Genomic DNA, 57,671 nt, shown 5'->3' with positions numbered 1-57,671 from the left:
GTGCCAGCATCTATAATTTTTCTCAATGGTTCGTTGTTTTTAGATAAATCCCGAAAAGTATAAATACACTTTTCATGTAAAATCCAGTCTTCAAAATATACTTTATTTTGTTTTAAAGCCTTTTTGACCAGTGTGTTTGGCTTCAACTTTTTCACTTTCCTTTTTCCAATACTCTCCAAATAATCGTTTAGATTTTCGAGGATAGCTTCTTCATTAATAAACAATTCTGCCTTATACAAAACCTTCGGAAATGATATTTTAACCATGTTAGGCGAAATATCTTCTGGCTCGTTATTCAAGTATCCATTTTCGAACTTAAGCTGGCGCTGTTCAATCTGTATATCCGAAAACTCATGCTCGTATAATTTAGAAATCGCTTGAATTTTGGGCGTTGAGCTTATAGCATTTATTTTCTGAAGAATAACGTCCTTGTCTATAATATGGTCACTTGACTCAAACCCAAAACTATCGGGTATTACATCTTTCAGTTTTGCATCATTGTATTGCGGCTTCTTTTCTGTGAGAATATATAAGTAGAGTACATCAAACTCATTTTGTAGGTCATACTTTGAGAATGTTTCGAGCGTAGTCCTAATTTTATCAAGAGAAGATGTTGACGTAATTTGAAAAGCCACCCTATTCTTAAAGTCGGCCAGATCAATTGCTGGAAAATTTTTCTTTTTTGTAGAATTAAGATTTTCAAGTTCCAACCCGAAAACCTCATTTAATAACGGTACCAAAAAATTCTCTGCATGGATATTAATATGATAATTTCCTATTGCATTAAACCCTTCCACTTCGTGGACAAATCTCGCTGCACAAGTAGTGATCTTGTTGATGTATTCAATCCTGTTCAATTTTTGAAATATTTCGAGGTTTATTATTTAGTTTGTGACATATACTTTATCTTCTTTTCGGCAACTCTAAGAGTTTTATCCGCCAACGATTCGTCTTTTAGCTCAATTGCAATTTTCTCACTGAGGTATTGAATAAGTAATTCTTCTCGTTCTATGCCCAAAATATCTGCGAGTTTAAAAACCTGTTCCTTATTGATATTTCTTTGCCCTCTTTCAATTTTACTCAGAATTGCTGTATCCATTTCGAGCAAAGCAGCAACTTGCCTTAAGAGAAGCCCTTTCTCCTCTCGTTTAGCACGTAATATTTCTCCAACTGTTTTTTTATAATCCATTTTGTGTATTTGAAATATTCTACTTGACAAATAATGTCAAATATACGTTATTCCTTTAACTATTAATCGCATTGAGCAGGCAATATATTATTAACCAGTTATTGTGGCTCTTCAAGGTAATTATCTGATAAAATTAATAACTGTGTGGCGGTAAATAATGCGGCGTTCTTTTGCTTCTTTTCTTTGGTCGCCAATGTGGCAAGAAAAGAAGTTCCCTAAAACAACAAAAGGGATAATGAACATCCCTCAAATAATGTCGCAACCTGTTTGGTAAAATGTGCCGGAATGAATGGTGGGTAGGCATCCCATTTTGCCAAAGAGGTTGCTCCGATTTATGCAAAAAGACTGTCCCGACCATCGGGAGGGAGTGTCTTTTTGCCGCCCGATTTTCCAATCAGGCGACTTTTATAGGATGGGTTCGGAAATCTTTCAGGTTGTGAAAAAATCCCCTGTATGGTGTCAAACCATTTTTAAACATACCCCATAACAGTGAACAACCCATCTGAACCAATGAGGAATTGATATACAAGTCCTGCTTTTCCAACGCTTCGGCAAGGGAACAGCTCGGTGTATCGTCTTCCAGTTCGGATTGTTTAAGCAGTTCGCCAAATTCATCCGTAACCATTGGCAGGCTTGCCACCGTTTCATATTTCTCTGAATTGGGTTGGCGAATTTTTCCTATGGTAGATAGTAAAACTTGTCCTGTATGTTGACTGTTGCCGAAGTCCAACCAATAACGTGGGCGGTTGGAATAGGGTCTTCCATTGCTCAATTCACTTAATATTTCCGCAATTTCAAATCTTGCTTTTACGCTATCCACACAGGAAATATAAATACTTCCTCCTGCATTTTCGGGGAAACTGTCGCTATTGTCTTTTTCAAATTTCCTTGCTTCCGCTTTCCAGTTCGTACCTGAGAAGCGATTTATACGGTTAATGATAGCAACAGATTTGTACAAACCGACCTCACTTTCTGCAAAACGCTGTCTTCCTAAATTGGCTTGGGTAATTACATCATCATCCCAAAGACGAATAAACAACCCTGCGTGTCCTAACTCGTTTAGGCTGTGGTTCATCTCAAGCAAGGCAGTCATTACTTTTGAGCCTGTACCACCTGCACCGATTACGTTTACCGTTATGGGATTGGTAGGATTTATCAAATCGCTGTCCGTAAAATGGACTTTTAAAATTTCTTTGCTCATTACAATATCGTTTTTATGGTCTTGTTTGTCTTTTTCAATATATCTTCAGGAAAGGCTTTGTCTGTGCCGATGAGGTCTTTCCAAAGGCTTACACAATTTCCTTTTATGGGGTTGTGTTCGTTTACCAAGTGACTGAAATAGCTGTTAAAAAAGTAGCTTTCCCACGCTTGCATAAATTCTTCAACCGAAGCAGAATTTTTGATATTGATATCTACAGTTCCCATACATACGTGTCCGTCCTCGTAAATATTGAAAAATGGTGCGTGAAATAATACGGTATTCTCGGTAGGTCTTCGGTCTTTTTCTAGGGCGAAAACAATAAGGCTCTGTTTGCTTGCATACCAAAGCATTGCAGGTACTTTCGCCGTACCGTTTGGTATTTCAAGACTTTCAGTAAAGAACATTTTGACTTTTCGTGCTTTGGTGTACCAAAGCACCGTACCGTTTTCACTCGGATTAATGTGCAGGACGTTGGTAGGCAGAATGCCGTTAGATTTTAAAAATGCCTTGCTCTTTTCCTTTTCCGTATTGAGTGCTTTTGCCAATTCTTTAGCTTCTCTCTCGGTCAAAGGATGGGCGTTGATTGGATTACCGTTCCTATCCATATCAAAATGCTCTACATAGGTGGTTCTATTACTTCCTTTGGTTTGGTAAAAAACCAAAGCCGATAAAGGGTGGTAAAGCGTTCCAAAGTTTTGTGTTATATCTTTCATTTTAGAGTATCTAAAAGTTATTCAGTATGTATATCAATTCCTCAATTAAGGCAAAAACACGGTTTTCAAATTCAAGGGTATTTGCAGTAATATCACTACCATCAAACCTTTTCACAATGGTGGGTTCTTCCATTTGTCCGTATTCTTGCAACTCGGTGTTCACGCTCTCAAAAAGTGTTTGAAACAAAATACCTTTTGCATCGGCACAGAACGAAACGTACTTTTCCACACCTATACTATTTTCCATATCTTCTTCGCTTGCTTCTCCGCTTGGCAGGGCATTACGGTTTATGGTAGCATTCGGGTATTGTTCATACAAGGCAAAGGCTTCACTTGCCAGTTTGTAGCAATCTTGGTCAAAGCTGTCTTTGATTTTAAAGGAGTTTAAACGGACTGCAAATCGGCTCAAATTGTGCTTGTTGTAAATTTTCTGCTCCATACGTTCGCCTATCTGTTCTGATTGCCTAATCTCGCTTAAATACGTTGTCGTGTCCTCATTCTCGTCATCGCTTACAATCCACTCTGTTACCATTTCATACATCCAATACAGATAACTGTTTTCCTGTCGATAGTAAGGAACATCTGCAATGTGGTATAGGTACGCACACACGGATTGCAATAGCTGTACGGCTTGCTTGCGATTGGGATGCTTAGATAGTCGGTACAATGGCACTACGGGAATGTAATACAGGGTTGCACCTGTACTGTACCGTTCTTCACTTACGAAATACGTTTTCTTACTATCCTGTATCAAACGGAGTTCTTCCCAATCACGAAACTTCTTTCTTAACTGTTCCTCTGTGGAATCCAAAGCTAAAGCGATATTGTAGGGATAGCCGTACTGCCTGGACTGCATAGGTTGTATACCGTAATGCCCTGCCAATTTGGAAAGGGACTGATAAAAATCCCTTTCCGTCTTTTCCGATTTTCCACAAGCCTGTACGGTTTGTGCTTCTTGCAGTTTAGGCAGAAATGAGCATTTTAGAAAACCATTGGTAGTACCGTTATCGGTACCGATTTCATTTTGTCTTTTCTTATTTCGTCTGCGTTCTTTGGTCTTTGCATCCAATCTGCGAACTCGCCCAACTGTTTGTGCAAAGTCTTCTGTTTCGGTTGCTGTAGGGTTTTGATGATGCCCGATATGATATTGCGTTGCATAATTCATTTTTTTTGATTTTTGATTTAACCTTTCGTTCCCATTACACTCTCAAATCGGTACTGTATTGTATCGTCACGGATAACAGGGGCAGATACTTTGGCAGTGGTCAGTATCGGATAAGAATTTGCATAGAAATTCATTACGGCTTCCACGCTCCAACGTGGTTCGGGGTCAGTCAATGGAATATCCTGTCCTTTATCTTTGAGTATGAAAATTCTCGGTAATACTGTTGCTAATAACATAATGTTCGTTTTTAATTGTTAATATTCTACTTCTTCGTTTGTTGTATTTATTGGGCAATAGGTAGCAACCTCCTCCGTTTTTGGCGGTTCGGGTTGCTCCTCCGTTACTCCACCAAAAAGGCTCGGTGTCCCGAACTTGTCGGACAATGACGTTTTGCGTTTGCGTATCTCGTCCGCTTTTTCGGGAAACTCCGTAATGTCGGGTACTTTCATCCACGCTTCACGGAACTTGCCCTCTTTCTCCAACTCGTCCACCTTTGCCATACCGTCTTTGTACTTCTTGTCTTTGGTTTCTTTTTCCTTTTTGGCTTTCTCGGTTTTCTGCTTCTCCATTTCGGATTGCAGTTTGACGGTTTCCATTTGCTTCATAAAGGCTTCCATATCCACCATTAAACCCGATATGGCTTTAATTGGTGCGTTTATCTGCTCAAAAAATCCCTCGTCAAACTCCTGCGAAGTGGCGTTAAAAATCAATGGGGGAATGAGGTTTTTCGCACTATCTCCGCATTGCTCATTGTTGAGCAATACTGTTACGATTAGTTTGTTTTCTATCCCCTTAGAAATGTTCAGTTGCAATATTCCTGTAAAATCCAACTGCTGTACTTGATTGAAAAAATTTGTGTTCATTGCTGTGAGTTTTAATGTGTTGTTACTTGTTCTTTGATGGCTGTAAGTTTCTCGTACATATCCGCCCAATAGGCTTTTTGCCTCTTGTCGAACTCGGAAAAACGCTCGTCCTCGTGGCGGTATTCTTTGTACCGCCCTGCTATTTTTATGGCTTCCTTTAAATCCGTTACTTCGATTTGGCAACCGTTTAAATCTGTTACGTACATCATTAATCGTCTTTTAGGATTACCATCGTGTTATGATTAAAGGCATAGTCAAACGCACCGTTTGATACCCTATGCCTTCTTCGCAGTTCCACGCCCTCATCATCCCAACCAAAATCGGGAAGACCGTTTACCCTTGCCACAAGCTGTGCATTGGTCAAGTGCTTAAATCGCTCCCTGCAAAACTTTTCAAGGTCTGTTTCTTTGGTAATTCTATCTGTTGTTTCCATCTTTGATTGCTTTAAGTGTTAATGACTGATTTCTGCTATTTGGTCAATCCTGCCATAGATTATACTCCGTAGGCTCGTTTTGTCGGGTGCGCTGTATTCCTGCCAACTGTCGTACTGCTTCACTACATAGGTTTTTAGAATATCATCAAACCCAAACCGATAACCCATTAGGGGAACTGCCCCGTTAAAAAAGGCGTTTCGGTTTACCGCTTCCGCAATCCAATTTTTCTCGGCTCGGCTTAGCTTCTCGCCCTTGTTCAGTTTTTCCCTTAGCTGATAGACCTTTGAGGTTTTCAGCGTTTCCAATTCGGGTACTTCGTGGCTGACAAATTTTATCGCTATGGCGTTCGTTTCCATTGTAACTGCTTTTGAATGTTATGCGTTAATCTTCGGTGGCATAAACCCCATTTACATAGTAGCCGTGTAATTTTTCCCAAAGGCGTACTAAACCGTTCGTGTCTATATAGAAATGCTCTGTACGATTGCAGTAAATGATAAATACGCTTTCGCCTTTGTGCTTCTTTTCAAGGCTCTTGGCTCTCGCCAAATTTTTGGCTTCCTCTATTGTTATCGCTTTCATAAAACTTATTTTTAACAGGCTACCACCGATTGTGGCGGTAGCCTGTGATTATCTAATTGAGGTTTAGGATTTCCGCACCGTCTGTCGCAAAGGCTGTACATAGGTCAAATGCTTTTTGTCCTTTCATTTGAGCCGTTCCACCCAATACAATACTCTGTAACTTGGCTTCGTCATCCCTGTAATTGCGTACATTTTGGAAGTAGCCTGTAACAGCATTGTATGCTCCGAACAATGTGCCTTTTGTAGTGTCCATTTGTTGCGTATCACTCGTCATTGCATAGGCAAACGCATCGTTCACGGCATTTTTAAACATTGTTGATATTTCGTCTTCAGCACCTTTTTTGATGAGCTCAAGGGTTTCTTTGTTCGGGCATAGTGCCAATTGGATTAGCTTTCTGACCTCTTGGTCTGTTGCCCTTATCGTTGTCCAGTCATTGAAAATACCCTGTAGCTGGTCGCTCAATGTGTTGGCTAACCCCATTATCCTATGTGCATTCTCGATACGCTGTTTTGCTCCCGATGTGTGCTTGATACGGACTACATTGGTCATATTCCGCAATGAAGCGTTAAGGGTGTTTTGGCAAACGATACGGATAGGCGTAAACGCTGCGGTAATACTTCCGCTTCCGTCGTGGCTTGTGGTAAGGAAGATGTATTTTTCCGTAACATCATCGCCATTGCCTACACGGATATAGTCGGGCAATTTGGCTGTGATAAAAATGCGTTCGCCTTTGCCCAATGCCCCTGCGGTTTCGTACAGAATACCCTCGCCACCTCCTACGATAGCATCAAAGAAACTGAACGCTTCACGGTTTTGTACGATGTGGTAATCTTTACCCACTACGCCCAATACGGCATTGTTATCGGTGCGTATGTTGGCGAAACAGTTAGGTACTTCCAGTTCGTTACTGCCTATCTCGATACCGTCTGCGGTTTCGGTAATGCCCGAACCTTTGGTAAACAGAGGGGATTTGACTACCTCGTAATCTAACCCTGCGTGTCGGATAGCTTCCTCGCTTGTGGGGTACTGCTCTACGATTTGCCCCAGACCGTGCCACGCTTTTTGCTGAACGCTAAAGAATGAATAACGTCCTGTTTTCTCGTTGTAATTGATGTTATGTGCCATAATGCTAAAATTTTGATGTTGAAAAACGATTGAATATTCGTTGTTAAAATGGGAGGTCGTCCTCGGTTGATATTCCTGCAATGCTGTTGTTTTCTGCTTTTGCAGTAACCTGTACGGTTTCGGCTCTATTGCTACCTCCGTGCAATTTGATTTGTGAGGTATGGAAATTAAGTCCTGCTCTTGGTTCTCCGTCTTTGTTTACCCACGCTCTCGGACTTACACGCCCTGTGAGTTCTACCAAAGTGCCTTTTGTCAGTAGCCTTGCCACGTTTGGAGTTATCCAGTAGGCACAATCGAAGTAGGTGGTTTGCTCTACTCGTTCGCCCTGTTTGTTACGGTAGCTGTCGTTTACCGCTACTGAAAAGTTTACCACCTGTTTTTCGTTCGACAATGTGCGTACTTCCGCATTTCTTGTCAGTCTGCCTGTGATGTTCATTTTCGCTGATTTTTAGTGATTGATATTTGATTTAATTTTTCTGATTTATTCGGTAATGAGAGGAGGTGCTGTTTCGTTTCATTACCATTTTTAATGCTTATAATTTTCATAACTGACATTTTTTTTATTCGTCCAAAGAGCCGGAGTATGCTATGTTTCGTTTCACGAGCATAAAAGGTTCGTGTTTAGCCGACACAAGGTTTTGAAAAATAAATACTACCCAGCGGGTGGAGATTTTTTTTCAAACTTGCTTGACCTTTTGGCGGTGTTAAGAACACGGAAATACCTTTGCTCTTGAAATGGGACAATAGTGCATACAGGCTTCTTTGAATAAAAGAAATGTGGAAGCCGAGAAAATTGCATTAGAAAATGGTCTGTTTTGAATTGAAATAATACTTCCAATTCGTCGGATTGATAAATGTTTTCTTAAGGTGTGGTTCTCAAAACCACAGAACAGGGATTTTAAAAATATCTGAAAATGGGAATAGCGGAGAGGTTTTTTTTAAAAATTTCTGTTTCAGAAATAGCCGGAAAGCTCTTTTACTGCGAGGATATTGCTATGGGAGGTAAATGTGCTTTGGCTGCAAAAAGTACCGGCAAAAAAAAAGCAGGATCGTCAAATCCTGCTTGATATCATTTATTTTTTAATATTTTAATCCCTAACTCCCATCAACACCATCCATTAGTTTCCGGATATCTTCATACCGATAATACATCAATCCACCGATTTTCGTGAACGGTAACGTTCCGTTTAGCCGAAGGTTTTGGAGTGTCCCCGCTGAAATCCCCAATAATTCTCGGATCTCGTAACTCTTGAGCCATTCCCGAGGCTCCTTTTCGGCTTTTCTCGGATGTGGTCTATTTCTCCTGATTTCTTCAAGAAGTTCCTTTTTAAAGCTATCTAAGTCTTCTTTAGTGATAAGTTCTACTTTCATTTGCGCTGCTTTTTAATGTTTCTAAATTCTCTCCTCTAGAACAGAATTGATTTATGGTCTTTTCTGTCTTTACGGATACAAATGAACCAAAAGTATCTACGAATTTGATCAACATGGCAGTCAGTGGTTGCATTTGGCGTCCAAAGGCACACATATAGTATTGCATCCATTAAAATTACATCCTTACCTCGTTTCATTTCAATAATGATCTAGAAGTATCTAATCCTGGGAAGCCATTCTAACCTCTAACTTGTGCATATCCTCACTTAGCTTATGTTCCAACACCTTAGCATAAATTTGGGTGGTACGTATAGATGTATGGCCAAGCATTTTACTCACCGATTCAATTGGCACACCATTGCTTAATGTCACCGTTGTAGCAAAAGTATGCCTTGCGAGATGGAACGTTAAATTTTTATTGATGCCGCAAATTTCTGCGATCTCTTTTAAATAACCGTTCATTCGCTGGTTGGATATGACAGGGAAGATCGTTCCATTCGCCTCAGCTACCGGATGCCCTCTGTACTTCTTAAGAAGATCTGAAGCCTCGGGCAGCAAAGGAACTCGAACCGTTGTATCGGTCTTTTGTCTTTTTGTCGTCAACCAATCTTTTCCGTCGATTCCTTTTGAAATATTTTCGGGGGTCAGGTTAAAAATGTCGATGTAAGCAAGACCTGTATAGCAACTAAAAATGAACATGTCCGACACGGATTGCAGACGCTCTATTGAAAAGGATTTATTAAGCAAAACAGTTAGCTCCTCTTTTGACAAATGGCCTCTTTCTACCTTTTCAAACCGAAGTTTGTATTTGGCAAATGGATCCCTAACCAGCCAATCCATCGTAACAGCCAAATTGACCATCTTCCGCAAACGTTCCATATGTTTCATCACCCCATTATTATTTATGGGCTTATGATGATCTTTAGGTTTGTAGTCATTAAGGAAGTTTTCAAAATCCAAAATGAACCGATAGTTCAGTTCATCCAACGGTATGTCTTTTTTTCCATATTTTTGTTTTATAAATTTTTGAATATAGGTTTCGGTGGTATAATAATTTTTCATGGTACCGGGGGCAAGTTTACTTACTGCCACTTGTTTATGGTATTCCACTAGCTTTAGAAGAGTCATTGTTTCCTCTATGTCCTCGCCTAGGTAGACAGATTTAACCGCTTCAATGGTAACGGTTTTATTTTGCTGCACCAACTGGTGATAACAATCGAAAATAAGGGAGCGTACCTGCTCCATGTGGCTGTTCAGCTTTACGATTTCTTGGCGTTTTCCTTTTGCTCTTCCTTTTACTTCGTCCCAATTGTTGATCGATACTTTGCTTTTTAGGGAAATTTCAGTTCTACGGCCGTTTACTGTAATCCTTGCATAAACAGTGGCCATTTCGTCTTTCTTGTTCTTGGGCAACCGTAACAGGAATTGAATCCCAAAAGTGTTTTTACTCTTCATATCCATTTATTTTATGTTCAACTGATACACTTTAGTGCAGTTCTCTCAATCCAACTATTGGATATGATGCAGTAAAGAAGTCAAACAATAATAAATAGCATCAAAATAAATGTTGTAAATAAATGATTTACAATTATTTATAAGCTATCCGGTGAGTAAATATAAAACTTAAAAAGACTCACCGTTTAACTCACATTTAGATTGATATTTATTGGGGTTTCCTGATATAATATAAAACAAAAAAACCCTCAAATTCATAGAATTTGAGGGTTTTTGACCTTACTTAGTGTAAGTGTTGTCGGGGTGGCAGGATTCGAACCTACGACCTCCACATCCCAAATGTGGCGCGATACCGGGCTACGCTACACCCCGAAATGGTATCACCTTTGTTTTGTGTGGCACAAATATACGGCGATTTTTATTTTTGTCAAGTCTTTTTTAATAAAATTTTATAACCTTCTCATTTATTGATTCTTATTTTATAACAAACCTCTACAACCCTATTCCCCCAAAATTATTTTACATTTCTTAAGGTTTCCAATAGAATAATCCCTACTTTTGCACGCATTGAATAAAAAGGAAAATATTTTCAAAAAGTATTTCCATATTTAAAAATAAAGCTGTAATATTGCATTCCGATTTTTACAGGTTAAATATCGTTATTAATTACTCAGAATCATGGATTTAGTAAAATTTGTAGAAGAACAAGCGGTAGTAAAAAATGAAATTCCCGCTTTCAAAGCAGGAGATACCATCAGCGTTCATTATAAAATTCGCGAAGGAAATAAAGAGCGTGTACAGGTGTACCAAGGTGTGGTTATTCAGTTAAACAGTGAAGGTGTTAACGCTACATTTACCGTTCGTAAAATCTCAAACGGTGTGGGTGTTGAACGTATTTTCCCTATAAACTCTCCTAACATTGAAAAAATTGAAGTTAACAGCGTAGGTAAAGTACGTCGTGCGAAATTATTCTATCTTCGTGGACTTACCGGTAAAGCTGCTCGTATCAAAGCTAAAAGATAATCGAGAAAGACTTCTTGTAAAAGATATTTTAGGGCTTGACATCTGTCATAGCCCTATTTTATTTTCTACCTACCGAACCCAACTCTACCAAAAAAATCCTGAGCCATTTATCATAACCCAGGATTTCAATTCTATCTATTTAAGAGACTAGTTGCGAATCACAACTGGTTTTGTCCCCATAATATCATCAATCTTCTGCTTTACTTCTTCGGTCATCAAAGGAAGAACCTCCAAGGCTTTTAGATTTTCAGTCAACTGATCTACTTTAGTAGCTCCCAATATAGCCGTAGTTACATTCGGATTACTAATACACCAAGCTATGGATAGCGTTGGCAAAGACACACCCAATTCATTGGCGAAGTCACCTAAAGCTTTTATACGGTTAATCTTATCCTCTACCACCGCACGATCCTTTAACCATTCGTAACCTTCCAAAGACATTCTTGATCCCTCTGGAATACCATCATTGTATTTACCTGTTAAAATCCCAGATGCCAAAGGACTCCAAATGGTCGTTCCCATGCCTACGTTTCTGAAGATTGGCGCATAGTCCACCTCTAATTTACGTCTGTTGAACAAATTGTATTCCGGCTGTTCCACCGCAGGGCCTTCTAATCCTAAATCCTTAGCAATCATATGCGCCTCCATGATTTCGGCAGCAGTCCATTCGCTTGTACCCCAGTAAAACACCTTACCCTGTTGAATTAAGGTGTTCATGGTGCGAACCACCTCTTCCATGGGCACATTCGCATCCGGACGGTGACAATAGTACAAATCCAAATACTCCACTTGCAGGCGCTCTAAAGCCTCGTGGCAAGCCTCCATTAAATGTTTTCTACTCAAACCATGTTGGTTTGGTTTCTTATCCTCTCCTTTCCAACCAAAATAGGCTTTGCTGGACAATACATAAGAAGATCTATCCCAGTTAAGCTTTTTCAAGACACGACCCATCATTTCCTCTGATAATCCGGCAGAATATACCTCCGCATTATCAAAAAAATTGACACCCGCCTCATAAGCTTGCGTCATTAATCTTTCATTGGTATGGTCATCGGTTTGTCTTGCAAAAGTAACCCACGAACCAAAGGACAGCACGCTAAGTTGCAATCCTGATTTACCCATTCTTCTATATTCCATATGATATGTTCAATTTATGACTAAAGTTAAAGCAATTCTATGTTATTTGAAGGTAAAAATTGAGATAAAATAGCAGTCTGAGCAGGTTTATATTCTCCTTGAAGTTATCGCAGAGGCATTTAACAAATTGATCCCAAAAGCATAACCTTAAAAATATTGGTAGGAATTTTTTTTATCCTAAATCTAATAAAAATTCATACCTTTGTATCCCGTACATAGAGCATTTGATCGCACCTAATTTTGATCAAAAATCTTTAGAAATCCATATATTGCTATGACTAAATACATCTTTGTTACGGGCGGCGTAACTTCGTCGTTAGGGAAAGGTATTATTGCAGCCTCCCTTGCCAAGCTTCTCCAGGCACGTGGTTTTAAAGTAACCATCCAGAAATTTGACCCGTACATCAACATCGATCCAGGAACACTTAATCCGTATGAACATGGTGAATGCTATGTTACAGAGGATGGAGCAGAAACTGACCTTGACTTAGGTCACTACGAGCGTTTCTTGAACGTACCTACCTCTCAAGCCAACAACGTGACAACAGGCCGTATCTACAGCCACGTTATTGAGCAAGAGCGCGCAGGAGCATACCTTGGAAAGACCGTCCAGGTCGTTCCACACATTACCGATGAAATTAAACGTAGAATGTTGTTACTCGGTCAATCCGGGGATTACGACATCGTCATCACAGAACTTGGTGGTACTGTAGGTGATATCGAATCGCTTCCATTTATTGAGGCAGTGAGACAATTACGTTGGGAGTTGGGCAATAACGACTCTTTGGTGATCCACCTTACCCTTGTTCCTTACCTAGCGGCAGCTGGTGAGTTGAAAACAAAACCTACGCAACATTCTGTTAAAACATTATTGGAATATGGTGTTCAACCAGATATCTTAGTTTGTCGTACTGAACACAAATTGAACAACGATATCCGTAAGAAGTTAGCCTTATTCTGTAATGTAAATATCAATGCTGTTATCGAATCCATCGATGCACCGACCATTTACGATGTTCCTTTGAACATGCTGAAAGAACAATTGGACAAAACTGTATTGGCTAAATTGAAACTTTCGACTAAAAACGAACCTAACCTGGAACAATGGAAAGCATTCTTAGGCAGATTGAAAAACCCTACGGATGAAATCAACATTGGTTTAGTTGGTAAATATGTAGAACTTCCGGATGCTTATAAATCCATTGCTGAGGCCTTCATTCATGCTGGCGCAAGCAATGAGACTCGTGTAAAGGTAAAATACATTGCGGCGGAGAGTGTGAACCAAGAAAACGTTTCAGAGAAACTAAGAGGTCTTGATGGCGTATTGGTAGCACCGGGTTTTGGTGAGCGAGGTTTAGAAGGTAAATTAGAGACCATCCGCTTCGTACGTGAAAGCAAGATCCCATTCTTTGGTATCTGTTTAGGGATGCAATGTTCGGTAATCGAATTCGGACGTAATGTTTTAGGTCTTAAAGGAGCAAACAGCTTCGAGATGGACGATAAAACGCCTCATCCGGTTATCAATTTGATGGAAGAGCAAAAGAACATCACCAATATGGGTGGTACGATGCGCTTGGGAGCTTATGATTGTGAAATCAAAAAAGGCTCTAAAGCATTCCATATTTACGGTAAGACTAAGATCTCTGAGAGACACCGTCACCGTTATGAGTTCAATAACGAATATTTGAAAGATTACGAAAAGGCAGGTATGATTGCCTCAGGATTCAATCCAGACACTGGATTAGTGGAAATTGTGGAGCTGAAAGACCATCCTTTTTTCGTAGCTGGACAATTTCACCCAGAATTAAAGTCAACAGTAGTAAATCCTCACCCACTTTTTGTTAGCTTTGTAGCCGCTGCTTTAGCGCATAAGAAAACATCGCAGTTAAAGAACACGACGAAAGAATAGTAAACAATAAAAAATGGATAGAAATAACATTCTAGGTTTTGTTTTAATCTTCGGTATCCTGATCGGCTCTTTTTATTTATTAAAGCCATCAGAAGACGAGATTAAAAAGGAACAACAACTTCAAGACTCAATTAAGCATGCCCAGAATGGAACAGCCCCTGTTGCTGACTCCATGAAGACCGCGCAATTAGTACCTCAAACTCCAGACTCTGTTTTATTAACTCAGCCTTTCGGTGCTGCATCGGTAGGTCAGGAACAAGATTTAATCTTAGAAAACGAACGCTTGATCGTTAAATTAACGAACAAAGGTGGACGTGTTAAATCGGTAGAATTAAAAGGAGAAAAGAATTTCGATGGAACGAAAGTGGTTCTATTTGATGGAAATGATAACCGTTTCGGATTAGAATTCAATATTCCAGGTAAGGCTGTAAAGACCAATGACCTTTACTTCCAAGCTCAGGGTACAGGATTTTCCGTTACTGGAAAAGATTCCAAATCATTGACCATGCGCTTGTCTTATGCTGCTGATAAATACATCGACTACATCTATACACTTGCTGGAAACGACTACAACTTAAAATTAGACGTGAAAGCAGTTGGTCTAAATGACCTGATGGATGTGAAGTCGCAGACAGTATTATTGAACTGGCAGTCTACCCTACTTCAAAAAGAACGTAATGTAAAATCTGAGCGTGAGAAATCTGCAATTTACTATCGTGATGTAGAGGGATCGGTAGATCACCTTTCTGAAACCAGTGATGAAGAAGAAACTATCGAGAAAAAGGTCAATTGGATCGGTTTCAAACAACATTTCTTCTCAACCGTATTGACCAGTAAGGAAGGATTAAGCAACAGTAAATTGAAGTCAACTTTCATGACCCAGGATGGTTATGTGAAGAACTACCAAGCTACTGCGGAACTGCCTGCCTTAAATCAGCCAAATACCCAATACAGCTTCAGCTTCTTCTTCGGACCTAACAAGTATAAGACCTTAAAGGCTGAAGGGAATGGATTTGATAAAATCATCAATATGGGATGGGGCCCAATGAGCTGGATCAACAAATTCATTACTGTACCGATTTTTGATTTCCTTGATGGATTCAACATGAACTACGGTATTGTGATTCTAATCTTAACCTTGTTCTTAAAATTATTGATGTTCCCATTGACCTACAAGTCATACCAATCCATGGGTAAAATGCGTGTGTTAAAACCGCAATTGGATGAGATTAAAGCGAAGGTGGGCGATGATAACCCAATGTTGTTGCAACAAGAACAAATGAAGCTTTATAAGCAAGCAGGTGTTAACCCACTTGGAGGATGTTTGCCTTTGCTATTGCAAATGCCATTTACCCTAGCGTTCTTCTTCTTCTTCCCGAACTTGTTCGAATTACGTGGAGAAAGCTTCCTATGGGTTAAGGATCTATCAACTTATGATGCGCCGATCACTTTCCCTTCTCTCTTCGGATTTATTGATCACATCTCGTTAATGTGTGTGTTGATGACGATCACCACCTTATTAACCACTTGGTATAATAACGCGACGTCAGCAGGAGCAAACAATCAGATGAAATACATCGGTTACTTTATGCCGTTGATCTTCTTCTTTGTATTGAACAGCTTCCCTGCAGGTCTGAACTATTATTACTTCCTTTCTGCGGTTCTTACCTTCTTAACGCAAGTATTGATTCGTCAATTCGTAAATGATGATAAAATCTTAGCGAAAATCGAAGCACACAAAAAGAAACCAGAATCAGAAAAGAAATCATCTTTCCAAAAGAAAATGGAAGATATGATGCGCGCTCAACAAGCAGCTCAACAAAATAAAAACAAGAAATAATCCCCATAAAGGATAACATAGAAAAAGCGATCGAATATCAATTCGGTCGCTTTTTTTATGTACAATATATCCATTCATTTAAAAAAGATTCAATCACCCCAACCTTGAATATAAATACGCTAAATGATCGCTTCAAATTAATCCATTAATACCTACTTTTCGATTATTAATTTCACCAAAAATCCCATAGTCCTTCGCCTAAATTCTGTTGTCTTTTGTTTGTATTCTCATCGTCTCACACAGGGGTTTCCTAGGGGTTTGCTTCGAGACTCTAACGGATCTCCTTCGGAACTTGTTCGGATCTCCTTCGGATCTCGTTCGGTTCCGACCGAACGAGATCCGAACAAGATCCCTATCAGATCCAAGGAAATTCCCTAAGTGTCTCGAAGCAAACCCTAACCAATATACTGTTTGAATGTATTTAAACTCAAAGCAATATTAGCCTATTAAGGGATTTATGTGGCGTAGCGATAGGTGGAAAATAAAAAAAGTGCACAATCAAATCATTGTGCACTAAGATATCATGTTAAAGATTATTTCTTCAACTTATACAAAGGCACTGAATCCCGTGATGCTACGTCCCACGATCAAAGAATTGATTTCTTTGGTTCCTTCGTAAGAATAGATGGCCTCGGCATCCGCCAAGAAGCGAGCAACGTTATATTCCAAAAGAATTCCATTCCCACCCATAACCTCTCTTGCTCTGGAAACGATATCACGCATACGCATGGTACAAAACACCTTGGCTAAGGAAGCATGCTCATCTTTCAATTTTTCATCATCCTGTATTTCCGAAAGGCGGAAAACCAACGTCTGCATGGCGGTTAAATTAGACAGCATTTCGACCAAGTGATTTTGGATCAATTGGAAGGAAGCAATCGGCTTTCCGAACTGTTCTCTCTTGATGGTGTAATCTAAGGCGTTTTCATAAGCTCCACGGGCACATCCCACTGCCATCCATGCCACACCCGCTCGAGTCATCTGCAGCACCTTGGCGGTGTCTTTAAATGAATTGGCAAATGGCATGCGGTCTGATTCCGGAATACGGCAATCGGTCAAGGTGATCAAACCATTCTGAACAATACGTAAGGCCATTTTATCTTTGATTTTCTCTACAGAAAATCCTGGATTCTCCTTTCGAACGATAAAACCTTTCACCTGTTGATCATCTAAATCCCTGGCCCAGATAATCGTGATATCCGAGAAAGTCGAGTTTCCGATCCATTTTTTCTGACCATTTAGCACCCAGGTATCCCCTTCTCTTTTACATGTGGTGGTAAGACCACCGGCTGTAGCCGAACCTACCAAAGGCTCGGTTAGCCCAAAGGCCCCGATTTTCTTAAGCTGCTGCATGGCAGGTAACCATTCGTTCTTCTGCTCATCCGAACCACACATATAGATAGACCCCATAGCAAGTCCGCTCTGAACACCTAAAAATGTAGCGATGGAAGGATCGATACGTCCAAATTCACTGGCAATGATACCGTCCATTAGGGAAGTCCCACCGGCACAACCATAGCCCTCATAGACATAGCCACATACGTTGAGCTCAGCGAGCTTAGGGATGACCTCAAAAGGAAATTCATCATGCAACCAATATTTGTTTACTATAGGCTTAATTTCTGTTTCCAAGAAATGGCGCACTTTCATTTGTAGAGCTTGATCTTCGGCAGATAATTTTGAGGAGACCTCATAAAAGTCGGCATTTATGGGTGGAGCTTCTCTTTTTTTCTTACTTCCAGTCAACATTTTCATGGCCATTTTGAGCTGATTTTCATCCATTTTTGATACAGATGACAAAACTTCGGCTAAATCAACTTTCTGTGAGATTTTTTCCAACTGCTCCAAATCCACTGATTTAAAGAGCTTTATAGCATTTTTTAGTTTATCGAACATATATGTAATTTAAAAAAATAACAAAAATTTAACAAATTTTGTTTTTTGTTGTTGCAAATCAGCAAAACAGTAGTATATTTGCGCTGCCCAAAGCAAAAAGGATTAAAATAATCTACTGAGAATCAACTCATTTAAAGTGATTATAAAAAAAATATTTTTTTTGGGTTACCTTTCTAAGGTATGAGGTATTAAGGATTAAATAAACAAATTTGTTTCAACTAAATAAAAAATTAAAAATGAAAAATGTATTAAAATTCGGATTCTTAGGTTTAGCTTTAACTGTAGCTGTTGCTTCTTGTAACAACGCTGAAACTAAAACTGAAGCTGCTGCTGATTCAGCTGCTAACGCTATCGATTCAACTGCAAACGCTGTTTCTGATTCATTGAAAAACACTGCTGATTCAGCAATCAACGCTGTTGATTCAACTGCTGAGCAAGCTGTTGATTCTTTGAAGAAAAACGTTCAATAATCCGAACAAATTCAAAAATACTCCAAAAGCCCGTTTTAGAAACGGGCTTTTGTTGTTTTTGTCGAAGACAACAGAGGATAGACAACAGATTTCAGACTATTGAATTTATAGGTTGGAGCCAGTTTATCCAAGATTTCGTAAAGTAACAACTTGACATTTCTACCGTCTGATGTCTAATATCTATTGTCTTTTGTCTCCTCTTTCCTTATTTTTACCGCCAAAATATATTATAACTCATGACATTATCCCCACTTACCGCAGTTACGCCGATTGATGGCAGATATTACAACAGCACGAAAGATTTATCAAATTACTTTTCCGAGTTTGCTTTGATCAAATACCGTGTATTGGTGGAGGTAGAATATTTTATTGCCCTGTCTCAATCAGGTATTCCGCAACTTAGTCATTTTGATGGTAGCTTAAATGAAAAGCTACGCGATATCTACCGCAACTTCAGTTTGGCGGATGCTGAATGGATTAAGGATACAGAAAAAGTGACCAATCACGATGTGAAAGCTGTTGAATATTTCTTGAAAAATGAATTTGAGAAATTAGGATTAACGGATTCCTTAGAATTCATCCACTTCGGATTAACATCTCAAGATATTAATAACACCGCTATTCCTTATTCTTGGAAAGCAGCCATTGATGCCGTGTATTTACCGGCAATTCAAGAATTAGTGGACGAATTGAAGTCATTATCTAATTCTTGGGAAAAAGTTCCCATGTTGGCTCGTACGCATGGACAGCCAGCTTCTCCTACTCGTTTAGGAAAGGAAATCAAAGTATTTATCGAACGTATCGAGAAACAATTGAACTTATTGACGCAGGTTCCTTACTCAGCTAAATTTGGTGGTGCTACAGGTAATTTCAATGCACACCATGTTGCTTATCCAAATAATGACTGGGTGGCATTTGGAAACAACTTTGTCAATGAGGTTTTAGGTTTGGATCGTTCGCAAACTACTACGCAAATTGAACATTACGATAACTTTGCTGCTTCTTGCGATAACTTGAAACGCATTAACAACATCGTTATTGACCTTTGTCGTGATATCTGGACTTATATTTCCATGGATTACTTCAAACAGAAAATTACTGCGGGTCAAATTGGTTCTTCGGCGATGCCACATAAAGTAAATCCTATTGATTTTGAAAATGCAGAGGGTAATTTAGGCTTGGCGAATGCTGTATTTGAGCATTTATCGGCAAAACTTCCAATTTCAAGATTACAGCGTGATTTAACGGATTCTACCGTATTGCGTAATGTAGGTGTCCCTATGGCGCATACATTAATTGCGATTAAATCGACCTTACGAGGATTACGTAAGTTGATCTTGAATGAAACAGCTTTCCAAGAAGACCTTGAAAACAATTGGGCGGTTGTTGCAGAAGCTATTCAAACAATATTGCGTCGTGAAGGATATCCAAAACCATACGAAGCATTAAAGGATTTGACCAGAACAAACAGCCACGTTACGCAGGATACCATTGCGGAATTTGTAGAGAACTTACAAGTATCCGATGAGGTAAAAGCAGAGATCAAGGCTATATCACCAAGCAATTATACTGGGGTTCAATTATAAGCTTTGACGCCCCAATGACGGGCTTACAGCTTGAAATACCCTATATTTGTTAAATTTTTATTAGAGAGAACATGGCAACAATAAACGTATATACAGAAAGTACCCCTAATCCGGCAACCATGAAATTCTTGGTTAACAAGTTGTTAATAAATGGTAGTTTGGATTATCCAGATCGGGAGAAAGCACAAGAGTCAGCATTTGCACGTGAATTATTCAAATTCAATTTTGTAAATGGTGTTTTCTTTGCCAGCAACTTTGTTACCATCACCAAGACTGAAGATGCGGAATGGTCGGATATCGAAGCTTTATTGAAAGAGTTCGTAAAAGGCGCTGTAGAATCTGAATTGGCTGTTAAACCTGAGGAGCACTCTGAAGAAGTGATTTTTGAAGGAAATGATGTAGAAGTGAAAATCCAACAGGTTTTACACGACTATGTACGTCCAGCCGTAGAACAAGATGGCGGAGCAATCGCTTACAAATCTTTCGACAACGGTATAGTAACGGTTGAACTTCGTGGATCATGCTCAGGATGTCCATCTTCTACCATCACCCTAAAAGCCGGAATCGAAGGCTTATTGAAACGTATGGTCCCTGAAGTGGATGAGGTTGTAGCGAATGCGATGTAGTTTAAGATCGCTGCGCTGTTAGATATGAGATGTGAGATATGAGATAGTAAGCGCGTTAGTCTTAAAGATATAAAAAAGGACTTGTGAGATGATTCACAAGTCCTTTTTTATTTGGATGGAAGGTGGGGATTCTGTATAGCCATTGACAACTCTTTTCTTTCAATGATGTTTTTATCTTTAAATCCATACCAAAAATTGCTCTTAATCCTATCACCCTTTCTTTCTCAAACCATACATCTAACAGCGAAGCGGTCTCATATCTCATATCTAGTAGCGAAGCGATCTAAAATTCATTAAAAATCATTAACTTTATCCGCAAATTATCGAAATATTATACATTAAGATGAGTGCAGATATAACAAAACTTGAACAAATCGCTTCACAAGTAAGAAGAGACATCGTTCGTATGGTACATGCATGTCAATCGGGTCACCCAGGGGGTTCTTTGGGTTGTACTGATTACTTTGTTGCATTGTACTTTCATGCCATGAAGCATGATCCTTCCTTTAACATGGATGGTATCGGAGAAGATCTTTTCTTCTTATCGAACGGTCACATTTCCCCAGTTTTCTACAGTACATTGGCGCGCGCTGGATATTTCCCAGTGAGTGAGCTTGCTACCTTCAGAAAAATCAACTCTAGACTTCAGGGTCACCCAACTACACACGAGCACCTTCCAGGAATCCGTGTAGCTTCTGGTTCCCTAGGTCAAGGTCTTTCTGTAGCGATCGGTGCTGCTCAAGCAAAAAAATTAAACAAGGACAACAGCCTGGTTTATGTATTGATGGGTGATGGTGAATTGCAAGAAGGTCAAGTTTGGGAGGCAGCAATGTATGCGCCGCATAACAAAATGGACAATATCATTGCAGCAGTTGACTATAACAATGCGCAGATCGATGGTTCTACTGATGATGTTCTTTCTTTAGGCAACCTAAGTGCGAAGTGGGAAGCATTTGGATGGGATGTCATGGAAGTTGCTAATGGAAATGATATGCAACAAGTGATCAATGGTCTAGATGAGGCTAAATCTCGTACTGGAAAAGGAAAACCGGTGATCATTTTATTACACACAGAAATGGGTAAAGGTGTTGATTTCATGATGGGATCTCACAAATGGCATGGTGTTGCTCCAAATGACGAACAATTGGAAATCGCCTTAAATCAAATTCCTAGAACAATTGGTGATTATTAATTCGTAGACCCTTTTGTTGGATCTTCTTAGGGATAGAGGTTTATATTCTTTCCCGACGAATCAGACTGCATAACATGAAAAAATACACGTATACAGAATCAAAAGATACACGCTCTGGTTTCGGCGCCGGATTATTGGAAGCTGGAAAACAGAACGAAAATGTAGTCGCACTATGTGCTGACTTAATCGGTTCATTGAAAATGAACGACTTTATCAAAGCATATCCTGAGCGCTTCTTCCAAATCGGAATTGCAGAAGCAAATATGATGGGTATTGCTGCTGGATTAACCATCGGTGGAAAAATCCCTTTTACAGGTACTTTCGCTAACTTCTCTACAGGTCGTGTTTATGACCAAATCCGTCAATCTATCGCTTACTCTGGTAAGAATGTGAAAATCTGTGCTTCACATGCTGGATTAACATTAGGTGAAGATGGTGCAACTCACCAAATCTTAGAGGATATTGGTTTAATGAAAATGCTTCCGGGCATGACTGTTATCAATCCTTGTGATTTCAACCAAACCAAAGCAGCTACTTTAGCGTTAGTAAACCATGAAGGACCTGCATACCTTCGTTTTGGACGTCCGGTAGTTCCTAATTTCACACCTGCTGATCAGACATTCGAGATCGGTAAAGCAGTCATGTTAAATGAAGGTACTGATGTAACCATCATCGCTACAGGACACTTGGTATGGGAGGCTATTCAAGCTGGTGAAGAATTGGAGAAATTAGGTATCAATGCTGAAATCATCAATATTCACACCATTAAACCATTGGACGAAGAGGCTATCTTGAAGTCAGTTACCAAGACAGGATGTGTGGTAACAGCTGAAGAGCACAACCGTTTAGGAGGTCTTGGAGATAGCGTTGCGCAATTATTGGCGCAGAAATTGCCTACTCCTCAAGAGTATGTTGCTGTAAATGATAGCTTCGGTGAATCAGGTACACCAGCACAATTAATGGAAAAATACGGATTAGACGCTGCACATATTGTAAATGCAGTGCGCAAAGTAATCAGCAGAAAATAATACCTATGGAAGATTCCCTGATAATAGCAAAGTTTGCAGACGAAAGTACTCGCGAAGAGGCTTTCCGCTTATTGCTAAAAAAATATCAGCAAAAAATCTATTGGCACGTCAGACGAATGGTCATTGACCATGATGATGCGGATGATGTTGTACAAGATATTTTCATCAAAGTATGGCGCAACTTAGAGAAGTTCAGGGAAGACTCGCAACTGTATACTTGGTTATACCGAATCGCGACCAATGAGTGTATTACTTTCTTAAATAAAAAGAAACAGAAGCAGAGCGTCTCGTTAGATGACGAGAGCTCTGCTTATTTATCAGAATCGTTAGCAGACGGTTCTTATTTCAATGGTGATAAAGCACAATTGAAATTACAACAAGCCATACTAACTTTGCCAGACAAACAAAGACTTGTTTTTAACATGAAGTACTTTGAGGATATGAAATATGAAGAGATCTCTGAAGTATTGGGAACAAGTGTCGGTGCATTGAAAGCTTCATACCATTTAGCAGTTAAAAAAATAGAGAACTTTTTTGCTGCGCACGATTAAACCTTTTGGCCTCTAAATCATCTATTAGTGTACCATGAAAGAATACAACACATATCACGAAAACACGGGAAGCAACCACTTACCTAATTCGTTGCGTGTCAACCCTTTCATTGTACCTGATAACTACTTCAATGAACTTCCTGAGAAAATCCTTTCACAAGTTAAGCTTGAACAACTAAAAGGAGAACAAAACACAGGATTTACAACACCTGAAGGTTATTTCGATACATTGGAATCGCAACTGATCAGCAACATTAAATTCGACGGATTACGGGAGGGTGATAACTTCCAAGTACCTGAAGGGTACTTTGTGGAGATGGAAGATCAGCTGATGGCTCAGGTAGCTATCGATAAGTTCCAGAGCGAACAAGAACCAGAAGTACCGCAAGGATACTTTGAAGGTCTTACCGACAGGATTATGGCACGTGTGCAAGAAGATGAGCACAGCTTGGCACCTATGGAAGATGGTTTTACCGTCCCTGAAGGCTACTTTGCTGAAGCGGAAGAGCACATGATGGCCAACATTGCAGTAGAAAAACTAAAAGCTACGGTGGATGCCGATGGATTTGAAGTGCCGCAAGGATACTTTGATCAATTGGAAGACCGCATCTTGGATCAGGTAAATGATACAAAAATCATACAAATGCCTGCTGCCACTAAAGATGCGAACCATGGTAGCAGCAAACGTAAATATGCTTGGTTAGGCGGTATTGCAGCCGCGTCTGTAGCCCTCTTCTTAACTTGGAACAGCTTTAATCAGGATCAACCTCAATTTTCTAAGGAGAATTCCGTAGCTTTGAATGAGATACCTAAAGAGGAAATCCTAAATTATCTTTCAAGTTACAGTGATGCATCAGATATCAGCGAGTTTGCCGAGTATATTTATGAGCCTGAAGACTCTAAACAGATTGGTAGTGGAATCGATGATGAAGATTTAGAACTTTACTTAAATTATACATTATAATGGTTCGTTTAAAACATGTTATTACAACGATTTGTCTGATTTTGTTTGCAAGTGCCGTGGCTATGGGACAGTCTAATCAGGAACGTTTTGAAGCGATCGAGAAACAAAAGGCTGCCTACATTTCCAAACAATTGCGCTTGACTCCTGCAGAAGCTCAACGCTTCTTCCCTTTATACAATCAGTATTTTAAGGAGATTATGGATGTCAAATCAAAAAAGAATAAGCGTTCAGCAGATATGAGAAACTCCCCGAGAAACAATTTCAGAGGTAGTCAAGATATCATTGAATTTGACGCTCAAGAAGTAGAAATCAAAAAAGAATACCGATCTAAGTTTGCCGAGGTAATCGGTCAAGCCCGGTCTTCCCAATTCTTTGCAGTAGAACAAGAGTTCATCAAACTCCTCTACAAAGAACTTGAAGGTCGAAATAAAAACTAAAGAAGCTCCAATTAAGGAGCTTTTTTTATGGCATTCCCGAGACAGAGCCTACCCTAAAGCAAGCTATATTTGCTATTTTTGCACTTTATCCATCTTATCATGATTAGTAATCGAGAGCTATTCTTAAAAAATACAGCCCAAACATCCAATTCCCCAAGATTAATTGAAGTTGAACGTGCCGAAGGTATTTACCTTTATGGCCCTAATCAACAGAAATATATGGATTTGGTTTCTGGCTTTAATGTGAGTAATATCGGTCATCGCCATCCAAAGGTATTGGATGCTATAAAACAGCAATTGGACAAATTCATGCATGTGACCGTATATGGCGAGTTCGTGCAAGCGCCACAAGTGCAGTTTGCTACTGACTTGTTGAACGTATTACCAGATAGCTTTCAATCGGTTTATCTCACCAACTCGGGTGCAGAGGCCGTAGAAGGTTCCATGAAGATCGCCAAGAAATACACTGGACGCAGACAAATTATTGCCGCCAAACAAGCTTACCATGGAAGTACACAAGGTGCGCTTAGCCTGATTGGCAATGACGAATACCGTAAAGCTTATGCTCCCCTACTTCCCGAAATCGACTTTATAACCTATAATGACATAGCGGATTTGGACGCTATTACAGATCAGACAGCTGCTGTCATCGTAGAGGCCATTCAGGGTGAAGCAGGCGTACGTGTTCCATCTAAGGAGTACATGAAGGCATTGAGACAGAAATGTTCCGATACAGGGGCGCTATTGATATTTGATGAGATACAAACAGGCTTTGGGCGTACAGGTAAGTTATTCGCATTCGAACACTTCGATATTGTGCCAGACATTCTGATGTTGGCTAAAGGTATTGGTGGTGGAATGCCATTAGGTGCTTTTGTTGCTCCCAAGGAAATCATGGATGTCATCAAGGACAATCCTATGCTAGGTCATATTACCACTTTTGGAGGTCATCCTGTCAGCTGTGCTGCAGCAAAGGCTTCTTTAGAGGTGATCATTCAAGAGCAATTGGTTGAACAAGTAGCTGAAAAAGCACAACTATTCCGAGAGGAACTGCAAATACCACAAATAAAAGAAATACGTGGCTTAGGATTGATGATGTGTTTACAGTTAGAGAATTTCGACCAGGTGTATGCTGTCAGTAATTATTGTGCCGAGAAAGGAATTATTATCGACTGGTACTTGCATTGCGAAACAGCATTACGTGTGGCTCCTCCATTGACCATTAGCAAAGAACAGATTAAAGAAGCATGTAAAATAATTCGGGAAGCAATTGTCAAATTCTGTTAGTTTCATTAACTTGCTAAGACAATTTCTACCTAGACTAAAACACATGAACAACAGAAGAGACTTTTTAAAGAAAGGTTTATTGGGAATAGCAGCGACTACCGTTGGCACTTCCCTAGTACAAGCTGAAGATTTCTCGGCAGCTAAAACCGGTAAAATCAGCCTTGCTAATAATGATATTATTTTATTTCAAGGCGATTCAATTACTGACGCTGGAAGAAATAAAACTAATGCTGAGCCCAATGTTGCCAATGCTTTGGGTACTGGATATGCCATGCTTGCTTCCAGCACCTTGTTAAATGACCATGCATCTAAAAACATCAAGATCTATAACCGTGGGATTTCGGGCAACCGTGTTCCCGATTTATTAAACCGTTGGAATCAGGATGCCCTAGCGATTCAGCCAAACGTACTCAGCATCATGATTGGGGTCAATGATTTCTGGCGCACAAAGGACCGTGGTGCGGTAAATACACCTGAACAGTACAAAGGCCAATACAAGGAATTGTTGGATAAAACATTCAAAGCATTACCCAATGTAAAATTGATTATCTGTGAGCCTTTCGCTGTCAACAATGTAAAACATGTCAATGACTCTTGGTTTCCGGAGTTTACAAAATACCAGAATGTTTCAAGAGAATTAGCTAAAGAATACAAAGCCGTATTCTTACCATTCCAACAAGTATTTGATCAAGCATTAAAGGCTAACAATGGAGCTTATTGGACAACAGACGGCGTACATACCAGTCTTGCAGGAGCAAATTTAATGGCTAAGGCTTGGTTAGATCTTATTAAAAAATAAAGCTAATTATCAGCTTTTCTAACAATAAACAAGGGCAAAACGATCTGTTTTGCCCTTATTACTTCTATTTCTTGTCGAATTACAGTACCCGAACCAACAATCCTTTTAGGTATTCCCCCTCAGGGAAAGAAGCCCGTACAGGATGATCTTCAGGTTGTGAGAATTGATGAATAAACTGAATTTCCTTTCCTGCATCCAAAGCTGCCCAAGCTAAAACTTGTTTGAAGGTATCAATATCCATCGCTCCAGAACAGGAATAAGTCGAAAGCAATCCTCCACTATTCAGTAAAAGCATGCCTCTTCTATTTAAGTCTTTGTAAGCTCTTGAAGCCTTTTCCAAAGAAGAACGCGAAGGTGCATATTTAGGAGGATCTAACACAATAAGATCAAACTTCTCCCCTTGCTCACCTAAATCCCGAAGGTATTTATTGACATCCGATTGTACTGCCTGATGCTTGCTTACATCAAAGCCATTATTACGAACATTATTAATTAAAGTCTCAATCGCTAAAGCAGAACTATCGACTGAAGTCACTGAAGCAGCGCCTTCTCGAAAAGCATTTAATGTAAAACCTCCTGAATAGCAAAAGCAATCCAATACCCTTTTACCTTTGGTATATTTAGCAGTAATAGCTCTGTTTTCTCGTTGGTCACAGTAGAAGCCGGACTTCTGACCTTCCACAATATTTACCTGATAGTGAATTCCATTTTCTATAATATCCACAAAATTTGGCGGTGTCTGTCCGAAAAGAAGACCATTGGTATCGGGCAATCCTTCATGCTCACGGGACTTGAGGTCACTGCGTTCGTAAATACCCAGGGGCTTTAAGGAATTTGCCAGTTCATCCACGATGATAGCTTTGACAGCTTCAGTTCCTGCAGCATGCACCTGAATGGAAATGTAATCGGCATATTTGTCGGCTATTAATCCTGGAAGGAAATCAGCTTCAGCAAAGATTAACCGAACGGTATTATTGTTTTCTGTCAATAAGGCTTTCCGATTATTGACTGCTTTAGCCACTCTTTTTCTCCACCAAGCTTCATTTATCTCCTGCTGTGGATCCCATTCCAAAAGGCGTACTGCCACCCTTGAGTTTCCATTATACATACCATAAGCAATGAATTCTGCTTCTTGGTTGAAGACGGAAACGATGTCCCCGTTCTGCGGTTTACCATGCACTTGTGCTATAGCTCCCGAAAAGATCCAGGGATGCAACTGCCAGGCAGCCTTATCCTTCCCTTTGTTAAGGATTATTTTTTTCATGGTTGCAAAAGTAAACAGAATTGAAAAAAACAAAAGGCATTATTTTTATTTTTTATACAAAAATCAACTAAATCTTTCGTTCAAAATACTGTATATTAGAGCTGTAACCAATTTGAATTTTTATGAAAACCACACGAATCCTGTGCTATGCACTCATTACGCTATGCACGTTGCCCTTCCTATCTTTTGGTCAACAAATCGAAATTTCTATTAAATCTGATAACATAAAGCCTGAAATCAGAATTTTAGCTCCAGTTAATGGAACCTATTTTTACGACAGTAAAATGGATACGTCCTTGAATCAACAAAATGAACTCAAACTTACTTATCCAGGATCAAATGCAGGAGCATATATCATCAGTTATCTCGGCGCTGGCACCAAGCTGTATTTAAATCCAGGAGACAAAATCCATATTAATTATACCACAGATGCCAATAAGAAAGTTCAAGCTAATATTAGTGGAAATAATCTAGCAGGACAAAAACTGGTAAACACTATAAATAGACCTTTTTATCAACAGGTTGCTGAAAAATACCTCCATAAACACGGCAGCATTGAAGCTGCTCAAGATGCGATCTTCAAGAATATGAACAAAGAAATCGGTCAGTTGGATTCCTTACTTAAAAATAAAGAAATAAATCAAGCTTTCTTAGACATGGCAGCTGCCGAAACAAGAACTTACAACTACTCTTTAGCAGCATTTGCTTTACAAGATTCGATGTATCGCATTAAAAGAGCATTAAAGGATGGCCTATTACCTGATTCCACAGCAAATTACTTCGTCAATAATTGGAAAAAAGTAATTGCTAATTATGACTTTCATGATAAACATAACTTGAACAACAGCAGCTTTATGGATTTATTAGAAATCCGAAATGCATTTGAAGGTTATTACTTTGAACCAAAGACTTTCAAACAAGTCCAAGCTCATGATAAAAAGGACAGCTACCTGGATTTTATGTTTTATTCTTATACCCTGAATCCTGACATCGTAAATGATGAATATGTAACAGCCATGCTGTTCTCCAACACCTTGATGCAGAATAATTTCGAGCAGTTACTTGTTACAAAATTTGATGAATTTAAATTGAAATATCCAAACAGTAATTATTCTCCATACCTAGAACCCGAAATCCAAAAGGTTCGTGAATTCAATCAGAAAGCAGCAGCAAACTTCAGTGAAAACACCCACTTCGTGAAGGATTATGAATCAATTACTGACTTCAAACAAGTACAAGACTATTTTAAAGACAAGTTAGTCTATATCGATCTATGGGCAACCTGGTGCGGACCATGTAAAGCTGAGTTTGCTTATAACAAGGAACTTTCAGAATATACTAAGGCCAATAACATAGTCAAGGTCTTCATTTCAATAGATCGAGATGAATTAGATCAAAAATGGAAAGAAATGATCAAGTATTATGATCTTGAGGGTTACCATATACGAGCTTCGCTGGACCTAGGGAAACAAATAACGGAAATGTTCTCCAAAGATTTTGATGGTCAAAGAGGATTTGGTATCCCCCACTACATCATTATGAAAAATGGCGAAATAGTACAAAAGGATGCTATTCGTCCTAGTAGACTGAAAGACCTAAAAGAACAATTCAAAACTTACCTATAAACTCCATTCACAGCATACAAAAAGGGGAATATCAACATAATATTCCCCTTTTTCATTTTTTCAAAGTCTAACTATTAACGAGCAAATAGGTCTTGAAAACCTGATAATCAACAGGCATCTCGGTTGCTAATTTGGCTTTATCGGCCAATAATTCTGCTCCTTTTGGAAGTTTCACTGCTTTAAAGGCATCTTCTGCTATTGCTTCCGGGAATTTACAAGGATGTGCCGTAGATAAGAATACCGAAGCATAAGTACCAGGATGATCCTTTCTATAATGCTGTGAAGCTAGATAGGCAATCGCTGTATGCGGGCAAGCCACATAGTTAAACGCATCAAATAGTTCGCTCATGCCTTTCTTTGTCTCTTCATCTGTATAAGTATAAGAACTAACCATCGCTTTTAAAGCAACCTGATCTTGTTGAAACATATCCTGTATCCGAACCCAGTTACTTGGATTTCCAACATCCATTGCATTTGCTAAAGTTTGAACAGATGGTTTTGGTTCATATAATCCAGTTTCCAGAAAGCGGGGTACTGTATCATTTACATTGGTAGCAGCTACAAAATGTGTTACCGGTAATCCCATCTTATAAGCTAACAATCCAGCCCCTATATTTCCAAAATTACCACTCGGCACTGTAAATACAACTTCATGTTGTCCCTGAGCTTTCAACTGCGCATATGCCCAGAAATAATAGAATGTCTGCGGAATTAAACGAGCAATGTTAATGGAATTCGCGGAGGTTAAGCGCAGAGATTCATTCAATTCCTGATCATTAAACGCTTGCTTCACCAAAGCCTGACAATCATCAAAAGTACCATCAACCTCAATTGCACGAATATTTTGACCATTGGTCGTTAATTGTTCCTCTTGGACTTTGGAGACTTTCCCTTTCGGATAAAGGATTGTTACTCGCGTTCCTTCAACGCCTAAGAAACCTAAGGCTACAGCTCCACCGGTATCACCCGAGGTTGCTACCAACACATCCAAAAGATCATCCCCTTGTTTGGAGAAATAACCCATCACCCGACTCATAAAACGTGCTCCAAAATCTTTAAAGGCATAAGATGGCCCATGGAATAGCTCTAATACTGCCGTATCTGCACTTAAGAAACGTAATGGAGCATCAAAATTCAAGGCATCATCTATGAGCGCCTTTAGATCCTTATCGGGAATATCATTTCCTATGATGGCTTTAGCCACGGTAAAAGCAATTTCCTGAAAGGAATACATCGGCAGATGTTTCAGAAAATAGGGATCCAATTTTGGAATCTCCTCCGGCATATACAATCCCTTATCTTGCGGCAAGGAGTTAAAAACGGCTTCTTGAAAAGAAACGCGCAAATCTTTATTATTGGTACTGTAGAATTTCATGTTTTTGAAGATTAAAGCTTAAGATTTAGAAAGCACTTTAGGGCCTTCCAGATTAACTGCAGATAAATATTGGAAGCTTTCTATGCCTTGCTGGCTTAGGTGCACCTGTATAGCATCTATGGCTTTCTGAGCAGCTTCCTTTCCTTTGGAAATAGCAACCACCGATGGACCAGAACCTGAAATACCAAAACTCAATACACCAGCTTCTAAGGCTAATTGACGCATTACCTCAAATTCAGGAATCAAGATGGACCTTGTCGGCTCTATCAATACATCTTGCATACTGCGACTAATTAAATCATAATCCGAAGTAAATAAACCCGATACTAAACCTGCGATATTTCCCCATTGGGTAACCGCATCTTTCAAAGCTACCTTCTCCTTAATCAATTGACGGGCATCCCGAGTTGGCACATCCACTTGTGGAAATACAATCCCTGCTACCAAATCCTCCGGAACAGGCAAGTTGATAATATCCAAAGGCTCATAACCTCGAATCAAAGTGATCCCGCCCATTAAGGCCGGAGCAACATTATCGGCATGTCCATGACCACAGGCCAGGCGCTCTCCCTCTACACAGAAAGGCATCAATTCCGCTTTCGTCAATGGCTCCCCCAATAAGGTATTGATAGCAAAAAGACCTGCTACAGTACTGGCAGAACTAGAGCCTAAGCCACTACCTATAGGCATATGCTTGATTAAATCAATACTTACCCCGACTTCATGGCTTAATCCCAAATGCGCCAAATACATCTTGACACAGGCACTTACCGTATTTTTATCCGGATCCAAAGGCAATCGTCCATCATCTCCTTGAATGGAACGTATGGTCACCCCTGGTTCCTCTTTGCGTTCCATAAAAACTTCATCACCGGGATGATCTACGGCAAATCCTAAAATATCAAAACCACAAATCATATTGGCCACAGTTGCCGGTGCAAATACGCGTACTTCTTTTAACCATTTGGAAGAATCCAATGCCACTTGACCTTCCTTTATATCTTCTGCTGAATAGCTCATTTTCGTGTTGTATCTATTTGTAAAAATTAATAAATGGATAGGCTTAAGCACCTACATTGACTAGATCGGCAAATACGCCAGCCGCGGTAACCTCTGCTCCGGCACCTGGCCCTTTAACCACCAATGGTCTTTCTTTATAACGCTCTGTGCAGAAAGAAATGATATTATCAGATCCCGAAAGCGCATAGAATGGATGTTGCTCATCCACCATTTGAAGACTGATTTTGACTTCTCCATTTTCCAAACTCCCGATATAACGGATCACCTTTCCTTGTTCTTCCGCATCCTTTTTCAATTGATTGAAATAATCTTCTGCCTTTAACAGTTCCGTATAGAATTCATCCACAGTACTCGCCTGTAAACAACGCTCAGGAAGAATATTACCTAACTGCACATCAGCAGATTCCAAAGGATATCCAGCATCTCTTGCCAGGATTAACATCTTGCGCATAAAATCAATTCCACCTAAGTCATCTCTTGGATCGGGTTCTGTATAACCTAATTCCTGCGCCTTCTTCACCACATCATAAAAGGATGCATCCCCTTTGAAATTATTAAATATATAAGAAATCGTTCCGGATAGAATAGCCTCAATCCGCAATATACGGTCTCCGCTCAACATTAAATCTTTCAATACACGAACGATAGGTAAGCCTGCTCCAACATTGGTTTCATAAAAGAAATCTACTCCATGCTTCCGAGCTGTTTCATGCAAGCATTTATATTGTTCATAAGAACCCGAATTGGCAATCTTATTACAAGTAACCACCGAGATATTAGATTTAAAGATCTCTTCATAATATGTAGAAGGCAGCTTACTGGCAGTATTATCAATAAAAACACAATTAGGAAGATTCATCGCTTGCATGGCTTGGATAAAAGAACCCAAATCTGCTACTGTTCCATCATTCTCCAACTGCTCTTGCCATTTTGATAGATCAATTCCCTCCTGATTAAAAACCATCTTTCTGGAATTGGAAATACCAACCACTTTGATCTCAATATCATTCTGCTCCAATAGGAAATCATGCTGTTTATGCAATTGCTTGAACAAAGTTGCCCCAATATTTCCTGTACCCACATTAAAAACATAAAGCGTTTTCTTCAGTTCGGCAAAGAAAGCATCATGAACTGCATTGAGTGCTTTGGCTAGATCCTCCTTATTGATAATAACCGAAATGTTAAACTCAGAAGAGCCTTGCGCTATCGCACGTACGTTGATACCGTTTCTACCCAAAGCATGAAACAAACGTCCTGACATACCCGGCGTACGCTTCATATTCTCCCCTACGATAGCTAATATTCCTAAGTCTTCTTCAATTACCGGTACACTTAATTTATTCGCCAATAGCTCCAATTCAAATTCGGTATTGATCAACTGAACCGCCTTATGCGCATCATTAGGATTAACCGCAAAGGTGATACTATGCTCCGATGAGGACTGGGTAATTAGAATTACATTGATTTGCTCTCTTGCCAATAAGGTAAATAAACGACCACTAAATCCAGACTTCCCAACCATACCACTACCGGTAAGATTGATCACTGAAACATCTGAAATGCTGGATATCCCTTTAATCGGGTAACCTGATTTCTCACTTTCAAATTGAATACGTGTACCAGCAAACTCCGGTTGAAAGGTATTACGGATCACAATTGGAATTTTCTTCATAAAAGCAGGAACCATCGTTGGTGGATAGATTACCTTCGCACCAAAGTAAGATAATTCCATTGCCTCGGTATAAGATAAAACCGGTAAGGAGAAAGCCTTTTTAACCACACGAGGGTCAGCTGTCAACATACCATTGACATCTGTCCATATTTCAATTGCTGAGGCATTTAGTACCGAACCGAAGATGGCAGCTGTATAATCGGAGCCCCCTCTCCCAAGGGTAGTTACTCGACCTTGCTCATTCGAACCGATAAAACCAGTCACAAAAAGTAGTTTCCCACTGTGTGTTTGTGCTAAAGCTTGAATAAGTTGATTGGTTAAGGTTTCGTTCAGATGGGCATTTCCAAAATTGGAATCTGTTTTTATATAATAGGAAGCATTGATGTATTCGGATTCTGGTATTTCCTGTTCCATGATCTTTGATACCAGGTAATTGCTGCAACGCTCTCCATAAGAAAGGATCAAGTCCTTGCTTTGCAGACTTAGCTCGCGGAGCGCAAATACCCCTTGGAGCAAGTCTTCCAATTCATTCACCAGTAATTTTAACTTGGTCAACACTGGATTTTGGTACTTGACGGCGATTAACTTTTTGACGACATCAAAATGTTTAGTCTCTAGACTTTTCAAATCGTCCATAAATGAAAGACCTGCTGCAGCATCTTCCGCCATTTTTGTCAACAGGTTGGTAATTCCCGACATAGCCGATAATACAACTAAGGGCTGTTCGCCGGATTCATAAGTCTGTTTGACAATTTGCAAGACGGCTTGGATACTTTCTACGGAACCTACGGATGTTCCGCCAAATTTTAAAATTTTCATGCGAATGCGCTGTTTAAGTGATTGTTTTTTGTTTTAAAATAAAAAAGCCTTCCCCGGTGGAGGAAGGCTTCATATATCTGTACTAATTACTATACAACAGAATCACTTCCTCCGTTGAATTCCCCCGGTGGTAATAATAATTGTGATAATAATAGACGAATAATTCATTAATTCTGCTTTTGTTTTTCCAAATATATTACAATTATTCATATAAAGCCCATCTTTTATTAAAATATTTCAAAAAATACGCTTTTATGCTTTAAATCTTATTTTATTCCATTCAGACAGCTATTTATTGAAATTTTGTAGTGGAATGACTATAAAGAAGAAGTGTTAAAAATGTTAAAACTTTGTTAAAAGACTTAAAAATTGTTTTGAATTCTATACAGTATGTCTTACATTTGCTTCAGCTTGTTGGAAAAATTACAAAAATATCAAGGTAATCAGCAAGTTACATGGTTGTATAAAAAAGCGATTTAATGAAAACAAAGAAACTAGGGGCAGTGATGCTTCTCATAGGCTTATGTCTATTCTCGCAGGCTCAGACTAGCCAGAAGTCATCTGATCCAGATAACCTAGCAAAAGAATACTTCTCTCAAATCATGGGCGTTGCAGCAAACGCCACCAGCAACACGAAACTTTATCAATTTGTATATGAATGGTTAGGAACTCCTTACCGCCTTGGAGGTGACTCGAAACGTGGTATCGACTGTTCTAAATTCTCCCTAGCTGTATATGAAAATGTTTTCAATACAACTATCGGATACAACAGCCGTAACCAATATGATAACGTGACGCCTATTCGCAAAAATGATTTACAAGCTGGAGATTTAGTTTTCTTTAAAATCAGAAGCAGAAGTATTACACACGTAGGTGTATATTTAGGTGATGATAAATTTGCGCACGCTTCTTCCTCTAGAGGTGTTATGGTGAGCAATCTAAATGAAGCTTACTGGAAGCGCTATTATTACAACGGTGGCCGCCCTAAATTAGATGACAACCGTGTCATGACTGCAGATGCCAATAAAAACGAAAAAGGAAACTTAAACTAAGCTACAACACAATCTCGTAAGGTATCTTAATTAAATAAGTTCAAGAATATAAAAATAAAGTCCGAAGGTCATTGCTTTCGGACTTTATTTTTATAAAGATTTGCTAAATTTACCTCCATATATTAATACGACGAAAACGCGAATATGTCTTCTAAGAAAACTCTCATTCTAAACAAAGAGCAGATCCACCAGAAATCAAAGCGGATTGCTTATCAAATCATCGAAGATAATTTTGACGAACCTGCCATTGTATTGGTCGGGATTGCTGACCGTGGATATGTCTTTGCACAACGTCTTCAGAAGTTATTGCAAGAGATCGCTCCAGACAAATCCATCGAATTGCTAAGGGTCTCTATCGAAAAGACCAAACGCAACCTGGAATCTACTACTGATGGTGATTTGGATATTGCCAAGAATAAAGTGGTCATCTTAATTGATGATGTGTTAAATAGCGGTAGAACCTTAGCCTATGGTCTAGGTGTATTTATCAATATCCCTTTAAAACGCATGCGTACTGCGGTTCTTATTGACCGTAGTCACCATCAATTCCCCGTATTCAGCGACTACTATGGCTTGAAGTTATCAACCATTCTTAAAGAGCATGTAGAAGTCGTATTGGAAGAATTTGATCATACCGAAGATGCAGCCTACCTATCTTAAGCATAAGGTAGAAACAACATATCATAAAGTAGCCCTTTGCGAATGCAAAGGGCTACTTTATTTGGAAAGTATTAAATCCAGGAACAGAAATTAACTGTTCCCCTTATATACTTTTAATTTTTGACCAATACGTAGGTTTGAACCTTTCAAATTATTATCAGATTTTAGACGGCTAACACTTGATCCTTTATATTTCTGAACGATATCCGATAAGGTATCTCCTTTTCTCACGGTATGCGTCACATAGCTTAGACTAGTCTTCTTTGCTACGCTCGTTTTAACGGCCGCTACGACCTTATTAGGCAATTCGTCGTCCATAGACTTAGCAACAACAAGATTACGCCCTAGAACGGAGGAATTGGCACTTAATCCATTCCATGCACGTAGGTTCTGTACAGTAACCCCATATTTATAAGCAATGGATTGCTGCGATTCACCTTTTTGTCCACGGTGGTACTTTGTTTCCTCAGCATCTACTGCTGCAAGTACAGCTTTTGTTTCTACCGCAGGTTGAGAATACAATGCCGAATAAATCTCCGAATCGCTCATTTCGCGTTGAAAAGGCAAGACCAAACGTCTAGGCTTTTCTACTGAAGCCGTAACTTGACTGCGCTTAAAAGCCGGATTGAATTCTTTTAAGACATCCATTGAAATCCCCAGATTCTTAGCCAGATTATCCAAACTAATGGATCGATCCAACATCATGACTTTACTCTCCATTTGAAGGTTATTCGACTGCGCATTTAAGCCATACAATTCAGCATGGTTCAACACGTAGGTCATCGCAACAAATTTCGGTATGTAATTTTGGGTTTCTTTAGGTAAAAATGGAGATAGCTCCCAATAGGTTGGGTTATTCATGCCCGAACGTTGAATCGCTCGGCGTACGCAGCCACGACCACAATTGTACGAAGCAAGTGCCAACAACCAATCGTTAAACTCGTCATAGGCTTCCTTTAAATAGGTTGTAACCGCATAAGTGGAGGAATATACATCCTTACGCTCATCATAAGTCCCATCCATACTCAGATGATACAATTTGGCTGTTCCATAAATAAACTGCCAAGGCCCTAAAGCACCTGATGTGGAAAGTGTATGTGGATTTAGAGAGGATTCTACTACTGAAAGGTATTTCACTTCTTCAGGAATGCCCTGTTCCGCAAATATCTGCTCGTAGATCGGGAAATAATAATCCCCTAAACCGAGCAGCTTCTCCATATAAGGTTTGTAATTTCTGGAAATATACTTATCCAGATAGGCCTTTACACGACCATTGTATTCCAAAGGAACCGTCTTTTGAATTCTTTGAATACGCTGAGCGATATTAACATCTTCATCAGTAAATACGATGTTACCTCCATTTACGGTCTTGATGGAATCCAATTGTAACGAAATGGACTCTTTTTGTCTTTCAATTTGACCGATTAGGGTAGTTTGTACATTCTCGGTAAAACCGGAAGCTTCAATGGACACTTCTTGGGCATGGCCCAACTTAAGAAAAACACTTAAGCCTATTGTCACTAGGAAACTAATCTTTTTGTTCATAAGTATTGTGGGTACTGGTAAACTTTAGTTTTTAGTTCTTCGCTAATCGTTGGCGAACTGTTTACATATTTTTGGTTAGTTCATCCTTTCGGATTTTTTTATTCAATGCTACTTTAAGTAACATTTCTCAGGATAAAACCCTTTGTTTTAGCCCTGGGATACAAATAAAAAAAGTTTCATTAAACAGGTGTTGTCTAATGAAACTTCTCTTAATTATGGATAACAATCACAATTACGCTTGGTTATTGTTGGTATTGTTATTCGTTGTTTCTTCTTTTGCATTAGGATCTACTTTTTGGCCCTCTTTAAATTCCTTTACGCCACGACCCAATCCACGCATCAATTCAGGAATTTTCTTACCCCCAAATAATAATAATGCCAGTACCACAATGATAATGATCTCATTTGTACCGATAAATAATAACCCTGATGTGTACATATTTAATAATTTACTAATTCTTCCTTAAAGTATATCTAACAAATATAGATATAAAAATATAAATAACCTGTAACTATCTTGCTATCCACTGTGTAGGATTCACCGGAGTTTGTCCTTTGAAAATGTTCAAGTCAACATAGGAATAACCTGCTTCTGAATCAGAATCTGCAGCTCCTAATACGGTTCCAGTTCCTACTTTTTGTCCTCGACTCACGTTAGAAGATTTCAAGTTTGAGTACACTGAGAAGTATTCCCCGTGCTGTACAATTACGGCTGTGGTTCCCATATTAACAACCTCGATTACCGTTCCTTCAAAGATGGCTTTTACAGGTGAACCGTCCGATGTACGAATACGGATGTAATCGTAGAAGTCATGAACGCCACGCTCAACAACCACAGATCCGAAGTTACGAACGATATTACCCTGCGATACTGGCCATGGTAAACGGCCTCGGTTTGAAGAGAATCCTGCTGACAACTTCGCTGCCTCAGGTGTAGAGTTCAATACGGCAGAACCTGTTTTCTTAACAACTTTCTTCTCAGCTTCAGCAACCGTTGTTCCTGATTTTTTAGCCTCGGCTTCAACTTCTCGTTTTCTACGTTCTTCCGCTAAACGACGAGCAGCTTCCATTTCACGGGCAACCGCCGACTTAATACGAGCATCCAAACGCTTACGCTCCTGTTGTTTACTCGACAATTGACCGCGGAATCCACGCTCCTCTTTCGCCAATTTATTTAATTCGCTCGAGTGTGCCGCTTTATCCTTGGCAATAATGTTACGCTCCTTCTCCTGCTCTTTTAACAGTGCCTGTTGCGTTTGCTTGTCTCTTTGTAACTGTGCTAGCTTAAGTTCGATTTGTTTTTTATGGCCTTCAATCTCTGAAACCTTCACCTTACGTGCATCGGTAAACTGCTGTAGATACTTGACACGTTTAAAAGCTTGGTTAAAATCTTTGGAGGCGAAGATGAACATCATCTTGTTGTAACCGTTTTTATTGCGGAAGGCAAAAAGAATCATCTTTTCATAGTCCTTACGCAATTTCTCCAACTCCTCTTTGAGCTTTTCAACGATCTTATTGTTGGAGTTGATGTTGCTCTGTATGATACGAAGCTCACTGTTGATGGTTCCGATTTTATTTTCACGAAGGTCCAATTGCTTGCTTAAAGCCGCTACCTCGCGTTGGGAAAGTATCTTCTCTGCTGTTTTGGCGGTCAATACTTTTTGAAGGTCAGCAATCTCCCGATCAATTCGCTCACGTTGTTTTTTCAGTTCGGCGCTACTTTGTCCGTAACTGAAACTTACGAGAAATAATACGGAAATAATGCTTAATACTATCTTTTTAAAATCCATGAACCACTTTATTCTATTCTTGTCGCTAATTAAAACTTCCAAAAATAAGGATATACTCCATACGAAAACAAAAAAATGAATAATTTATTTCCGAACCATGGAGTTACTAATTAATTGATAACCTTATAGCTGGACGGCACTTTGAACGGCATTTCTGCTGTTGTGTTAAATTCGGCCTTGTTATAAGCCAGGTCTGAATTGACTTTTACGCCATCTCCTTCAATGTTTAACGTGAAACGATTCGGAAAATTGTAACCCCCGATCATCTGATAATCGCTATAGGTCGCCTCCAGTTTATTGGACTTACCCAATTCCATCAAATTGAAATTAAATGGTCGGTTGGCATTGTTCACTCCATAATGAAAGGTCAAACCATCGCGAACACCAATAATCTGTACATCATCCGTACTGCTCGCCACCTGCAATTGTTCGGTTCGTAACATCTCCACCGAAATATTCCCCAACAGAATATCCTCTAACATTTTATAGCTAATATTCGGGTTGGTGTATTTATAGATATAGGAAAAAGGTTTAGCTATGTACTCTCCTTGCATCTTGTTCATGATTTTCACGCTATCTGGAGTGATCATCACGCGTGCAGCCTCAATACCTAGTAAGGCAGTAACCGAAATCCAAATTGCTTTTCCGCGATCGATTCTTAGATTTAATGTCACATTCTGGGAGTCCTTACCCATCTGTACCTTTGCTTTGGCTCTGCCGCTGAATGTATGGTAATTCAAATTACTCAATTCAAAATTCTTTAACAGCTGCTCATTATTCGTTGCCTTAGGCAAGGTTGAATCTATCTTTACGGTTCTTTTTTTAGTCCCACATGCACTGATCAGCATGAGTACCGCCATAAAGAAACTTAGTTTAGTCAATATATTTCTTCTCACTTATTTTCTTTTTTAACTTATCTACATCCACAGAACCTTTGTTGGTCATGCTCAAGGCCCGCTCCCATTGTTTAACTGCTTCCTTCGATCGGCCTAATTGAATAAGGATATCTCCATAATGATCTAACAAAGTCGCCGATGTCTCCGAATTTTTTAATGCCAGTTCAATCCAATACAGGGCTTCCTTGTATTTTTCCTGTTGAAATAAAACCCAAGCATAGGTGTCTTGAAATGTTCCGGAATTTTTCTCCAGTTTATTCGCCTGTTCGGCATACTTCGCTGCTTTATCCAATTTCTCCTTTCTAAGGGACAGGTAATAGGCATAATTATTCATGGCATTGGAATTGGCACTATCTAATTTGATAGCTTCCTCATAGGCCACATCCGATTCCGCATACAATTTCAATTCATTGTATAAATCTCCTAAGGAACTATAAATCATAGATTGCACCATAGGATCATCATCAACACTTCGGTCTAAGGCAGCTTCTAAAAACTTCCTTGCCTCAGCATGATCCTTTTTCATCATATGTGCCACCCCAATAAAATAAGATAGCATCACATTACCTGGATGACGCTGTAAGCCTTCCATTCCATCGGTAATAGCCAAGCTAACTTTATTCATCGCCAAGTCTATATTGACCAATTTTCGCCATGCATCAATTAATTGTGGCTGCATGGCAACAGCTGTTAAATAAAGCGAACGTGCCTGATCCATTTCTCCTTTTTGCCAAAGTACATCGCCTTTGAACATGTGCGAATCGGCAATACGCGGATATTTTAACACGAGGAGGTTGGCTAATTCCTGCTTTTGATCGATGCTGAAATCCGCTGGTTCATTCATGACTTTAAACATCGCACGGTGCTTATCAAAGTAATTCACTGTCTCCGATCCAAAAGCTTTCTTCAGGCTTTCATAAGCTGGTTTAGATTTCTTCTGCGCCAAATAGGCATCTGCAAGATCCAAATACAGCAAATCATCTTTACTGTTTTGCAAACCTTCTTCCAAGACAGTTAGTGCATCTTTAAAATTTGAAGCATCAACATAAATATAGCTTAAACTGCTATACACCTGACGAATCTGGGTTTTCTTCTCTCGCCAAGGTTTTAAGGCTTCTGCCGCTTCCCTTGGACGATCCAAATCCATTAATATCTCCGCCTTTAACACATCTAAGGTATCGGATACACCAAACTTAGCTTTTGTTTCATCATAAACCTTCAATGCTTCCAACGATAACTTGGCGGAATGCATGAGCATTATCTTTTCCCGGTATAATTGCGGATTATCTTTTTGGTCTGCTATTAATTTATCAAGAAAAACTATCGCATCCTCATAATCTTCACTCGCCTTATAGAGTTCAAGAAGGTGATTTTTGTACAGCATATTATCCGGGGATTTCTCCACTGCCTGCTCTGCAGCAGGAATGGCTACATCAAAATTCCGTACTTGTGCATACAAGAGGGATTTGGCATAATATAAATCAGAACCATTGGGGTATTGCTGTAGGGTTTCCTCAATTATTGCCAAGGCACCGCCAATATCACCCTTTTTCAATTGACTTTCTACCGCTGCCAATTGGGCTTTATAGCCATTATCATTCTTTAAATCCTGCGCAAATACGACCTGCCCAATGCTTAGCATTAAACCCAACAACAACGATTTGCTCCAAAAATTCTTTCTCATCTAAACGTCCAATTAACATTTACCTAATCCTTCGGCCCTTCCTAGACCTAGCTAAAACAAGGTAATAAATTAATTTTAAAGAGCACAAAAATCAATAAAAGTTTAATGCCCTCCTATTTAAATAATGTTAATTAATCGAGAAACCGCATTCGTAATGAACCTGTAGATCAAAAACAACAACAAGAACAAGGCTTACGGTTTACCTCTAGTTTTCGATGATATTCCTTAGGGATGACTTCGTTACTCTAAGGGAATTCCTTTGAATCTGATAGGGATCTTGTTCGGATCTCGTTCGCTTCTAACCGAACGAGATCCGAAGGAGTTCCGAACAAGTTCCGAAGGAGATCCGAAGAAGTGTCGAATAAAACCCCTGTGAGAGACGTTGAGACTACAGACAAAAGACAGCAGAAATAGATGTGAGATAGGGGTCCGCTTCGCTATGAGATATGAGATATAATGTGGGTTATATCACTTACAACTCAGAGCAAAGCGAAGAGTCTGAGCCCTATGGGCAGTAGTATATATAGTACGGAGTATTTAGATCTATTGGCGAATAATGTCTTTTATCTGTTGTCTTTTATCTGATGTCTCATCTAACAGCGAAGCGGTCTCACATCTCTATGTGATTAGGTTGTTCAAATAACTGAGGAATAGGGTTAAAATTTCTTTTGACAATTGAAAATAAATATTGTACCTTTGCAGACCTTATTGTAGTGATTACAGAAGGGATAAAACAATATTAATTAATTAAATAAAAGCAAGTGAATACGTTAAGTTACAAAACTGTCTCTGCTAACAAGAACACCGTTAACAAAGAGTGGATCGTTGTTGACGCTGAAGGCGAGATTTTGGGGCGCTTGGCCAGCGAGATTGCTAAGGTAATCCGTGGAAAACACAAGCCTTCATTCACCCCACACGTAGACTGTGGAGATAACGTGATCGTTATCAACGCAGACAAAGTTAGAATGACTGGAAACAAATTAGGCGACAAAGTATATGTTCGCTACACAGGCTACCCAGGTGGTCAGCGTTTTGTTTCTCCGAAGGAGTTGATGGCAAAACACCCAGAGCGCATCATTGAGAAAGCGGTACGCGGGATGTTACCTAAGAATCGTTTAGGACGTCAATTATTTAAAAACCTTTATGTATATGCTGGAACTGAGCATAAGCATGAGGCACAGAATCCAAAACCAGTTAAATTTTAAGGAGAACGACCATGTCAACAACTAACACTTCAGGAAGAAGAAAAACTGCTGTTGCCCGCATCTACTTAGCAGCTGGCGACGGAAACATTACCGTAAACGGTAAAGATTATAAGGTATATTTTCCAACATTACCTTTGCAATACATTGTTACTCAATCATTATTGGTAGCAGAGTCTCTTGCAAATTTTGACATTAAAGTTAACGTTCAAGGTGGTGGGGTAAAAGGTCAAGCGGAAGCAGTTCGTTTAGCGATTGCAAAAGCATTAGTAGAGCTTAACCCAGAGGTAAAACCTGCATTACGCGCGAAAGGTTTAATGACACGTGATGACCGTATGGTTGAGCGTAAAAAACCAGGACGTCGTAAAGCACGTAGAAGGTTCCAATTCAGTAAACGTTAATATTAGGAGGATCAAAAAATGGCAAGAACAACATATCAAGAATTATTGGATGCAGGTGTTCACTTTGGTCACCTTACTCGTAAGTGGGATCCGAAAATGGCTAAGTACATTTTCATGGAACGCAACGGTATCCACATTATTGACTTGAACAAAACGCTTACGAAGTTAGATGAGGCTGCATCAGCAATCAAACAAATCGTAAAATCAGGTCGTAAAGTATTATTTGTAGCGACAAAGAAACAAGCAAAAGAAATTATCGCTGAACAAGCAAAAGCAGTAAACATGCCTTTCGTAACAGAACGTTGGTTAGGTGGTATGTTAACTAACTTCGCGACAGTACGTAAATCAATTAAGAAAATGTCTAACATCGACAAGATGCAAAAAGACGGAACTTATGATGTATTGTCTAAGAAAGAGAAGTTAATGATTCAACGTGAGCGCGTAAAATTAGAGAGCCTATTAGGTGGTATCGCTGATTTGAACCGTTTACCTGCAGCTTTGTTCATCATCGACGTTAAGAAAGAGCACATTGCAGTAGCAGAAGCGATGAAATTAAACATCCCTACTTTTGCAATGGTTGATACAAACTCTGACCCTACAAACATCGATTTCCCAATCCCTGCGAATGATGATGCGACTAAATCCATCAGCTTAATCGCTAGTGTAATTGGTAAAGCAATCACTGAAGGATTAGAAGAGCGTAAGCGCGATAAAGAAGAGGACGCGGAAAAAGAAGCAGCAGCGGCTAAAGCAGCTGTAGACAATGGTGAAGCTACTGAAGCGACTCCAGGAAAACGCACTCGTAAAGCGAAAGACGTAGAATAATTTTATTCTAACCTATAAGCCGGATAGACAAGTGTTGGTTTCTGGAAGATGAACTTCCTTTTACCGCCCCTGTCTTTCCGGTTTTTTGCTAACAAGCAAAACCCAAAAGCCCGAAATTGGCTTGAAAAAGCCAAAAAGAGGGGGAAAACATTAAAAATTAACATACTGTTGTTTTACTGTAAACAGGATGTTAACACATCAATTGTAATTTTATAAAAAAAATACTATGTCAGTACAAATTTCTGCATCAGATGTAAACAAATTGCGTCAACAAACTGGCGCTGGTATGATGGACTGTAAAAAAGCCTTAGTGGAAGCTAATGGTGATTTCGAAGCTGCTGTAGACTACCTACGTAAAAAAGGTGCTAAAGTTGCTGCTAGCCGTCAAGACCGCGATTCAAACGAAGGAGTAATCATTGCTAAAGCATCAGCTGATGGCAAATCAGGTATCGTAGTTGAAGTAAACTGTGAGACTGACTTCGTAGCTAAAAACGCTGACTTCGTAGCATTCGCAGAATCAGTTGCTGATCTTGCATTAGCAAATAACCCAGCTACATTGGAAGACCTTAAAGCATTAGAAATCGGTGGTGTTAAAATCGCTGATGCTTTGATCGACCAAACTGGTAAAATCGGTGAGAAAATCGACGTTTCTAAATACGAGTCGGTAACTGCTGAGAAAGTTGTTGCTTACATCCACGGTAACTACCGTTTAGGTGTATTAGTAGGTCTTTCAGCTGATGTTGCTGGAGCTGATGACGCTGGAAAAGACGTAGCTATGCAAATCGCTGCTATGAACCCAGTTGCTATCGATAAAGACGGTGTTGATTCTAAAACTATCGAGCGTGAGCTTGAAATCGCTAAAGATCAAATCCGTGCAGAAGGTAAACCAGAAGAAATGGTTGAGAAAATCGCTGCTGGTAAATTGAACAAATTCTACAAAGACTCTACTTTATTGAACCAAGAGTTCGTAAAAGATTCTTCTAAGAATATCGCTCAATTCCTTGACTCTGTAGCTAAAGGATTAACTGTAACTGCTTTCAAACGTGTACAATTAGGCGCGTAAGCAGTAAGCCATAAAAAAAGCCCCCATTCTGAAAAAGAATGGGGGCTTTTTTAGTATTTAGTATTAAAACCTATAGGCGGGATAGCAATAACGTCATTTACAACTCTTCGCTTCGCTCTGAGTTGTAAATAACAAGTCTTTTATCCCGACATAGGTCTAATTACTAAATACTAATTACTATCTACTGCCCGCAGGGCTTTGCAGCGGTCTCAAATCTTTTCCTTATTTTGCTGCTAAATTTTATGTTGGGTATGAGAGTTAAGCAAATCAACAACAATTCCATCAATCAGATCATGCTAATTTCCATTATCATTTTGATCTGTATTGTCATTTTTAAGAATCTATATTACTATTTACCTGGATTCTTAGGGGCTATTACCCTATATATTCTTTTTAGAAAGGGCTATTTTACCTTGACTGAAAAGAGAGGATGGAATAAGATTTTGACGAGTTTGCTTTTCATACTACTCTCTCTGGTATTTATTGTCTTGCCGATATGGGCGATTGTGGATTATTTGGTTCCGCAGATAAGTTCTTTTGCGAATAATACAGATAAGATTGTTGCGCAGTTTAACCTATTGAAGGAATATATGTCAGACAAGCCCTTCCTGAAGGATATCGACATGTCAGATGAGGCATTGCTGGCGATCTTACAGCGTTTCACGAAATATGTACCGAGTATTTTGAACTCTGTGGCTGAAATCACCATCAATATTTTGGTTACCTTCTTTGTACTGTATTTTATGCAGGTGCATGGTCGACGAATGGAACAATATATTGTGAAAGGGATTCCATTTTCTCCGAAGAGTAAATCGGAGATTTGGACAGAGGTTGATTCCATGGTACGCTCGAATGCTATCGGTATTCCTATTTTAGGCTTGTGTCAAGGCGTTGTTGCTATGCTAGGCTATTGGATATTCGATGCAGATAATTTTATCTTGATGGGCATCCTAACAGGGATTGCGTCCATTGTGCCGGTCTTAGGAACAATGACCATCTATGTGCCTTTGGGAATAATCACCTTAGCGGCTGGTCAAACTGGAAATGGAATTGGTATTCTACTCTATGGCTTCCTATTGGTGGGAAGTATCGATAATATCTTACGCTTTACTATCCTTAAAACTTTGGGAAATGTCCCACCCCTTATTACCTTATTTGGGGTGTTATTGGGATTGAAACTCTTTGGTATGTTGGGATTGATATTCGGTCCATTAATCCTTTCATCTGTTGGTGTGCTTATTAAAGTGTATGCCAATGAATATGGTAAAGGGAGTCCTATACTCCTGGAGGAGGATTATAAGAATACACCTTAAAGATTATCAAGAATTTGTAAGCTTTGCTTTCTATTTTCCTATTTAAGTCATAAACAGCAAAAGGCTGATTTCTATTCTATTTTTCTAGGGATAAGTTGTTTACATTGTATAAAAAAACGCAATACTTATGAAACAACTTGATAACAAAGTAGCCATTGTGACTGGTGGTGCTTCAGGAATTGGGAAGGCTATCGTAGAATTATTCGTGAAAGAGGGTGCTAAGGTGGTCATTTCCGATGTGAATGATAAACTGGGGAATGAATTGATCAACAGCCTTGGCGATGCCGATGTTATTTTCATCAAAGCGGATTCTTCATCAGCTGCGGATAATCAAAAGATTGTAGAAGCTGCCATTGAGAATTTCGGTGCTTTACATATTGCGGTCAACAATGCGGGGATTGGTGGTGATGCTGCTCCTGTTGGCGAGTTATCCATTGAAAGTTGGAATAAGGTTATCAATATCAACTTAAACGGTGTTTTCTATGGTATGCATTATCAGTTGCCTGAAATTGCCAAAGTTGGTGGTAGTATCATCAATATGGCTTCTATTTTAGGTTCTGTAGGATTTGCTAATTCTTCTGCTTATGTAGCTGCGAAACACGGTGTAGTTGGATTGACGAAAACTGCCGGTTGGGAGTATGCTACAAAAGGGGTACGCGTCAATGCAATTGGCCCTGGTTTTATCAGTACGCCATTGGTTGAAAAAGCCATGAATGAAGAGAGTTTAAAATTCTTAGAAAGCCAACATGCCTTCCAACGACTGGGTAAACCTTCTGAGGTTGCTGAGTTAGCTCTGTGGTTAGCATCGGATAAATCATCCTTTGTAACCGCATCATATTATCCGGTAGATGGCGGATATTTAGCCAAGTAATAGTATATTAATTTTGTATATTGAAGGCATCTACCATATGGGGATGCCTTTTTTTGGCGAAGATAAAATACAGCAAGAAACGGATTTTATTTTCCTAGAAAAGGATAGAAATTTGGGTATGGAAAAAACACAACAAGAATTGAACTATGAGCGTATTGCCTCGGCAATCACTTATCTTCAAGACAATTTTCAGAAAAAGCCAAGTTTGGATGAACTGGCAGAACATGTGCATTTAAGTCCATTTCATTTTCAACGTTTATTCACCGAATGGGCTGGTACTAGTCCAAAGAAATTCTTGCAATTCCTTCAATTAGAATATGCTAAAAAGCTCCTTCGAGAAAAGGAATATAACCTATTTGACACGCATGTACTCACCGGTGTCAGCAGTACCAGCAGATTGCATGATTTATTTGTTCACATCGAAGGAATGAGCCCAGCCGAGTTCAAGCAAGCTGGAGAAGGCTTAACCTTATCGTACAGCTTTCAAAGCAGTCCCTTTGGTCGTTGTCTATTAGCATCTACCGACAAGGGCTTATGTTATATGGCCTTTATCAAAGACGAAGAACAAGGCATCGCTGATCTTCAGAAACGATTTGAACAAGCGCATCTGAAGGAGGAGCTCACACCCATTCATACCGAGGCAATGCGCATCTTCGATCAGGAGGATGGCTCATTAGCAAATATAAAACTACATCTGAAAGGCACTGCCTTTCAATTGAAAGTATGGCAAGCTTTATTACAGATTCCTACAGGAGAAGTTAGGACCTATCAAGCTATTGCAGAGCAGATCGATAAACCGACAGCTTCTCGGGCGGTTGGTACAGCTATTGGGCAGAACCCCATTGCTTTTTTAATCCCTTGCCATCGGGTAATACAGCGTTCAGGGCATACTGGAGGTTATCATTGGGAACCGATCAGAAAGACCTTAATGTTGGGATGGGAACAGGCGCATACAACAAATAGCAATAACCATGAAACTATTTAACGAGGCAGATCCGCAGCGAAATTACCTGCCCTATGATGGGACAGTGAATTACTATGGCATCATCACGGATAAACAGGAATATTTCTATGATGTTTTATGGAAGAAAGTTGCTTGGAAACCCGATCAGGCAATCATTTTCGGTAAGCATCTGGAAACAAAAAGAAAGGTGGCCTGGTATGGAGATAAACGATTTGAATACAGCTATTCCGGTATTCAGAAAGTGGCTATGCCCTGGATTGAAGAATTGCTTGAACTCAAGGAAATGGTGGAATCAGTATCGGGTGAAACCTACAATTCCTGTTTGCTGAATCTCTATCATGATGGGTCTGAAGGCATGGCTTGGCATTCTGATGGTGAAAAGGACTTAAAGAAAAATGGTGCCATTGCTTCTCTTACCTTTGGTGCTGAACGTAAGTTTTCCTTTAAGCATAAACAAAGTAAAGAACGGATCGATATGCTGCTGGAGAATGGCAGCTTACTGGTCATGAAGGATACGACACAAAGCCATTGGATGCATAGGCTCCCTCCTACCAAACAGCTTCATGGACCTAGGATAAACTTAACATTTCGAACCATTGTCGGTCTCTAAAGACTATCGTGGCTAGCATTTAAGAGAAAATTTGTACCTTTGCCTAACACAAAGAAAAAAATCTATATGTAATATTCAGTTCTTTCCGCCCATTCATACAGTTTCCATAAAGGAAATGTTGATTGTTTTACCCTTTAGCGAAAAGAATTATGCTGATATTACAAAAAGCCACCTATATACATCCAAATAAAGAGGTCCTTTTTCAGGATCTAAACTTTGTAGTCAATAAAAACGAGAAAATTGCCTTAATAGGCAATAATGGAACTGGTAAATCGACCTTATTAAAGATTATTGCCGGACAATTGCCATTAAATTCTGGGCTGTTGCAAGTTGAATCCATGCCCTACTATATCCCTCAGAACTTAGATGCTTATCAAGATAAAAGTATCGCAGAAGCATTAGGCATTTCAGAGAAATGGAATGCCCTGCAGGAAATACTAGCTGGAGAAGCCAATGAGCAGAACATGGAGATTCTCAATGATGACTGGACATTGGAAGATCGAGTACTCCAAGCTTTGGAAAAATGGGACTTAGCTGATATTACTTTGGATACTTCCTTATCTCAACTAAGTGGAGGTCAGAAAACCAAGGTATTCTTAGCTGGAATAACAATTCACGAACCTGAGTTTATTCTGTTGGATGAACCAAGCAATCATTTGGATAAGCCTGCTAGAAAGCAATTGTATGATTTCATAGAAAACAGCAATTCGACCATCCTATTAGTAAGCCATGACCGACAACTGTTGCAGTTGATACCATATATGGCCGAACTATCTCAAGGAAGCATAAAACGTTATGGCGGAAATTATGATTTCTTTGTGGAGCAAAAAGAAATCGAACAAACATCCTTAAGCAATCAGGTACAGAATCAGCAAAAGGAATTGCGTAAGGCGAAGGACAAAGAAAGAGAAGCGATTGAGCGTCAAAATAAATTAAATGCTAGAGGGAAGAAAAAACAGGAAGCAGCAGGCATTCCCAAGATTCTGATGGGCGCTTTAAAGAACAAAGCTGAAGGCAGTAGTTCCAAATTGAAATCGGTGCATGAGGATAAGATATCGGGTATTCGAAGTCAATTAAGTGATCTTCGCGCTCAATTACCGGAGATTGATCAGATGCAATTCAATTTTGATGAATCTGGCCTACATCTAGGGAAACTGTTAATTGAAGCAAAGGAAATCAACTATGAAATAAAGGATCGTATGCTCTGGAAGGAGGATATAACCTTACAAATACGATCAGGAGAGCGAATTCACATTCAAAGAGCGAATGGCAGTGGAAAGACCACGCTAATTAAAATGCTCTTGAATAAATTAGAACCTTCAAAAGGCAGTATTCAGTCTAATAGCAGGCGATATATCTATATTGATCAGGAGTATTCACTGGTACAGACAAATTTATCGGTTTATGAGATGGCACAATCATTTAACAACAGTGGTTTGCAGGAGCATGACATAAAGATACGCTTAAACAGATTCTTATTTGGTAAAGATGCTTGGGACAAAAACTGTCTGAGTCTAAGTGGAGGAGAAAGGATGCGATTATTGTTATGCTGTTTAAATATTTCCACCCAGGCACCAGATATTATGGTACTTGATGAACCTACGAACAACATCGACTTGCAAAATATTATCATTCTCACAGAAGCCTTGAAGAATTTCAAGGGGACAATAATGGTTGTATCCCACGATGAAAATTTCATATTGGATTTACAAGTGAACAGGGAAATCAGCTTACTATAAAAGATTACTTTCTAGCAATCGTGATATAGGTCGCACCAATAAATAGCTTGTTTTTAAATTCAATGGAATCCTTGTTTGTTTTCAGCGAATCCATTAAACCATTAATATCAAATCCAACCTTCTCAGTTGACACAAGTTGCACCCGATAAGCCTAAGGTTGTAGGATTTGGTAATATTAAAACAATTTGATGATTCTACATATTTGTAAAGTAGCAGATCACAATAAACACTATGAAACATTTCTCCATTTTATCCATTGCATTAATGATTAGTATGAATTTGAATGCTCAACAGCCACTAACTGCAGAACAATCCGACCCTAAGGTGATGGGTTGGATGCAAGGCTTCCCACCTGCAAAAGACAGGTCAGTATCCTTATTTGATGGTACTTTTTTTGAATTTCCTGCGTTGCGTTATAGCGTGTGTCATATGCGGGAATTCTTTCCAACTAAGGTTGTAAAATCGGCAGATAAAGACCGTTATCAATTTGATGAGGCTCTTGATTCTTCAATCAGTAAAATAGAGTTTATGCCCTTAGGAGAAAAGAAAGCGATGACTTTTGAGGAATCCTTAGCGAAGAATTATACGGATGGTATTTTAATCTTACATAAGGGCAAGGTAGTTTATGAGCGCTATTTTGGGGAATTAACTGCAGATGGAACCCATGCCGTCATGTCGGTTAGTAAGACTTTTACAGGAACATTAGGTGCTATGCTCTTAGCTGAAGGAATAATGGATGAACATAAGCTGGTGAAAGAATATGTACCGGAACTTGCCAATTCAGCATTTGGAGATGCTACTGTACGTCAAGTACTGGATATGACGACCTCCTTGGATTACAGTGAGGATTATGCTGATCCAAAAGCAGATGTATGGATCTTTTCCGCTGCAGGCAACCCTACTCCTCTACCCAAAGATTATACAGGCCCTACTAATTATTATGAATACTTGGAAACTGTAAAAAAAGCAGGTGAACACGGAAAGGCTTTTGGTTATAAAACGATTAACACGGATGCTATGGGTTGGATCATTAGCAAGGTGACGGGCAAGAGCATTCCAGATCTTTTGTCAGAGCGTATTTGGCGACCTATAGGCGCGAATTATGATGGCTACTACCAAATAGACCGTGCAGGGATTGCCTTCGCAGGAGGAGGCTTTAATGCCAACCTACGTGACTTAGGTATGTTCGGCGAGATGATTCGTAAAGACGGATATTTTAATGGCAAGCAAGTATTGCCTCAAGCTGCAATAGCAGATATCCGCAAAGGAGGAAAGCAAGCTGACTTCGCCAAAGCGGGATACAGCAATCTAAAGAATTGGAGTTATAGAAATATGTGGTGGATGAACCATAATGATAATGGCGCATTCTCAGCAAGAGGAGTACATGGTCAAACCATCTATATTGATCCTAAAGCAGAGATGGTATTTATTCGATTAGCATCTCATCATACAGCTAGCAATACAGCTAACGACCCTTATTCCCTACCAGCCTACCAAGCAGTTGCTGATTATCTAATGAAGAAAAAAGAAAGCATGCACTAGACACATGTTCAATATTTTAAAATAATTGGACATATAGCAAAAACCTGTTCACTAAATGGACAGGTTTTTAGTATATGTCCAAATTTCAATCAAAAATGAACATATAGTGCAAATATGTTCATTAAATGGACAGGTTATTACCCAATCTCCAAGATTAGATCATCATTCTTAACCATAGTACCCTTTTTAAGTTCCAAGTGTTTGACTACACCAGCAACAGTGGAAGTCACCGTAGTCTCCATTTTCATGGCTTCAATGACAAACAAAGGCTGATTGGCAACCACTTCATCACCCACTGAAACAAATAGATCGCACAATAAACCTTGTAATGGAGAACCAATTTCATTTGATTTTGATGGGTCAATTTTACGATTGACTACCTGCTTAATTTGTAATTTACTATCGTGGATTTCAATGCTTCGGGTTTGACCATTCAATTTAAAGAATACAGTTCGATTGCCCTCTGTATCTGCTGGACCAATGGAAACCAACTTAATCAATAAGGTTTTTCCTTTATCAATTTCAATGATCGTTTCATCTCCGGGTTCCATACCATATAAAAACACCAAGGTTGGTACTACGGAGACATCACCATATTCACGATAATGACTAAGATACTCTTGGAACACCTTCGGATAGAATTGGTAACTGAGGTAATCGTAGAAGGTTCTGTCCTCACCATATTGCTTTAGGAAAGCTTGAAAATCATTATCTAAATCCAAAGGAGCAATATGTAGATTTGGCCTATTGGTATAGGCTTCCTGATCTTTGAGAATTATTTTCTGAATATCCTTTGGAAATCCACCCTCCGGTTGACCAATATCACCACGGAAGAAAGAGATGACCGAATCAGGAAAAGACATGGTGCTTCCGAAGTTTAAAATAGCATCTTCCGTCAAGTGATTAGCTGTCATAAACTGAGCCATATCTCCTACAACTTTAGAGCTAGGCGTAACTTTCACAATATTCCCAAAGAGCTTATTTGCCAAAGCATAGTTCTTTTTGATTTCAGGTATTTTATCACCCAATCCTAAGCTAGTAGCCTGTTGTTTCAGATTAGAAAATTGTCCTCCCGGTATTTCATGGATAAAAACATCGGTAGAAGATGCTTTTAGTCCCGACTCAAATGGTTCATAATAGGTTCTTATTGCTTCCCAATATTCGCTGTATTCATTTAAAGATTCCTTATTGAAAGTGTTCTCCCGCTCATGGAAACTCATCATTTCAATAACAGCATTAAGATTTGGTTGTGAGGTTAAACCTGACATGGAACCAAGGGCACAATCAACCACATCCACACCTGCTTCTATAGCTTTCAAATAGGTGGCGGTTTGAAGAGATGAAGTATCGTGTGTATGTAAGTGGATAGGGATATTTATCGTATCCTTCAATGCGGTAATTAATTCCGAGGCAGCATAAGGTTTTAGAAGACCAGACATGTCTTTAATCCCTAGAATATGGGCTCCGGCATTCTCAATTTCCTTTGCCTTACGCAGATAGTATTCCAGGTTATATTTTTTATTATCCGGATTAAGGATATCACCCGTATAGCACAAAGCTCCTTCTGCTAGACCTCCTGTCTTTTTACGAACCATAGCAATGCAGGGTTCAATATTTTCCATCCAGTTTAAGGAATCAAAAATACGGAAGACATCTACCCCCTTCTCCCAACTCTTTTCGACAAATGCCTCGATTAAATTATCAGGATAAGCAGCATAGCCGACGCCATTACAGCCTCGAATCAACATCTGCAATAGGATATTTGGTATAGCCTTTCGCAGGTTAGCTAATCGTTGCCAAGGATCTTCTTTCAAGAAGCGAAGACAGACATCAAAAGTAGCCCCTCCCCATACTTCCATACTGAATAATTGTGGATGTGCCTTAGCAAAGCCTTCCGCCACCTGCATCATATCGTAGGTACGTATGCGCGTAGCCAATAAGGATTGATGGGCATCGCGAAAAGTCGTATCGGTATAATGTATTTTCTTTTCATTCTTTAACCAATTACAGAATCCCTCAGGCCCTAACTCGGTCAATAAATCCTTCGTTCCCTTTGGATGAGGAGCAAAACTATCCACTATCGGAATACGCGGTGACTCACTCTTTATTTCCCACTTCTCTCCTTTTAGATCCGGATTACCATTTACAGCAATATGGCCTAGAAAAGATAATATCTTCGTTCCTCTATCTTTCTTTTTAACAAATTGAAAGAGTTCAGGGTGATTCTCAATGAAGTTTACCGTGGCACTACCGGATAAGAAAACAGGATGTAGGATGAGGTTTTCTAAAAAGCCGATATTGTTTTTAACACCTCTGATTCTAAATTCGCGTAGTGCTCTATCCATACGCTTAGCAGCCTCTTCCAGGGAGTTACCATGAGTACTGATCTTAGCTAACATGGAATCAAAGAAAGGACTGATACGCATACCTGGATAAACACTTCCCTCATCCAACCGAACACCAAATCCAGCAGCATTTCGGTAGGTAATCAAGGTCCCATAATCAGGTTTGAAGCCTTCTTGAGGATCTTCTGTAGTGATACGGCATTGAATGGCAAAACCATGAAGTGGAATTTCCGATTGCTGACCAATCCCGAGAATTGGATCATCAAGTCTATATTGATCTGCAATATAAAGCTGTGTTTTGATGAGATCAATACCTGTAACCATTTCCGTAACGGTATGCTCTACTTGAATACGTGGGTTTACTTCTATGAAATAGGGCTTACCGGTTTGATCCACCAAGAACTCCACTGTACCAACATTATTAAATCCAGAGGTTTTAGCGATTGCAACGGCATAGGCATAGAGTTGCTCTTTGGTATCTGTCAATAAATTAGCTGCAGGGGCCATTTCTACTACCTTTTGAAATCGCCTTTGAACAGAACAGTCACGTTCATAAAGATGAACCACATTTCCATGAGCATCAGCAACAATTTGAATCTCGATATGCTTTGGGTTCTCGATAAACTTCTCTAAGAAAACAGTGCCATCACCAAAAGCATTTAAAGCTTCTTTACTGGCACTGGAAAAAGAAACCACTAATTCCTGATCTGAGCGAACAACCCGCATCCCTCTACCCCCACCACCGGCAGCAGCCTTAAGCATTAAAGGATAGCCTATCCTATTTGCCTCAGACATGGCATCATTTAAGACATTCAGAGGAATCTGACTACTTTCAATAATTGGAACTTCCGCCTGCTGTGCAATTACCTTGGCCGAAACCTTATCACCCAATAATTCCATGACTTCTGCAGTTGGTCCAACAAATTGAATCCCTTCTTCTTTACAGCGTCTGGCGAAGTTGGGGTTCTCCGAAAGGAATCCATAGCCTGGATGGATAGCATCTGCATGACATTTTTTGGCAACCGCTATTATGGCTTCAATATCCAAATAAGGTTTTAGGGGTTCGTCTTGTAATCCAATCTGATAGGATTCATCTGCTTTATAGCGATGCAGCGAATAGCGGTCTTCATAGGTGTAAATGGCCACTGTTTCTAATCCTAACTCATTACAAGCACGACAAATACGAATGGCTATCTCACCACGATTTGCAATAAGGACTTTCTTTAAGTTCATAGGTGCTATATTCTTAGTTATGTTTGTTTTATCGACGGCAAAACTAACGATAATTCCAATCCTTTCATTAAAATAATTTAACTAGATAGGTGTATAATATACACTAAATGAGCAGATTATATAAGCAAATAACCTTGGTCAAACCATTTAGCTAATTGAATTTAAAATCAAAGAAATTTTTAAAACTGAAATAAATAATGGAAAATTGGAATAGACCGAAGTGGAGAAATTGTAATAGTTTATTTCTCTGGAATAACCAAAATAAATTAGGGTTTTAAAACCTTTTAAAATTCATAGGTAGAATGGTCATTATTGCTTGCCCCGAAAAACAGAATTACAAGTGTTTTACCCAATACTGTTTGAAGAGAAAATTTCTTAGTTAAACTTAGAGTAGAAGTACAACCTAGAAAGAGTACAACCAGGAAGAGAAATAGCAATCGAATCATTCTTCTTTTCTTTAGATGAAATAGGTTTAATAAATCAGTAGAACACGTGAAATATATTAAAAATGAGGGTAATATATTAATATTTGATTTACATAAATTTAATAAAAACAAGTGTTTATTTCATTTGACGATCAATATATTTACAGTAAAAAAATCACATTATGAAAATCAAATTATTAATAGCATTTTTAATTTTTTCAATCCCCACCTTTTCCATTGCACAGGAGAACTCGGGCATTAAAGAAATGATCAATACATTAACAAAAAATGCAATAAGAGATAGTACAGACAAAACAGTCTATCATTTAATGGATGAATTATTCCAAGGAATCCTTCAGTCAGATAACCTAAATGTTTCTCAGGAAACAATTGCTAAGATAGACAAGATCGCGAAAAGTGATCAGGCCAAAAATAAACATTTGCTGATTTTGTTCCTGCTATATCAAAACTTTACAGAGCAATCCGTACGAACGGGCACATCGAATCGACAGGCTCAATTGGAAATACTCCATACCTTATCTGATGAATATTCAAATTTATACAATCAAATTCCAGTGATTATATATATTTATTTAGCTGAATCATATAAAGCAAATAAACAGCATGAAGAGGTTGTAAAAACACTTAATGTATCTAGAAAATTATATCCAGATGCTATCCCTTTAAAAGTATATCAATATATGGAAACAAAGGATGAAACATTAAAAGCTGATATTCTTAAAAACCATAAGGATCATTGGTTAGTAAAACAATACATAACTAGGAATTAGAATTGGGAGGTCTTTTTTGAGCTAGTTTAATGGTACTTCCATTAACAAGCTAACACAACTCTACGTATTAAGAATAAACATAGAGATTAAAAAACATATTTCTA

56 protein-coding genes and 1 tRNA gene (1 of these 57 cut by a window edge) are annotated in these 57,671 nt (G+C 39.2%); 27 read left to right on the top strand and 30 right to left on the bottom strand.

The features are described from left to right. The 17 genes from ACP6L2_RS10675 to ACP6L2_RS10595 form a co-directional block, all read right to left on the bottom strand. Nucleotides 1–857: the 5' portion of an SMEK domain-containing protein gene (locus ACP6L2_RS10675; RefSeq protein WP_002993155.1), read on the bottom strand. The gene continues 646 nt to the left of window position 1, outside the view; 857 of the gene's 1,503 nt are visible here — the first part of the coding sequence; it begins with the start codon at nt 855–857; its stop codon lies off the left edge, out of view. Nucleotides 858–880: 23 nt separating this feature from the next. Next, the gene (locus ACP6L2_RS10670) at nt 881–1,189 is read right to left on the bottom strand and encodes a helix-turn-helix domain-containing protein (protein ID WP_002993154.1); all 309 of its coding nucleotides are present in this window, start codon (nt 1,187–1,189) and stop codon (nt 881–883) included. Between the two features lie 394 nt (nt 1,190–1,583). Beyond that, nucleotides 1,584–2,390, bottom strand: a complete 807-nt coding sequence (locus ACP6L2_RS10665; protein ID WP_094280378.1) for a PRTRC system ThiF family protein — start codon at nt 2,388–2,390, stop codon at nt 1,584–1,586. Continuing rightward, complete coding sequence (locus tag ACP6L2_RS10660; protein ID WP_440509187.1) at nt 2,390–3,103, bottom strand: PRTRC system protein B; 714 nt, start codon at nt 3,101–3,103, stop codon at nt 2,390–2,392. Before ACP6L2_RS10660 ends, ACP6L2_RS10665 begins: the two co-directional genes overlap by 1 nt. Before the next feature lie 10 nt (nt 3,104–3,113). Further along, the gene (locus tag ACP6L2_RS10655; protein ID WP_094280377.1) at nt 3,114–4,268 is read right to left on the bottom strand and encodes a hypothetical protein; all 1,155 of its coding nucleotides are present in this window, start codon (nt 4,266–4,268) and stop codon (nt 3,114–3,116) included. 17 nt (nt 4,269–4,285) lie between these two features. Beyond that, nucleotides 4,286–4,504 carry a PRTRC system protein C gene (locus tag ACP6L2_RS10650; RefSeq protein ID WP_002993150.1) on the bottom strand — a complete coding sequence of 73 codons (219 nt, stop codon included), beginning with the start codon at nt 4,502–4,504 and terminating at the stop codon, nt 4,286–4,288. Between the two features lie 18 nt (nt 4,505–4,522). Further along, a complete protein-coding gene (locus tag ACP6L2_RS10645) occupies nt 4,523–5,131 on the bottom strand; it encodes a PRTRC system protein E (protein WP_002993149.1) in 609 nt (202 codons plus the stop codon). Between the two features lie 11 nt (nt 5,132–5,142). Further along, entirely contained in the window at nt 5,143–5,340 is a 198-nt protein-coding gene (locus ACP6L2_RS10640; RefSeq protein ID WP_002993148.1) for a hypothetical protein, read from the bottom strand. After that, nucleotides 5,340–5,564 carry a hypothetical protein gene (locus ACP6L2_RS10635; RefSeq protein WP_002993146.1) on the bottom strand — a complete coding sequence of 75 codons (225 nt, stop codon included), beginning with the start codon at nt 5,562–5,564 and terminating at the stop codon, nt 5,340–5,342. The genes ACP6L2_RS10640 and ACP6L2_RS10635 overlap by 1 nt, the downstream gene beginning before the upstream one ends. Nucleotides 5,565–5,582: 18 nt before the next feature. Then, complete coding sequence (locus ACP6L2_RS10630) at nt 5,583–5,921, bottom strand: hypothetical protein (protein ID WP_002993145.1); 339 nt, start codon at nt 5,919–5,921, stop codon at nt 5,583–5,585. Between the two features lie 25 nt (nt 5,922–5,946). Next, nucleotides 5,947–6,144, bottom strand: a complete 198-nt coding sequence (locus ACP6L2_RS10625) for a hypothetical protein (RefSeq protein ID WP_002993144.1) — start codon at nt 6,142–6,144, stop codon at nt 5,947–5,949. Between the two features lie 52 nt (nt 6,145–6,196). Next, nucleotides 6,197–7,270 carry a DUF932 domain-containing protein gene (locus tag ACP6L2_RS10620; protein WP_002993143.1) on the bottom strand — a complete coding sequence of 358 codons (1,074 nt, stop codon included), beginning with the start codon at nt 7,268–7,270 and terminating at the stop codon, nt 6,197–6,199. Nucleotides 7,271–7,313: 43 nt separating this feature from the next. Then, nucleotides 7,314–7,706 carry a single-stranded DNA-binding protein gene (locus ACP6L2_RS10615; protein WP_002993142.1) on the bottom strand — a complete coding sequence of 131 codons (393 nt, stop codon included), beginning with the start codon at nt 7,704–7,706 and terminating at the stop codon, nt 7,314–7,316. Between the two features lie 659 nt (nt 7,707–8,365). Then, nucleotides 8,366–8,641: a helix-turn-helix domain-containing protein gene (locus tag ACP6L2_RS10610; protein WP_002993139.1), complete on the bottom strand. Its 276-nt coding sequence runs from the start codon at nt 8,639–8,641 to the stop codon at nt 8,366–8,368. Further along, nucleotides 8,619–8,807, bottom strand: a complete 189-nt coding sequence (locus tag ACP6L2_RS10605) for a hypothetical protein (RefSeq protein WP_144034608.1) — start codon at nt 8,805–8,807, stop codon at nt 8,619–8,621. Before ACP6L2_RS10605 ends, ACP6L2_RS10610 begins: the two co-directional genes overlap by 23 nt. A 53-nt stretch (nt 8,808–8,860) precedes the next feature. Then, nucleotides 8,861–10,096, bottom strand: a complete 1,236-nt coding sequence (locus tag ACP6L2_RS10600; RefSeq protein ID WP_306427040.1) for a site-specific integrase — start codon at nt 10,094–10,096, stop codon at nt 8,861–8,863. Between the two features lie 298 nt (nt 10,097–10,394). Further along, nucleotides 10,395–10,468 (bottom strand) — tRNA-Pro (locus ACP6L2_RS10595). Between the two features lie 306 nt (nt 10,469–10,774). On the opposite strand from ACP6L2_RS10595, the gene rplS reads away from it, so the two are divergent. Further along, nucleotides 10,775–11,119 carry a 50S ribosomal protein L19 gene (rplS, locus tag ACP6L2_RS10590; RefSeq protein WP_344672872.1) on the top strand — a complete coding sequence of 115 codons (345 nt, stop codon included), beginning with the start codon at nt 10,775–10,777 and terminating at the stop codon, nt 11,117–11,119. 147 nt (nt 11,120–11,266) lie between these two features. On the opposite strand, the gene ACP6L2_RS10585 is transcribed toward rplS, so the two are convergent. Beyond that, on the bottom strand, nt 11,267–12,256 hold the full coding sequence (locus ACP6L2_RS10585; RefSeq protein WP_440509182.1) for a potassium channel beta subunit family protein: 990 nt from the start codon (nt 12,254–12,256) through the stop codon (nt 11,267–11,269). Nucleotides 12,257–12,530: 274 nt separating this feature from the next. Here ACP6L2_RS10585 and ACP6L2_RS10580 point away from each other — a divergent pair, with 274 nt between their 5' ends. Together ACP6L2_RS10580 and yidC are read left to right on the top strand one after the other, a co-directional pair. After that, nucleotides 12,531–14,165, top strand: a complete 1,635-nt coding sequence (locus ACP6L2_RS10580; protein WP_440509180.1) for a CTP synthase — start codon at nt 12,531–12,533, stop codon at nt 14,163–14,165. A gap of 13 nt (nt 14,166–14,178) precedes the next feature. Then, on the top strand, nt 14,179–16,005 hold the full coding sequence (yidC, locus tag ACP6L2_RS10575) for a membrane protein insertase YidC (RefSeq protein WP_440509178.1): 1,827 nt from the start codon (nt 14,179–14,181) through the stop codon (nt 16,003–16,005). Between the two features lie 546 nt (nt 16,006–16,551). On the opposite strand, the gene ACP6L2_RS10570 is transcribed toward yidC, so the two are convergent. Continuing rightward, nucleotides 16,552–17,901, bottom strand: a complete 1,350-nt coding sequence (locus ACP6L2_RS10570; protein WP_440509177.1) for an acyl-CoA dehydrogenase family protein — start codon at nt 17,899–17,901, stop codon at nt 16,552–16,554. A gap of 236 nt (nt 17,902–18,137) precedes the next feature. On the opposite strand from ACP6L2_RS10570, the gene ACP6L2_RS10565 reads away from it, so the two are divergent. From ACP6L2_RS10565 to ACP6L2_RS10520, 10 genes are all read left to right on the top strand, one after another. Further along, a complete protein-coding gene (locus tag ACP6L2_RS10565; RefSeq protein ID WP_440509176.1) occupies nt 18,138–18,371 on the top strand; it encodes a hypothetical protein in 234 nt (77 codons plus the stop codon). Between the two features lie 236 nt (nt 18,372–18,607). Next, nucleotides 18,608–19,957 (top strand): adenylosuccinate lyase, encoded by a 1,350-nt coding sequence (gene purB, locus ACP6L2_RS10560; RefSeq protein WP_344672878.1) that lies wholly within the window; start codon nt 18,608–18,610, stop codon nt 19,955–19,957. Between the two features lie 71 nt (nt 19,958–20,028). After that, nucleotides 20,029–20,583, top strand: coding sequence for a NifU family protein (locus tag ACP6L2_RS10555; RefSeq protein WP_440509174.1), 555 nt, complete (start codon nt 20,029–20,031; stop codon nt 20,581–20,583). Between the two features lie 343 nt (nt 20,584–20,926). Continuing rightward, nucleotides 20,927–21,775, top strand: coding sequence for a transketolase (locus ACP6L2_RS10550; RefSeq protein WP_440509173.1), 849 nt, complete (start codon nt 20,927–20,929; stop codon nt 21,773–21,775). Nucleotides 21,776–21,849: 74 nt separating this feature from the next. Beyond that, the gene (locus tag ACP6L2_RS10545; RefSeq protein ID WP_344672881.1) at nt 21,850–22,803 is read left to right on the top strand and encodes a transketolase family protein; all 954 of its coding nucleotides are present in this window, start codon (nt 21,850–21,852) and stop codon (nt 22,801–22,803) included. A 5-nt stretch (nt 22,804–22,808) separates the two neighbouring features. Next, nucleotides 22,809–23,354, top strand: a complete 546-nt coding sequence (locus ACP6L2_RS10540; protein WP_344672882.1) for an RNA polymerase sigma factor — start codon at nt 22,809–22,811, stop codon at nt 23,352–23,354. 34 nt (nt 23,355–23,388) lie between these two features. Next, complete coding sequence (locus ACP6L2_RS10535; RefSeq protein WP_440509172.1) at nt 23,389–24,318, top strand: hypothetical protein; 930 nt, start codon at nt 23,389–23,391, stop codon at nt 24,316–24,318. After that, nucleotides 24,318–24,755 carry a hypothetical protein gene (locus ACP6L2_RS10530; RefSeq protein ID WP_440509170.1) on the top strand — a complete coding sequence of 146 codons (438 nt, stop codon included), beginning with the start codon at nt 24,318–24,320 and terminating at the stop codon, nt 24,753–24,755. Before ACP6L2_RS10535 ends, ACP6L2_RS10530 begins: the two co-directional genes overlap by 1 nt. 99 nt (nt 24,756–24,854) lie before the next feature. Then, the gene (locus ACP6L2_RS10525; protein ID WP_440509168.1) at nt 24,855–26,042 is read left to right on the top strand and encodes an aspartate aminotransferase family protein; all 1,188 of its coding nucleotides are present in this window, start codon (nt 24,855–24,857) and stop codon (nt 26,040–26,042) included. Between the two features lie 43 nt (nt 26,043–26,085). Continuing rightward, nucleotides 26,086–26,841 carry an SGNH/GDSL hydrolase family protein gene (locus ACP6L2_RS10520; protein WP_440509166.1) on the top strand — a complete coding sequence of 252 codons (756 nt, stop codon included), beginning with the start codon at nt 26,086–26,088 and terminating at the stop codon, nt 26,839–26,841. A gap of 79 nt (nt 26,842–26,920) precedes the next feature. On the opposite strand, the gene ACP6L2_RS10515 is transcribed toward ACP6L2_RS10520, so the two are convergent. Continuing rightward, nucleotides 26,921–28,105: a class I SAM-dependent rRNA methyltransferase gene (locus ACP6L2_RS10515; protein ID WP_440509164.1), complete on the bottom strand. Its 1,185-nt coding sequence runs from the start codon at nt 28,103–28,105 to the stop codon at nt 26,921–26,923. A 122-nt stretch (nt 28,106–28,227) separates the two neighbouring features. Here ACP6L2_RS10515 and ACP6L2_RS10510 point away from each other — a divergent pair, with 122 nt between their 5' ends. After that, nucleotides 28,228–29,730 (top strand): TlpA family protein disulfide reductase, encoded by a 1,503-nt coding sequence (locus ACP6L2_RS10510; protein ID WP_440509163.1) that lies wholly within the window; start codon nt 28,228–28,230, stop codon nt 29,728–29,730. A 67-nt stretch (nt 29,731–29,797) separates the two neighbouring features. On the opposite strand, the gene thrC is transcribed toward ACP6L2_RS10510, so the two are convergent. The 3 genes from thrC to thrA are packed head-to-tail and all read right to left on the bottom strand — an operon-like array spanning nt 29,798 to nt 34,616. Further along, nucleotides 29,798–31,105, bottom strand: a complete 1,308-nt coding sequence (gene thrC / locus ACP6L2_RS10505) for a threonine synthase (protein ID WP_440509161.1) — start codon at nt 31,103–31,105, stop codon at nt 29,798–29,800. Between the two features lie 18 nt (nt 31,106–31,123). Further along, nucleotides 31,124–32,125, bottom strand: a complete 1,002-nt coding sequence (locus ACP6L2_RS10500; protein ID WP_440509159.1) for a homoserine kinase — start codon at nt 32,123–32,125, stop codon at nt 31,124–31,126. 43 nt (nt 32,126–32,168) lie between these two features. Continuing rightward, nucleotides 32,169–34,616: a bifunctional aspartate kinase/homoserine dehydrogenase I gene (gene thrA, locus ACP6L2_RS10495; protein ID WP_440509157.1), complete on the bottom strand. Its 2,448-nt coding sequence runs from the start codon at nt 34,614–34,616 to the stop codon at nt 32,169–32,171. 479 nt (nt 34,617–35,095) lie between these two features. On the opposite strand from thrA, the gene ACP6L2_RS10490 reads away from it, so the two are divergent. Next, the gene (locus ACP6L2_RS10490; protein WP_344672892.1) at nt 35,096–35,668 is read left to right on the top strand and encodes a C40 family peptidase; all 573 of its coding nucleotides are present in this window, start codon (nt 35,096–35,098) and stop codon (nt 35,666–35,668) included. Nucleotides 35,669–35,812: 144 nt separating this feature from the next. Next, a complete protein-coding gene (locus ACP6L2_RS10485; RefSeq protein ID WP_440509155.1) occupies nt 35,813–36,328 on the top strand; it encodes a phosphoribosyltransferase family protein in 516 nt (171 codons plus the stop codon). 90 nt (nt 36,329–36,418) lie between these two features. Here ACP6L2_RS10485 and ACP6L2_RS10480 read toward each other — a convergent pair whose 3' ends face one another. The 5 genes from ACP6L2_RS10480 to ACP6L2_RS10460 all read right to left on the bottom strand — a co-directional run bounded on the left by ACP6L2_RS10480 (nt 36,419) and on the right by ACP6L2_RS10460 (nt 42,243). Beyond that, on the bottom strand, nt 36,419–37,873 hold the full coding sequence (locus tag ACP6L2_RS10480; protein WP_440509153.1) for a LysM peptidoglycan-binding domain-containing protein: 1,455 nt from the start codon (nt 37,871–37,873) through the stop codon (nt 36,419–36,421). Between the two features lie 232 nt (nt 37,874–38,105). Continuing rightward, nucleotides 38,106–38,312, bottom strand: coding sequence for a Sec-independent protein translocase subunit TatA/TatB (locus tag ACP6L2_RS10475; protein WP_440509151.1), 207 nt, complete (start codon nt 38,310–38,312; stop codon nt 38,106–38,108). Nucleotides 38,313–38,385: 73 nt separating this feature from the next. Further along, nucleotides 38,386–39,663 (bottom strand): murein hydrolase activator EnvC family protein, encoded by a 1,278-nt coding sequence (locus ACP6L2_RS10470; RefSeq protein WP_440509150.1) that lies wholly within the window; start codon nt 39,661–39,663, stop codon nt 38,386–38,388. A 110-nt stretch (nt 39,664–39,773) separates the two neighbouring features. Continuing rightward, on the bottom strand, nt 39,774–40,559 hold the full coding sequence (locus ACP6L2_RS10465) for a DUF4292 domain-containing protein (RefSeq protein ID WP_440509148.1): 786 nt from the start codon (nt 40,557–40,559) through the stop codon (nt 39,774–39,776). Beyond that, nucleotides 40,537–42,243: a tetratricopeptide repeat protein gene (locus ACP6L2_RS10460; protein ID WP_440509147.1), complete on the bottom strand. Its 1,707-nt coding sequence runs from the start codon at nt 42,241–42,243 to the stop codon at nt 40,537–40,539. The genes ACP6L2_RS10465 and ACP6L2_RS10460 overlap by 23 nt, the downstream gene beginning before the upstream one ends. Nucleotides 42,244–43,004: 761 nt before the next feature. On the opposite strand from ACP6L2_RS10460, the gene rplM reads away from it, so the two are divergent. The 9 genes from rplM to ACP6L2_RS10415 all read left to right on the top strand — a co-directional run bounded on the left by rplM (nt 43,005) and on the right by ACP6L2_RS10415 (nt 51,231). Beyond that, nucleotides 43,005–43,448: a 50S ribosomal protein L13 gene (rplM, locus tag ACP6L2_RS10455; protein WP_344672899.1), complete on the top strand. Its 444-nt coding sequence runs from the start codon at nt 43,005–43,007 to the stop codon at nt 43,446–43,448. Nucleotides 43,449–43,459: 11 nt separating this feature from the next. Continuing rightward, nucleotides 43,460–43,846 (top strand): 30S ribosomal protein S9, encoded by a 387-nt coding sequence (rpsI, locus tag ACP6L2_RS10450; protein ID WP_344672900.1) that lies wholly within the window; start codon nt 43,460–43,462, stop codon nt 43,844–43,846. A gap of 18 nt (nt 43,847–43,864) precedes the next feature. Next, nucleotides 43,865–44,671, top strand: coding sequence for a 30S ribosomal protein S2 (gene rpsB, locus ACP6L2_RS10445; RefSeq protein WP_344672901.1), 807 nt, complete (start codon nt 43,865–43,867; stop codon nt 44,669–44,671). 226 nt (nt 44,672–44,897) lie between these two features. Beyond that, entirely contained in the window at nt 44,898–45,734 is an 837-nt protein-coding gene (gene tsf / locus ACP6L2_RS10440; RefSeq protein ID WP_440509144.1) for a translation elongation factor Ts, read from the top strand. Between the two features lie 251 nt (nt 45,735–45,985). Beyond that, nucleotides 45,986–47,047, top strand: a complete 1,062-nt coding sequence (locus ACP6L2_RS10435) for an AI-2E family transporter (protein ID WP_440509143.1) — start codon at nt 45,986–45,988, stop codon at nt 47,045–47,047. Between the two features lie 127 nt (nt 47,048–47,174). Next, the gene (locus ACP6L2_RS10430; protein ID WP_440509141.1) at nt 47,175–47,918 is read left to right on the top strand and encodes an SDR family NAD(P)-dependent oxidoreductase; all 744 of its coding nucleotides are present in this window, start codon (nt 47,175–47,177) and stop codon (nt 47,916–47,918) included. Between the two features lie 118 nt (nt 47,919–48,036). Then, nucleotides 48,037–48,903, top strand: a complete 867-nt coding sequence (locus ACP6L2_RS10425) for a methylated-DNA--[protein]-cysteine S-methyltransferase (RefSeq protein ID WP_440509140.1) — start codon at nt 48,037–48,039, stop codon at nt 48,901–48,903. After that, nucleotides 48,890–49,492, top strand: a complete 603-nt coding sequence (locus ACP6L2_RS10420) for an alpha-ketoglutarate-dependent dioxygenase AlkB family protein (RefSeq protein ID WP_440509138.1) — start codon at nt 48,890–48,892, stop codon at nt 49,490–49,492. The genes ACP6L2_RS10425 and ACP6L2_RS10420 overlap by 14 nt, the downstream gene beginning before the upstream one ends. A 149-nt stretch (nt 49,493–49,641) precedes the next feature. Then, on the top strand, nt 49,642–51,231 hold the full coding sequence (locus tag ACP6L2_RS10415) for an ABC-F family ATP-binding cassette domain-containing protein (protein WP_440509136.1): 1,590 nt from the start codon (nt 49,642–49,644) through the stop codon (nt 51,229–51,231). 4 nt (nt 51,232–51,235) lie between these two features. On the opposite strand, the gene ACP6L2_RS10410 is transcribed toward ACP6L2_RS10415, so the two are convergent. Continuing rightward, the gene (locus ACP6L2_RS10410) at nt 51,236–51,364 is read right to left on the bottom strand and encodes a hypothetical protein (protein WP_440509135.1); all 129 of its coding nucleotides are present in this window, start codon (nt 51,362–51,364) and stop codon (nt 51,236–51,238) included. Nucleotides 51,365–51,462: 98 nt separating this feature from the next. On the opposite strand from ACP6L2_RS10410, the gene ACP6L2_RS10405 reads away from it, so the two are divergent. Continuing rightward, nucleotides 51,463–52,773, top strand: coding sequence for a serine hydrolase domain-containing protein (locus ACP6L2_RS10405; RefSeq protein ID WP_440509133.1), 1,311 nt, complete (start codon nt 51,463–51,465; stop codon nt 52,771–52,773). A 137-nt stretch (nt 52,774–52,910) separates the two neighbouring features. On the opposite strand, the gene ACP6L2_RS10400 is transcribed toward ACP6L2_RS10405, so the two are convergent. Then, nucleotides 52,911–56,351: a pyruvate carboxylase gene (locus ACP6L2_RS10400; protein ID WP_440509132.1), complete on the bottom strand. Its 3,441-nt coding sequence runs from the start codon at nt 56,349–56,351 to the stop codon at nt 52,911–52,913. A gap of 607 nt (nt 56,352–56,958) precedes the next feature. Between ACP6L2_RS10400 and ACP6L2_RS10395 the strand changes: the two genes are divergently transcribed. After that, nucleotides 56,959–57,567 carry a hypothetical protein gene (locus ACP6L2_RS10395; RefSeq protein WP_440509131.1) on the top strand — a complete coding sequence of 203 codons (609 nt, stop codon included), beginning with the start codon at nt 56,959–56,961 and terminating at the stop codon, nt 57,565–57,567. The last annotated feature ends 104 nt before the right edge of the window (nt 57,568–57,671 follow it).

The organism is Sphingobacterium lactis (assembly GCF_051951495.1).
Lineage (GTDB): Bacteria > Bacteroidota > Bacteroidia > Sphingobacteriales > Sphingobacteriaceae > Sphingobacterium > Sphingobacterium lactis_A.
Note: the sequence above shows the minus strand (reverse complement) of the source record. Positions and strands in the feature narration are given on the sequence as shown.

Bases quoted from the DNA above. Each gene is read 5' to 3' on its own strand.
- ACP6L2_RS10670 (WP_002993154.1), bottom strand. From the start codon at position 1,189: ATGGATTATAAAAAAACAGTTGGAGAAATATTACGTGCTAAACGAGAG.
- ACP6L2_RS10665 (WP_094280378.1), bottom strand. From the start codon at position 2,390: ATGAGCAAAGAAATTTTAAAAGTCCATTTTACGGACAGCGATTTGATA.
- ACP6L2_RS10660 (WP_440509187.1), bottom strand. From the start codon at position 3,103: ATGAAAGATATAACACAAAACTTTGGAACGCTTTACCACCCTTTATCG.
- ACP6L2_RS10655 (WP_094280377.1), bottom strand. From the start codon at position 4,268: ATGAATTATGCAACGCAATATCATATCGGGCATCATCAAAACCCTACA.
- ACP6L2_RS10650 (WP_002993150.1), bottom strand. From the start codon at position 4,504: ATGTTATTAGCAACAGTATTACCGAGAATTTTCATACTCAAAGATAAA.
- ACP6L2_RS10645 (WP_002993149.1), bottom strand. From the start codon at position 5,131: ATGAACACAAATTTTTTCAATCAAGTACAGCAGTTGGATTTTACAGGA.
- ACP6L2_RS10640 (WP_002993148.1), bottom strand. From the start codon at position 5,340: ATGATGTACGTAACAGATTTAAACGGTTGCCAAATCGAAGTAACGGAT.
- ACP6L2_RS10635 (WP_002993146.1), bottom strand. From the start codon at position 5,564: ATGGAAACAACAGATAGAATTACCAAAGAAACAGACCTTGAAAAGTTT.
- ACP6L2_RS10630 (WP_002993145.1), bottom strand. From the start codon at position 5,921: ATGGAAACGAACGCCATAGCGATAAAATTTGTCAGCCACGAAGTACCC.
- ACP6L2_RS10625 (WP_002993144.1), bottom strand. From the start codon at position 6,144: ATGAAAGCGATAACAATAGAGGAAGCCAAAAATTTGGCGAGAGCCAAG.
- ACP6L2_RS10620 (WP_002993143.1), bottom strand. From the start codon at position 7,270: ATGGCACATAACATCAATTACAACGAGAAAACAGGACGTTATTCATTC.
- ACP6L2_RS10615 (WP_002993142.1), bottom strand. From the start codon at position 7,706: ATGAACATCACAGGCAGACTGACAAGAAATGCGGAAGTACGCACATTG.
- ACP6L2_RS10610 (WP_002993139.1), bottom strand. From the start codon at position 8,641: ATGAAAGTAGAACTTATCACTAAAGAAGACTTAGATAGCTTTAAAAAG.
- ACP6L2_RS10605 (WP_144034608.1), bottom strand. From the start codon at position 8,807: ATGCAATACTATATGTGTGCCTTTGGACGCCAAATGCAACCACTGACT.
- ACP6L2_RS10600 (WP_306427040.1), bottom strand. From the start codon at position 10,096: ATGAAGAGTAAAAACACTTTTGGGATTCAATTCCTGTTACGGTTGCCC.
- rplS (WP_344672872.1), top strand. From the start codon at position 10,775: ATGGATTTAGTAAAATTTGTAGAAGAACAAGCGGTAGTAAAAAATGAA.
- ACP6L2_RS10585 (WP_440509182.1), bottom strand. From the start codon at position 12,256: ATGGAATATAGAAGAATGGGTAAATCAGGATTGCAACTTAGCGTGCTG.
- ACP6L2_RS10580 (WP_440509180.1), top strand. From the start codon at position 12,531: ATGACTAAATACATCTTTGTTACGGGCGGCGTAACTTCGTCGTTAGGG.
- yidC (WP_440509178.1), top strand. From the start codon at position 14,179: ATGGATAGAAATAACATTCTAGGTTTTGTTTTAATCTTCGGTATCCTG.
- ACP6L2_RS10570 (WP_440509177.1), bottom strand. From the start codon at position 17,901: ATGTTCGATAAACTAAAAAATGCTATAAAGCTCTTTAAATCAGTGGAT.
- ACP6L2_RS10565 (WP_440509176.1), top strand. From the start codon at position 18,138: ATGAAAAATGTATTAAAATTCGGATTCTTAGGTTTAGCTTTAACTGTA.
- purB (WP_344672878.1), top strand. From the start codon at position 18,608: ATGACATTATCCCCACTTACCGCAGTTACGCCGATTGATGGCAGATAT.
- ACP6L2_RS10555 (WP_440509174.1), top strand. From the start codon at position 20,029: ATGGCAACAATAAACGTATATACAGAAAGTACCCCTAATCCGGCAACC.
- ACP6L2_RS10550 (WP_440509173.1), top strand. From the start codon at position 20,927: ATGAGTGCAGATATAACAAAACTTGAACAAATCGCTTCACAAGTAAGA.
- ACP6L2_RS10545 (WP_344672881.1), top strand. From the start codon at position 21,850: ATGAAAAAATACACGTATACAGAATCAAAAGATACACGCTCTGGTTTC.
- ACP6L2_RS10540 (WP_344672882.1), top strand. From the start codon at position 22,809: ATGGAAGATTCCCTGATAATAGCAAAGTTTGCAGACGAAAGTACTCGC.
- ACP6L2_RS10535 (WP_440509172.1), top strand. From the start codon at position 23,389: ATGAAAGAATACAACACATATCACGAAAACACGGGAAGCAACCACTTA.
- ACP6L2_RS10530 (WP_440509170.1), top strand. From the start codon at position 24,318: ATGGTTCGTTTAAAACATGTTATTACAACGATTTGTCTGATTTTGTTT.
- ACP6L2_RS10525 (WP_440509168.1), top strand. From the start codon at position 24,855: ATGATTAGTAATCGAGAGCTATTCTTAAAAAATACAGCCCAAACATCC.
- ACP6L2_RS10520 (WP_440509166.1), top strand. From the start codon at position 26,086: ATGAACAACAGAAGAGACTTTTTAAAGAAAGGTTTATTGGGAATAGCA.
- ACP6L2_RS10515 (WP_440509164.1), bottom strand. From the start codon at position 28,105: ATGAAAAAAATAATCCTTAACAAAGGGAAGGATAAGGCTGCCTGGCAG.
- ACP6L2_RS10510 (WP_440509163.1), top strand. From the start codon at position 28,228: ATGAAAACCACACGAATCCTGTGCTATGCACTCATTACGCTATGCACG.
- thrC (WP_440509161.1), bottom strand. From the start codon at position 31,105: ATGAAATTCTACAGTACCAATAATAAAGATTTGCGCGTTTCTTTTCAA.
- ACP6L2_RS10500 (WP_440509159.1), bottom strand. From the start codon at position 32,125: ATGAGCTATTCAGCAGAAGATATAAAGGAAGGTCAAGTGGCATTGGAT.
- thrA (WP_440509157.1), bottom strand. From the start codon at position 34,616: ATGAAAATTTTAAAATTTGGCGGAACATCCGTAGGTTCCGTAGAAAGT.
- ACP6L2_RS10490 (WP_344672892.1), top strand. From the start codon at position 35,096: ATGAAAACAAAGAAACTAGGGGCAGTGATGCTTCTCATAGGCTTATGT.
- ACP6L2_RS10485 (WP_440509155.1), top strand. From the start codon at position 35,813: ATGTCTTCTAAGAAAACTCTCATTCTAAACAAAGAGCAGATCCACCAG.
- ACP6L2_RS10480 (WP_440509153.1), bottom strand. From the start codon at position 37,873: ATGAACAAAAAGATTAGTTTCCTAGTGACAATAGGCTTAAGTGTTTTT.
- ACP6L2_RS10475 (WP_440509151.1), bottom strand. From the start codon at position 38,312: ATGTACACATCAGGGTTATTATTTATCGGTACAAATGAGATCATTATC.
- ACP6L2_RS10470 (WP_440509150.1), bottom strand. From the start codon at position 39,663: ATGGATTTTAAAAAGATAGTATTAAGCATTATTTCCGTATTATTTCTC.
- ACP6L2_RS10460 (WP_440509147.1), bottom strand. From the start codon at position 42,243: ATGAGAAAGAATTTTTGGAGCAAATCGTTGTTGTTGGGTTTAATGCTA.
- rpsI (WP_344672900.1), top strand. From the start codon at position 43,460: ATGTCAACAACTAACACTTCAGGAAGAAGAAAAACTGCTGTTGCCCGC.
- rpsB (WP_344672901.1), top strand. From the start codon at position 43,865: ATGGCAAGAACAACATATCAAGAATTATTGGATGCAGGTGTTCACTTT.
- tsf (WP_440509144.1), top strand. From the start codon at position 44,898: ATGTCAGTACAAATTTCTGCATCAGATGTAAACAAATTGCGTCAACAA.
- ACP6L2_RS10435 (WP_440509143.1), top strand. From the start codon at position 45,986: ATGAGAGTTAAGCAAATCAACAACAATTCCATCAATCAGATCATGCTA.
- ACP6L2_RS10430 (WP_440509141.1), top strand. From the start codon at position 47,175: ATGAAACAACTTGATAACAAAGTAGCCATTGTGACTGGTGGTGCTTCA.
- ACP6L2_RS10425 (WP_440509140.1), top strand. From the start codon at position 48,037: ATGGAAAAAACACAACAAGAATTGAACTATGAGCGTATTGCCTCGGCA.
- ACP6L2_RS10420 (WP_440509138.1), top strand. From the start codon at position 48,890: ATGAAACTATTTAACGAGGCAGATCCGCAGCGAAATTACCTGCCCTAT.
- ACP6L2_RS10415 (WP_440509136.1), top strand. From the start codon at position 49,642: ATGCTGATATTACAAAAAGCCACCTATATACATCCAAATAAAGAGGTC.
- ACP6L2_RS10405 (WP_440509133.1), top strand. From the start codon at position 51,463: ATGAAACATTTCTCCATTTTATCCATTGCATTAATGATTAGTATGAAT.
- ACP6L2_RS10400 (WP_440509132.1), bottom strand. From the start codon at position 56,351: ATGAACTTAAAGAAAGTCCTTATTGCAAATCGTGGTGAGATAGCCATT.
- ACP6L2_RS10395 (WP_440509131.1), top strand. From the start codon at position 56,959: ATGAAAATCAAATTATTAATAGCATTTTTAATTTTTTCAATCCCCACC.